Annotated in this window: 51 protein-coding genes, 1 tRNA gene and 2 pseudogenes (1 of these 54 cut by a window edge); 35 read left to right on the top strand and 19 right to left on the bottom strand. The window is 67.8% G+C overall.

Annotation, left to right across the window (positions count from 1 at the left end; genetic code table 11):
* Both EII34_RS07475 and EII34_RS07470 read right to left on the bottom strand, forming a co-directional pair.
* On the bottom strand, positions 1-406 hold the 5' portion of the coding sequence (locus EII34_RS07475; RefSeq protein WP_124844494.1) for a hypothetical protein. The gene continues 740 nt to the left of window position 1, outside the view; 406 of the gene's 1,146 nt are visible here — the first part of the coding sequence; it begins with the start codon at positions 404-406; the stop codon falls past the left edge of the window.
* Positions 407-602: 196 nt separating this feature from the next.
* Entirely contained in the window at positions 603-1,841 is a 1,239-nt protein-coding gene (locus EII34_RS07470; protein ID WP_124844492.1) for a DUF2254 domain-containing protein, read from the bottom strand.
* 65 nt (positions 1,842-1,906) lie between these two features.
* Between EII34_RS07470 and EII34_RS07465 the strand changes: the two genes are divergently transcribed.
* The 10 genes from EII34_RS07465 to EII34_RS07420 all read left to right on the top strand — a co-directional run bounded on the left by EII34_RS07465 (position 1,907) and on the right by EII34_RS07420 (position 11,301).
* Entirely contained in the window at positions 1,907-3,445 is a 1,539-nt protein-coding gene (locus EII34_RS07465; RefSeq protein WP_124844490.1) for a DUF6493 family protein, read from the top strand.
* A gap of 153 nt (positions 3,446-3,598) precedes the next feature.
* Positions 3,599-4,096 carry a cytochrome c nitrite reductase small subunit gene (gene nrfH, locus EII34_RS07460; RefSeq protein WP_124844488.1) on the top strand — a complete coding sequence of 166 codons (498 nt, stop codon included), beginning with the start codon at positions 3,599-3,601 and terminating at the stop codon, positions 4,094-4,096.
* Between the two features lie 6 nt (positions 4,097-4,102).
* Positions 4,103-5,569 (top strand): ammonia-forming cytochrome c nitrite reductase subunit c552, encoded by a 1,467-nt coding sequence (locus tag EII34_RS07455; RefSeq protein ID WP_124844486.1) that lies wholly within the window; start codon positions 4,103-4,105, stop codon positions 5,567-5,569.
* A 29-nt stretch (positions 5,570-5,598) separates the two neighbouring features.
* Positions 5,599-6,438 (top strand): tetratricopeptide repeat protein, encoded by an 840-nt coding sequence (locus tag EII34_RS07450; RefSeq protein WP_124844484.1) that lies wholly within the window; start codon positions 5,599-5,601, stop codon positions 6,436-6,438.
* A gap of 3 nt (positions 6,439-6,441) precedes the next feature.
* On the top strand, positions 6,442-7,137 hold the full coding sequence (locus EII34_RS07445) for a cytochrome c biogenesis CcdA family protein (RefSeq protein WP_124844482.1): 696 nt from the start codon (positions 6,442-6,444) through the stop codon (positions 7,135-7,137).
* Between the two features lie 8 nt (positions 7,138-7,145).
* Complete coding sequence (locus EII34_RS07440) at positions 7,146-8,603, top strand: cytochrome c biogenesis ResB family protein (protein ID WP_124844480.1); 1,458 nt, start codon at positions 7,146-7,148, stop codon at positions 8,601-8,603.
* Positions 8,596-9,504, top strand: a complete 909-nt coding sequence (ccsB, locus tag EII34_RS07435) for a c-type cytochrome biogenesis protein CcsB (RefSeq protein WP_124844478.1) — start codon at positions 8,596-8,598, stop codon at positions 9,502-9,504. Before EII34_RS07440 ends, ccsB begins: the two co-directional genes overlap by 8 nt.
* Positions 9,497-10,177, top strand: coding sequence for a TlpA family protein disulfide reductase (locus EII34_RS07430; RefSeq protein ID WP_185711221.1), 681 nt, complete (start codon positions 9,497-9,499; stop codon positions 10,175-10,177). The genes ccsB and EII34_RS07430 overlap by 8 nt, the downstream gene beginning before the upstream one ends.
* Before the next feature lie 121 nt (positions 10,178-10,298).
* Positions 10,299-10,811 (top strand): GNAT family N-acetyltransferase, encoded by a 513-nt coding sequence (locus EII34_RS07425; protein WP_260425079.1) that lies wholly within the window; start codon positions 10,299-10,301, stop codon positions 10,809-10,811.
* 73 nt (positions 10,812-10,884) lie between these two features.
* Entirely contained in the window at positions 10,885-11,301 is a 417-nt protein-coding gene (locus EII34_RS07420) for a phosphotransferase (protein WP_221620230.1), read from the top strand.
* Between the two features lie 99 nt (positions 11,302-11,400).
* Here the strand turns inward: EII34_RS07420 and EII34_RS15920 are convergent, their stop codons facing one another.
* Positions 11,401-11,607 carry a hypothetical protein gene (locus EII34_RS15920; protein ID WP_185711220.1) on the bottom strand — a complete coding sequence of 69 codons (207 nt, stop codon included), beginning with the start codon at positions 11,605-11,607 and terminating at the stop codon, positions 11,401-11,403.
* 11 nt (positions 11,608-11,618) lie between these two features.
* On the opposite strand from EII34_RS15920, the gene EII34_RS07410 reads away from it, so the two are divergent.
* From EII34_RS07410 to EII34_RS07400, 4 genes are all read left to right on the top strand, one after another.
* The gene (locus EII34_RS07410) at positions 11,619-12,299 is read left to right on the top strand and encodes a Fic/DOC family protein (protein ID WP_124844474.1); all 681 of its coding nucleotides are present in this window, start codon (positions 11,619-11,621) and stop codon (positions 12,297-12,299) included.
* Between the two features lie 5 nt (positions 12,300-12,304).
* Positions 12,305-12,451, top strand: a complete 147-nt coding sequence (locus EII34_RS15915; RefSeq protein ID WP_185711219.1) for a hypothetical protein — start codon at positions 12,305-12,307, stop codon at positions 12,449-12,451.
* A gap of 106 nt (positions 12,452-12,557) precedes the next feature.
* Entirely contained in the window at positions 12,558-12,782 is a 225-nt protein-coding gene (locus EII34_RS07405) for a hypothetical protein (protein ID WP_124844472.1), read from the top strand.
* Positions 12,775-13,203, top strand: coding sequence for a TA system VapC family ribonuclease toxin (locus EII34_RS07400; RefSeq protein WP_124844470.1), 429 nt, complete (start codon positions 12,775-12,777; stop codon positions 13,201-13,203). Before EII34_RS07405 ends, EII34_RS07400 begins: the two co-directional genes overlap by 8 nt.
* Positions 13,204-13,256: 53 nt before the next feature.
* Here EII34_RS07400 and EII34_RS07395 read toward each other — a convergent pair whose 3' ends face one another.
* The 5 genes from EII34_RS07395 to EII34_RS07375 are packed head-to-tail and all read right to left on the bottom strand — an operon-like array spanning position 13,257 to position 19,682.
* A complete protein-coding gene (locus tag EII34_RS07395) occupies positions 13,257-14,900 on the bottom strand; it encodes a glycoside hydrolase family 13 protein (RefSeq protein WP_260425078.1) in 1,644 nt (547 codons plus the stop codon).
* Positions 14,897-16,612, bottom strand: coding sequence for a glycoside hydrolase family 13 protein (locus EII34_RS07390; protein ID WP_124844466.1), 1,716 nt, complete (start codon positions 16,610-16,612; stop codon positions 14,897-14,899). Before EII34_RS07390 ends, EII34_RS07395 begins: the two co-directional genes overlap by 4 nt.
* Positions 16,609-17,490 carry a carbohydrate ABC transporter permease gene (locus EII34_RS07385; RefSeq protein ID WP_124844464.1) on the bottom strand — a complete coding sequence of 294 codons (882 nt, stop codon included), beginning with the start codon at positions 17,488-17,490 and terminating at the stop codon, positions 16,609-16,611. The genes EII34_RS07390 and EII34_RS07385 overlap by 4 nt, the downstream gene beginning before the upstream one ends.
* Positions 17,487-18,374: a carbohydrate ABC transporter permease gene (locus EII34_RS07380; protein ID WP_124844462.1), complete on the bottom strand. Its 888-nt coding sequence runs from the start codon at positions 18,372-18,374 to the stop codon at positions 17,487-17,489. The genes EII34_RS07385 and EII34_RS07380 overlap by 4 nt, the downstream gene beginning before the upstream one ends.
* 12 nt (positions 18,375-18,386) lie before the next feature.
* Positions 18,387-19,682 (bottom strand): ABC transporter substrate-binding protein, encoded by a 1,296-nt coding sequence (locus tag EII34_RS07375; protein WP_221620229.1) that lies wholly within the window; start codon positions 19,680-19,682, stop codon positions 18,387-18,389.
* 90 nt (positions 19,683-19,772) lie between these two features.
* Here EII34_RS07375 and EII34_RS07370 point away from each other — a divergent pair, with 90 nt between their 5' ends.
* Together EII34_RS07370 and EII34_RS07365 are read left to right on the top strand one after the other, a co-directional pair.
* Positions 19,773-21,014 (top strand): ROK family protein, encoded by a 1,242-nt coding sequence (locus EII34_RS07370; protein ID WP_124844460.1) that lies wholly within the window; start codon positions 19,773-19,775, stop codon positions 21,012-21,014.
* Positions 21,015-21,109: 95 nt separating this feature from the next.
* Positions 21,110-22,921 (top strand): BCCT family transporter, encoded by a 1,812-nt coding sequence (locus tag EII34_RS07365; RefSeq protein ID WP_311767284.1) that lies wholly within the window; start codon positions 21,110-21,112, stop codon positions 22,919-22,921.
* Positions 22,922-23,641: 720 nt separating this feature from the next.
* On the opposite strand, the gene EII34_RS07350 is transcribed toward EII34_RS07365, so the two are convergent.
* Positions 23,642-24,370: a class I SAM-dependent methyltransferase gene (locus tag EII34_RS07350; protein WP_124844458.1), complete on the bottom strand. Its 729-nt coding sequence runs from the start codon at positions 24,368-24,370 to the stop codon at positions 23,642-23,644.
* A gap of 181 nt (positions 24,371-24,551) precedes the next feature.
* Between EII34_RS07350 and EII34_RS07345 the strand changes: the two genes are divergently transcribed.
* The 6 genes from EII34_RS07345 (at position 24,552) to EII34_RS07320 (ending at position 32,146) form a co-directional block, all read left to right on the top strand.
* Positions 24,552-27,335, top strand: coding sequence for a cation-translocating P-type ATPase (locus EII34_RS07345; RefSeq protein WP_124844456.1), 2,784 nt, complete (start codon positions 24,552-24,554; stop codon positions 27,333-27,335).
* Positions 27,336-27,400: 65 nt separating this feature from the next.
* Positions 27,401-28,477: an alkene reductase gene (locus EII34_RS07340; RefSeq protein ID WP_124844454.1), complete on the top strand. Its 1,077-nt coding sequence runs from the start codon at positions 27,401-27,403 to the stop codon at positions 28,475-28,477.
* Between the two features lie 160 nt (positions 28,478-28,637).
* Positions 28,638-29,507: a hypothetical protein gene (locus EII34_RS07335; RefSeq protein ID WP_124844452.1), complete on the top strand. Its 870-nt coding sequence runs from the start codon at positions 28,638-28,640 to the stop codon at positions 29,505-29,507.
* A gap of 130 nt (positions 29,508-29,637) precedes the next feature.
* Entirely contained in the window at positions 29,638-30,510 is an 873-nt protein-coding gene (locus tag EII34_RS07330) for an SDR family oxidoreductase (protein ID WP_221620228.1), read from the top strand.
* Between the two features lie 163 nt (positions 30,511-30,673).
* Positions 30,674-31,369: an alpha/beta fold hydrolase gene (locus EII34_RS07325; RefSeq protein WP_124844448.1), complete on the top strand. Its 696-nt coding sequence runs from the start codon at positions 30,674-30,676 to the stop codon at positions 31,367-31,369.
* Positions 31,370-31,381: 12 nt separating this feature from the next.
* Complete coding sequence (locus tag EII34_RS07320; protein WP_124844446.1) at positions 31,382-32,146, top strand: nucleoside phosphorylase; 765 nt, start codon at positions 31,382-31,384, stop codon at positions 32,144-32,146.
* 167 nt (positions 32,147-32,313) lie between these two features.
* Here EII34_RS07320 and EII34_RS16500 read toward each other — a convergent pair.
* Together EII34_RS16500 and EII34_RS07310 are read right to left on the bottom strand one after the other, a co-directional pair.
* Positions 32,314-32,379 (bottom strand): annotated as a pseudogene (locus tag EII34_RS16500) (hypothetical protein); the annotation flags it as partial.
* Positions 32,380-32,542: 163 nt separating this feature from the next.
* The gene (locus EII34_RS07310; RefSeq protein ID WP_124844444.1) at positions 32,543-33,061 is read right to left on the bottom strand and encodes a DinB family protein; all 519 of its coding nucleotides are present in this window, start codon (positions 33,059-33,061) and stop codon (positions 32,543-32,545) included.
* A gap of 17 nt (positions 33,062-33,078) precedes the next feature.
* Between EII34_RS07310 and EII34_RS07305 the strand changes: the two genes are divergently transcribed.
* The 4 genes from EII34_RS07305 (at position 33,079) to EII34_RS07290 (ending at position 36,200) form a co-directional block, all read left to right on the top strand.
* Positions 33,079-33,852 (top strand): alpha/beta fold hydrolase, encoded by a 774-nt coding sequence (locus tag EII34_RS07305; RefSeq protein ID WP_124844442.1) that lies wholly within the window; start codon positions 33,079-33,081, stop codon positions 33,850-33,852.
* A gap of 455 nt (positions 33,853-34,307) precedes the next feature.
* Positions 34,308-34,541, top strand: a complete 234-nt coding sequence (locus EII34_RS07300) for an AbrB/MazE/SpoVT family DNA-binding domain-containing protein (RefSeq protein WP_124844440.1) — start codon at positions 34,308-34,310, stop codon at positions 34,539-34,541.
* The gene (locus tag EII34_RS07295) at positions 34,538-35,452 is read left to right on the top strand and encodes an ABC transporter ATP-binding protein (RefSeq protein WP_124844438.1); all 915 of its coding nucleotides are present in this window, start codon (positions 34,538-34,540) and stop codon (positions 35,450-35,452) included. Before EII34_RS07300 ends, EII34_RS07295 begins: the two co-directional genes overlap by 4 nt.
* Position 35,453: 1 nt before the next feature.
* Positions 35,454-36,200: an ABC transporter permease gene (locus EII34_RS07290; protein WP_124844436.1), complete on the top strand. Its 747-nt coding sequence runs from the start codon at positions 35,454-35,456 to the stop codon at positions 36,198-36,200.
* On the opposite strand, the gene EII34_RS07285 is transcribed toward EII34_RS07290, so the two are convergent.
* The 3 genes and pseudogenes from EII34_RS07285 to EII34_RS07275 all read right to left on the bottom strand — a co-directional run.
* Positions 36,188-37,573 carry a TIGR01777 family oxidoreductase gene (locus EII34_RS07285; RefSeq protein WP_124844434.1) on the bottom strand — a complete coding sequence of 462 codons (1,386 nt, stop codon included), beginning with the start codon at positions 37,571-37,573 and terminating at the stop codon, positions 36,188-36,190. The two genes, EII34_RS07290 and EII34_RS07285, sit on opposite strands and share 13 nt — an antisense overlap.
* A 3-nt stretch (positions 37,574-37,576) precedes the next feature.
* Complete coding sequence (locus tag EII34_RS07280; protein WP_221620227.1) at positions 37,577-38,395, bottom strand: class I SAM-dependent methyltransferase; 819 nt, start codon at positions 38,393-38,395, stop codon at positions 37,577-37,579.
* A 3-nt stretch (positions 38,396-38,398) separates the two neighbouring features.
* Positions 38,399-41,353 (bottom strand): annotated as a pseudogene (locus tag EII34_RS07275) (bifunctional proline dehydrogenase/L-glutamate gamma-semialdehyde dehydrogenase); the annotation flags it as partial.
* 535 nt (positions 41,354-41,888) lie between these two features.
* Here EII34_RS07275 and EII34_RS07270 point away from each other — a divergent pair.
* From EII34_RS07270 to EII34_RS07260, 3 genes are all read left to right on the top strand, one after another.
* A complete protein-coding gene (locus EII34_RS07270) occupies positions 41,889-42,755 on the top strand; it encodes a VOC family protein (RefSeq protein ID WP_124844430.1) in 867 nt (288 codons plus the stop codon).
* Positions 42,752-43,675, top strand: a complete 924-nt coding sequence (locus tag EII34_RS07265) for a ribonuclease Z (protein WP_124844428.1) — start codon at positions 42,752-42,754, stop codon at positions 43,673-43,675. Before EII34_RS07270 ends, EII34_RS07265 begins: the two co-directional genes overlap by 4 nt.
* Positions 43,676-43,738: 63 nt before the next feature.
* Positions 43,739-45,220 carry a glutamine synthetase family protein gene (locus tag EII34_RS07260; RefSeq protein ID WP_260425076.1) on the top strand — a complete coding sequence of 494 codons (1,482 nt, stop codon included), beginning with the start codon at positions 43,739-43,741 and terminating at the stop codon, positions 45,218-45,220.
* 387 nt (positions 45,221-45,607) lie between these two features.
* Here EII34_RS07260 and EII34_RS07255 read toward each other — a convergent pair whose 3' ends face one another.
* Positions 45,608-46,237 (bottom strand): hypothetical protein, encoded by a 630-nt coding sequence (locus tag EII34_RS07255; protein WP_124844424.1) that lies wholly within the window; start codon positions 46,235-46,237, stop codon positions 45,608-45,610.
* A gap of 91 nt (positions 46,238-46,328) precedes the next feature.
* Here EII34_RS07255 and EII34_RS07250 point away from each other — a divergent pair, with 91 nt between their 5' ends.
* The gene (locus EII34_RS07250; protein ID WP_124844422.1) at positions 46,329-47,705 is read left to right on the top strand and encodes a UTP--glucose-1-phosphate uridylyltransferase; all 1,377 of its coding nucleotides are present in this window, start codon (positions 46,329-46,331) and stop codon (positions 47,703-47,705) included.
* A complete protein-coding gene (locus tag EII34_RS07245) occupies positions 47,698-48,042 on the top strand; it encodes a hypothetical protein (RefSeq protein WP_124844420.1) in 345 nt (114 codons plus the stop codon). The genes EII34_RS07250 and EII34_RS07245 overlap by 8 nt, the downstream gene beginning before the upstream one ends.
* 52 nt (positions 48,043-48,094) lie before the next feature.
* Here EII34_RS07245 and mscL read toward each other — a convergent pair whose 3' ends face one another.
* The 4 genes from mscL to EII34_RS07225 form a co-directional block, all read right to left on the bottom strand.
* Entirely contained in the window at positions 48,095-48,460 is a 366-nt protein-coding gene (gene mscL, locus EII34_RS07240) for a large conductance mechanosensitive channel protein MscL (protein WP_124844418.1), read from the bottom strand.
* A gap of 138 nt (positions 48,461-48,598) precedes the next feature.
* Positions 48,599-49,207: an SAF domain-containing protein gene (locus EII34_RS07235; RefSeq protein ID WP_124844416.1), complete on the bottom strand. Its 609-nt coding sequence runs from the start codon at positions 49,205-49,207 to the stop codon at positions 48,599-48,601.
* 79 nt (positions 49,208-49,286) lie between these two features.
* On the bottom strand, positions 49,287-49,556 hold the full coding sequence (locus EII34_RS07230) for an FmdB family zinc ribbon protein (protein ID WP_124844414.1): 270 nt from the start codon (positions 49,554-49,556) through the stop codon (positions 49,287-49,289).
* Between the two features lie 30 nt (positions 49,557-49,586).
* The gene (locus EII34_RS07225; protein WP_124844412.1) at positions 49,587-50,162 is read right to left on the bottom strand and encodes a 5-formyltetrahydrofolate cyclo-ligase; all 576 of its coding nucleotides are present in this window, start codon (positions 50,160-50,162) and stop codon (positions 49,587-49,589) included.
* Between the two features lie 18 nt (positions 50,163-50,180).
* Between EII34_RS07225 and EII34_RS07220 the strand changes: the two genes are divergently transcribed.
* The 4 genes from EII34_RS07220 (at position 50,181) to EII34_RS07205 (ending at position 56,262) form a co-directional block, all read left to right on the top strand.
* Positions 50,181-51,464: a molybdopterin molybdotransferase MoeA gene (locus tag EII34_RS07220; protein WP_185711218.1), complete on the top strand. Its 1,284-nt coding sequence runs from the start codon at positions 50,181-50,183 to the stop codon at positions 51,462-51,464.
* A 74-nt stretch (positions 51,465-51,538) separates the two neighbouring features.
* Positions 51,539-52,294, top strand: a complete 756-nt coding sequence (locus EII34_RS07215; protein WP_124844408.1) for a hypothetical protein — start codon at positions 51,539-51,541, stop codon at positions 52,292-52,294.
* A 116-nt stretch (positions 52,295-52,410) separates the two neighbouring features.
* A tRNA-Ala gene (locus EII34_RS07210) sits at positions 52,411-52,486 on the top strand.
* Positions 52,487-52,707: 221 nt separating this feature from the next.
* Positions 52,708-56,262 carry an SIR2 family protein gene (locus EII34_RS07205; RefSeq protein ID WP_124844406.1) on the top strand — a complete coding sequence of 1,185 codons (3,555 nt, stop codon included), beginning with the start codon at positions 52,708-52,710 and terminating at the stop codon, positions 56,260-56,262.
* Positions 56,263-56,686: the final 424 nt, after the last annotated feature.

Raw genomic sequence — 56,686 nt, 5'->3', positions numbered from 1 at the left:
CCCACCGGTCCAGCAGGTCCGTGGCCAGGCAGGCGTCCGGGTGCAGGGGATCGGAGGCGATGGCGGGGTAGTAGGTCCGGGCCGCCGGGAGCTGCTGCAGCGCGAGCCCCACCCGCACCCAGGTGGGGGCGGTGTCATCGCGCATCGTGTCGACGGCGGCCGCGAAGAAGTCGTCGGAATGGTCCCGTTGTTCCTCAGGGGACAGTTCCGCCGACAACAGCCCGACGGCGGCCTCGCCCCAGACCTCGCGGGGCAGCTCCACCTCGGCCGCCCAGCGGGCGGCGCTCTCGGTGGGAGTGATCCCGGACAGTTGCGCATCGGTGACGATGAACTCGTGCACCGACTTTCCCTGGGCGGCCCGCTGCCGCAGGGCGTCGGTGTTGAACTCGGGGGCGGGATCAGGCATGCCCCCACATTAGAGCGCCGAGGGTTCGCACGCGTGGTTTTGTCCGGAAACACCGGAAACAGGGGAGGGTGCCCAGCCGGCAGATATCTCGAATCCAGTTCCCTATGGGTTTACAAGGAAATTGGCCCACCGATTGGACACCCTCTGCTGACACCCTACGCGATCCGCGGTGTCCTTGGGAACCCTTTGGTGAAGATCACCCGGAACGGTCCGCGATCGCGGCGATCTCGTCGCGGTGCTCCGGCAGTGACGCCCGCGCCAGGTCGTCGATGATGAGGGCGACGTGCTCGAGGACGTTCGGGGAGGTCTCGGCGTAGTGCGCGATCTCCTGCAGCGGCCAGGCGACGGTCTCCGGGATGGAGGTCTGACGCCTGCGGAGCCGGGCGATGCCCTCGTCGTCGCCCAGGTACTCCGCCGGTTCGTGGCGGGCCACCAGGACCCGAAGCACCCGGTGCAGCTCGTTGAGCACGTCCCGGGTGGTCGTCGGGTCGTTGACTCCCGGTGACAGGGCCCGATCCGCGATGTCGACCAGCTGACGGAGCCCGAAGGAGGGGTCCTGGGCCATGGTCCGCTCGGAGGCGAGGGTGATCCTGGAGTTGATCCGGGAGGAGGTCTCCTCGTCGGTCTTCCCGTACACCGTCGCCAGGTCCATGCCCGCCGTGACGAACTGGCCCGGCCGGACCAGGAGTTCGATGCTGAGGTCGTGCTCGCTGGCGAAGGAGACCAGCGAGGCCTCGTCGATCTCGACGACGTGGCCGTGGTGCTCCTCCACCGCGACCAGGGTTTCGTGGCCACCGGCCCGCCACACGCCCTTCTCCTGGTCGGCCAGGCTGTCGGGGTACATGGAGACGATGAGTGCGCAGGTGCGGTCGCTGAGTTCACGGATCAACACCTGCACCTGCACCGATCGGGTGATCTGGCGGATGTAGATGAGGAACATCACCAACGATGCCAGCACGAACAGGTAGGAGACCGTCACCGAGAGCCTGGGCACGAAACCGGGGGAGGAGTCGGTGCCGTCCACCACCATCCGCATGACGGTCAGGGTGTAGGTGAAGGCCCCGAGGAAGGTGCCCATCGTCAGTTGGGTGACGCGGTTGGACAGGAACTCGCCCAGGGCCCTGGGGGTGAACTGGCTGGAGGCGAGCTGCAGCACGACGATGGTGATGGAGAACACCAGACCTGCCACCGACATCATCGCGCCCGCGATGGTCGACAGCAGGGAACGCGCCGCCTCGGGACCTCCGAGGAAGGCGTAGGGCATGGACTGCCCCAGGGCCCGGTCGACGAGGGGCAGCAGCAGCCCGGACAGCAGGGACCCCAGCATGACCAGACCCGGCACCACCCAGAAGGGGCGCATCACCCGCTGCACCAGGGAGGTGTTCGGGGTCGCGTGCAGATGTGAGGCCATCGTCACCTGGCGTGTCGTCTCCATGCGCGTCAGTATCCCAGACCCTCCGGAAGGTGCGGCCGGGCCGACGCACCCCCTACGCTTCCGCCATGGGTGTGAACATGACCTGGTTCGACGCCTCCAGGGGCCTGAGGTGGCACACCGTGGTGGAGCTGGAGAAGGTGCTGGATCACTTCTTCGCGTTGGAGCCCTCCCTGGTCGAGGTGCACGCCTTCCTGCTCGGGTTGCAGGCCCAGCACGGTGAACTGCCCTCCAGGCTCGTCGGAACCGCCTACCAGACGAGGCTCCGGGAGCTGTTCGAGGGTCTGGAGGTCGAGCACGACGAGGCCTACGTGCGCACCCTCGTCACCGCGTCCGAGGGGCACCGGCTGCATCTGCTGCGCCGCGACGAGCGGATGCGTGAACTGATCTGGCAGGTCCTGGCCTGGGACGGCGGCACCGACGACTCGCTGGCGAGCCTCGACCGCTCGGCCTACGGCCCGAGGGCCCACTGGGCGTCGGACATCGCGAGCCTCGTCGCCGAGGGTCTCCTGGACCGTCCCCGGGTGCTCCGGGCCTGTCTGGCCGGTCTGCTGCGTGACCTTCCCGCGTATCACGCCAACTGGTTCTCCGGTCTCTACACGGAGCTGCGACCCACCCCTCAGGAGGCCGCCACCGACCAGGACCTCCTGCTGCGTGCCCTCGACACCGGGATCAACGCGACGGTGTCGATGGCCACCAGACAGCTGGCGGCCGTGCAGCGGGCGGGCAGGCTCGACTCCGCCGAGTTCCTGGACCACTGCCACCCTCCCCTCACCGGGGCCAGGAGCATCGCCCTGACAGGGGTGCGGATCATCCAGCGTCTCGACGCCCCTGCCGAGCGGAAGGCCGAGGCCCTCGCCATCGCGTTGTCCCACCCGCACGCGGATGTGCAGATCGCAGCGGCCGAGGCGTTGCGAGGGCTCGGGGTCGAGGAGGTGCTGCGCGAGGGAGCGCAGCTGCTGTCCCCGGCCGTGGCGGCCCAGTTCGGGCTCGACGTGGCGGAGACCGTGGCGCAGGAGGTCGACGGCGAGATCGGCTCTGCGCTTCGGGTGTGGGCCATCCGGATGCGCGAGGTGGTGGAGATGGTGCGGGGTCAACGCCCTCGCCGGGCGTTGCTCGCCACCCCGAGTGACGGTGACGGCTGGATCACCTGGGACGAGTTCGCCGAGCGGGCCGCCGACCCGACGCCTGCCCCGCCTGCCGACCTGTTCCAGGGAATCTGGCGGCTGCGTCCCGATGAACGGGAACGTGGTGCCGCACTGGTGGGGGTGCCCGTGCCGGAACGGACCTCCTACGACGAGGAGTTCTGGCAGGACCTCCACACCCTTCACCCGCAGCACCTGCAGGCCGTGGCCCTGGCCTTCCCCGATGACACCTCACCGCTGGTCCCCACCGCCTCGATGGCCATCCACCGGGGTCTGGCCGAGGTGGCGCCACGTCAGCTCGACCGCGGTGCCACCGGGATGGCCAAGCTGCTCACCCTCCTGTGTGATGAGCAGGTCCGCAGGGGGCGGGCCACCGTGGACCCCGTGCTGCGAGGGTGGCTGGAGCAGTTCTCAGGGGGCTCGGCGGCTGCGAAGGCTGCACGTCGGTTGCTGGACGCCTGACGCGGGGCCACCTTGTTAGGTTGCCCTTGCCTTGGTTGCTGTGGTATTGCAGGCATTTTCCTGAAAAACGTCGGCCGCCGGTGCTAGCGTCAGGGTGTCGGGTTCCGTCACACCCCGTGGCGGAGGCGTCCTAGCACTCGAAGAAGAGACACCATGAAGCGGTTCATCGTGGCAAGGTGGCAGGACTTCACCCGTGCCTTCACCGGGTGGACGGGTGTGGTCCTCGCTGCGCTGCTCGGCGCGATCCTGGGAGTCGGGTCGTTCACGATCCACTACTCCGGTGCCACCGACTACCTCGGCGACGATCCCGCCAGCTGTGCCAACTGCCATGCCATGAACGAGCAGTACGAGGGCTGGCTCAGGGGATCCCATCACGACGTGGCGACCTGCAACTCCTGCCACGCCCCGCACCACGACATCGTCGGGAAGTACGTGAACAAGGCGGACAACGGGTTCTGGCACGCCCTGAAGTTCACGCTCCAGAACTATCCCGAGAACATCAAGGTCCGCGCACACAACCGCGAGATCATCGAGGCCGCCTGCATCGACTGCCACGGCGACCAGGTCGATCAGGCCATGAGCAGCTCCGAGCACAAGGGTGAGCGGATGTCCTGCATCCGCTGCCACGACGGCGTCGGTCACAAGAGGTGAGGAGAGATGAGTTCCACGACTGACAACAACGCCAAGACCCCCACGAGGTGGACCGGCCCCCGCAAGAGGTGGGTCCCCATCATGGTCCTGCTCTTCGTGGCGGTGGCCGCGGCCGGGCTGACGTGGCTGCTCACCAACATCTTCCAGCACCGCGAGGAGGCAAAGCACCCCTTCACCCAGGTGGTGGAGTTGACCGACACCACCTACGACCCGGCGGTGTGGGGACAGAACTTCCCCATCCACTACGACCAGTACAAGAAGACCGCCGAGGACACCGACGGTGACTTCGTGGCCGTGACACCGACGGATGAGGACCCGCGGGAGACCCACACCCTGTCCCGTATCGACATGGAGCCCCGCGCCCAGCTGATGTGGCGGGGCTACCCCTTCGCCGTCGACTACACCGCCCCTCGCGGCCACGAGTGGGCATTCGTCGACCAGGTCAACACCAAGCGCACCAAGGAACCGTTCAAGCAGCCCGGCACCTGCCTCAACTGCCACGGCTCCATGCCCGAGGTCTACGACAAGCTGGGGGGCGGTGACCGCACCGCAGGGTTCCACGCGATGAACGCGCTGAGCTTCTCCGAGGCAGTCGAGCACGTCGGTTCCACCATCGCCTGCATCGACTGCCACGACCCGCAGACGATGGAGCTGACCATCACGCGTCCCGCCTTCGTCGAGGGCATCAAGAAGGTCAAGGCGCTGGAGGGCATCACCGACTACGACGTCAACCGGGACGCCACCAACCTGGAGATGCGGACCTACGTCTGTGCACAGTGCCACGTCGAGTACTACTTCGCCGGGGAGGGCAAGACCCTGACCTTCCCGTGGGGCAAGGGCCTGACCGCCTACGACGCGATGAACCACTACGACGAGGTCGGCTGGACCGACTTCACCCACGAGGAGAGCGGCGCCCCGATCCTCAAGGCCCAGCATCCCGAGTTCGAGACCTGGTCCCAGGGCATCCACGCCGCCAACGGGGTCACCTGTGCGGACTGCCACATGGCCTACCAGCGTGAGGGCGCGGCGAAGGTCTCCAACCATCAGATCATGAGCCCCATGGCCAACGACGAGACCATCAACGCGTCGTGCCTGACCTGCCACAAGTCCACCGAGGACGAGATGCGGCAACGCGTCAAGGGCATCCAGGACACGTGGCAGAACTCCCTCAACGTCGGCTTCACCTCCTTGGAGGCGCTGATCACCGACATCACGAAGGCCGAGGCCGACGGCACCGCGACCGAGGAGCAGCTGACAGCGGCCCGCGACTACCAGCGCAAGGCGCAGTTCCTCATCGACTACACGTTCTCCGAGAACGGACGCGGCTTCCACGCCCCCCAGTACGCCCTGTCGATGCTCAACCAGGCCACCGACTGGGCACGCTCCGGGCAACTCGTGCTGCGTGGCGTCGAGGTGGAGAACAACATCGGTCCCGCCGTCGTCGAGGAACACATGCCGAGCCAGGAGAACTGAACGGGAACGGAAAGGAATCAGGTGGGGCGATGGAGACGGAACGTGGAGACTTCACGAGGGAGGACCTCGTCTCCTTCCTCTCCACCGCCCCCGATGAGCTGAAGGACTGGGCCGAGCGACAACTTGCCCGCTTCGACGCCGAGGTGGCCGCGGACGACGGTGCCGACCTGGCCGACCTGCTCCCCGACCACGAGGACGAGGAGGTCACCCGGGAACCGGCCGAGGGAGCCGTGAAGGTCTCGGCGCTCGAGCGACGCACCGGGGTGTCCCGGCTCAACCTGGTGCTGGTCACCCTCCTCGCCGCCGCCGTCGTCGTCATCGTCCAGATGGCGGGACGCCCCCAGCCGGAACCGACGACGGGCATGCCCAGCAACCATCCACCCATCGACGCCTCGGCCATGGCTGAGATGCAACCCACCAAGGAGGTCGACCGGACCCGTGAGGCCGAGCTGAAGGAACGGGTCGCAGCGGATCCGTCCGACCTCGAGGCCCGGCTGGAGCTCAGCACCATGTACTACGAGGCCTCCCTCCACCAGGAGGTGATCCCACTCCTGCAGCAGGTGCTCGAGCAGGACCCCGACCACATCGACGCCCTCATCGGTCTCGGGGCCGCCGAGTACCGGACGAACCAGTACGACGCCGCGGAGCAGCACTGGGTTCGGGTCACCGAACTGGACCCCGGGCGTCAGGAACCGTGGTACAGCCTCGGGTTCCTCCACATGGCGCGCACCCCGGCCGACGTCGAGAAGGCCAGGGCCGCCTGGACCAGGGTGATCGAGATCGATCCCTCCTCCCGCATGGCCGAGGAGGTCTCCGTGCTGCTGAAGTCGCTGGCCACCCCTGAGGCCGCCCAGAGCTCCGAGGGCTGAGCGGTGGAGGTGACCGTACCCGTGGCGCTCCTGGCAGGGCTGGTGTCCTTCGCCTCGCCCTGCTTCCTGCCGATCGTGCCGGTCTTCGTCGGTCAGCTCGTGGGCTCCGGCCAGGTGCACGTGAGCCGTCGCACCGCGCTCGGCAACTCCGCGGCCTTCGTGGGTGGGTTCTCCCTGGTCTTCATCGCGCTGTGGGCCTCACTGGGTCTGCTCGGGCACTCACTGGGCCCCTACGCGGTCCACGCCCGGATCCTCGGGGGAGCGGTGCTGGTGTTCATGGGACTCCACGTCGCCGGGCTGCTGCGGATCCCCGTCCTCGACACCGTGCTGCGTGGCCCGATGCCGAAGGCCGACGGGGCCACCTCGGCCTGGCGGGCCGGACTCATGGGCATCGTCTTCGGGGCCGGGTGGACCCCCTGCATCGGCCCGGTGCTGGGTGGCATCCTGGCGCTGGCCACCACGAGGGCCACCGTGTGGTCAGGCATCGTCCTCATGGTGACCTACTGCATCGGGCTGGGCGTCCCGATCATCGCCGTCGCCCTGGGATCTGCCCGGGTCACGCAACGTTTCGACTGGTTCCGTCGGCACCACGTGGCCGTCTCGTTGGTGACCGGGGCGTTGCTGGTGCTGGTCGGCCTCCTCATGATCGCCAATCTGTTCGCTCCCCTGGCCGGACTGATCCCGGCGTTCGGAATCTGAGGTGATCCATGACTGACCAGAATCGCCGCACCGGTGCCGTCGACGGTCTGGACGGGCCGCTCGACGTCTCACCGGCCCGCATCCTGCACGGAATCAACGCCCTGCTGTACAACAAGGCGTTCGGGCTGGTCCTGATCCTGTTGACCGGGCTGCTGTCCTTCATCGGCGTGCTGCTGCCGCAGAAACCCCCCGGCGTCGCGGACGACCCGGAACGGCAGGCCGCCTGGCTGGACACGGTGCGCGAGACCGTCGGCGGCTGGACCCCCGTCCTCGACGCCCTCGGGTTCTTCACGATGTTCTCCAGCGTGCCGTTCCTCATCGTGATGGGACTGCTCGCCGCCTCGATCATCGCCTGCACCGCCCACCGGGTCCCGATCCTCTGGAAGGCGGCCCGGCACCCCCACACCCGGGTCAAGGACCGGTTCTTCGACGTCGCTGGGCTGCGCACCAGATTCCCCAGCCGGGAAGGGGTCGACGAGACGATCCAGGTGGTCATCGCCGACGCGAGGCGGCACGGGATGCGGGCCGTCGTCGATGACCGTGGCCCGGGGAGATCGGTCTACCTGGACCGCAACGCATGGATGCCGTTCGGCACCGCGGTCGCCCACGTGGCCTTCGTGGTCATCATGGCCGGGTTCGTGGTCTCCACCCTCACCGGGTTCCGCGACGACCAGTTCACCCTCACCGTCGGGCATCCCCGCGAGGTCGGCCACGGCACCACGCTGGTGGCCGAGGCGCGGGAGTTCCGCGACACCTACTACGACAACGGGGCCCCGAAGGACTACGTGGCGGACCTGGTGCTGCGTGACGGCGACCGCGTCGTCGCCGAGCAGGAGGTCCGGATCAACTCACCGCTCGGTCACGACGGGGTGATGTTCCACCAGGCCTACTTCGGGGTCGCGGCGGTGATGCAGGTCAGTGATGCCTCGGGGACGGTCGTCCTCGACGGTGGGGTGCCGCTGGAGTGGAGCACCCAGGACAAGATGTTCACCTACGGACACGTCCCCCTGTCCGACGGCACCGTGCTCTACGTCATCGGGGCCGCGTCGGGCAGGACCGGGACGGGGATCGCGCCCGGCCAGGTGAAGATCGAGCTGTACCAGGGGGAGCAGACCACCCCGATCGCCTCGTCGTTGCTGGACATGGGTGTGGCCACGAAGGTGGGGCAGCACACCTTCACCTTCGTCCGGGAGCAGCAGTTCACGGGGATGATCGTGCGGCGGGACCCCGGGGCGCCGATCGTGTGGGTGGGCTTCACGCTGCTGGTGGTCGGCACCTGCATGACCATGTTCTTCCGCCACCAGCGCCTGTGGGTGAGGGTGACGGAGGACGAGCAGGGGACGCTGGTGCGGATGGCCTCCCCGGATCGACGTGATTCAGGCTTCACCCGGTTCGTCACGGACCTGGTGGAACGGGTCAGCACCCGGCTGGCCAGCACTGACGAGAGGAAGGTCACCGATGATTGAGTACTCACAGGCCCTGCTGCTCATCACCACCGGACTGGTCGTGATCTCCACCGTCGCCTATCTCGGTGCCGTCTTCGCCGCACGGATGGCGACGACGGTGAGGACCCCGGTGACACCGGGCGGGGAGGCCGTGGTCGTCGGCGACGGTGAGGTCAGTGTCACCGGAGGAAGTCGACGGGCACCGGTGCGGCGTTTCTCCATGACGTGGTGGGCCACGAAGTCCACGCAGCTCGCCCTGCTGCTGTTGACCGGCTCCCTGATCGCACGGATGATCGGCACCGGACACGCGCCGCTGTCCAACCACTACGAGTTCGCCATCTCCTTCGCCTGGGGGATGCTGCTCGCGCAGGTCTGGTTCGAGTGGCGCTACCGGATCAGGACGATGTCGATCATCACGCTGCCGGTGATCCTGGCGATGCTCATCTACGCCTCGACGATGTCGTACCAGCCGAATCCGTTGATGCCCGCGCTGCAGAACTCGCCGCTGCTGACGCTGCACGTGATCACCGCGTCGCTGGGGTACGGGGCCGCGGTGGTGGGTTTCGCGGCGGCGGTGATGTACCTCGTCGCGCCGTACGTGAAGTGGCAGGGGTGGCCCAGCCGGGAGTCCCTCGACGAGTTGGGCTACAAGGCCACGGTGGTCACCTTCCCGATGCTCACCCTCATGCTGATCCTCGGATCCATCTGGGCGAACGTGGCGTGGGGACGGTACTGGGGGTGGGATCCGAAGGAGACCTCGGCGCTGGTGACGTGGCTCATCTACGGTGCCTACCTGCATGCCCGGGTGACCCGTGGCTGGCGGGGCACGAAGTCGGCGTGGCTGCTGGTGCTGGCCTTCGCCGCCGTCGTGTTCACCTACCTGGGGAACCTGTTCTTCGGAGGGCTGCACTCCTATGCATGACGACGACGAGGTGACGGAGTTCCTGGAGACCGAGGAGTCCACCCCACCCCCGTCCAGGACGCAGGACCCGGCGGAACCGGCGTGGCGGGCGAGGATCCGGTCCTCCACCTTCGGGCAGACGGCGGTGGTGCTGGTGGCGGCCTTCGCCATCGCGATCGCCGCGTGGTGGGTGGTGAAACCGGCGGACCAGGAACGCTCCCAGGCCAGAGGGGAGGCGATGTCCGCGGTGGAGGTCGACGGGGTGCAGCAGCCCCCGAGGATCGGGGAGCAGGCCCCTGCCTTCACCGCCACCGACATCGACGGTCGACCGGTGTCGCTGGAGGAGCTGCGGGGAGAGCCGGTGTGGTTGCTGTTCATGGCCACCTGGTGCACCGGGTGCCGCACGGAGATGCCGGACGTGCAGGCCGCTGCGACGGCGATGCCGGGCGTGAAACTGGTGGTGGTCTACGTCGGCGAGAACCAGGCGGGCGTGAGCGACTACTCGAAACGGGTGGGCAACGACTTCCCTGAGATCGCGGACCAGTCCCAGCAGATCTCGGCGGCCTACGGGATCATGGGTGTGCCGTCGCACCACTTCATCGACGCCGAGGGCGTGGTCCGGCAGAGCCACGTCGGGGTGCTGAGCCCCGATGCCATGACCGAGGCCCTGAAAAGCGTCACGCCACTTCAGTGAGGGGCATGTTGCGAGCAGCGGAGAACCGTCGTGGACAACGCCCTGACGGCCAGCTGTCGGTTCGGTGTCGTCACCTCGTGGATGAAGTGGTTGCGCGTGTGTGGGGGTGCATGATGTGGCAGTGGAGGATGTGAGCAGGATGCAGGGTGAGGAGAAACCTGACGTTCAGACAGCACACTGGACCTGTCATCGCGACGACCGGGTGCCCGACGACGTCGCCCGGCTGTTGGCGACAGTGCCGGAGTGGTTCGGAATCCCCGAGGCGAACCAGGAGTACATCGACGCCGCCAGGGTGAAGGAGACCTGGACCGTGCGCGACGATGACGGGCAGGTCGTCGGGGTGACCCTGCTGGACCGACACTACCCGTGGGCGGCGGATGTGTACCTCACCGTCGTGGACCGGACCCACCACGGCACCGGGGTGGGCACCGCGATGATCGACGCGGTCGTCGAGGAGTGCCGTCGCTCCGGTGTGAAACTCCTGCAGGTCAAGACCCTGGGGGAGTCCCACCCCGATGAGGGATACGCCCGGACCCGCCACTTCTACGAGAAGATGGGTTTCCTGCCCTTGGAGGAGACCGACCTGTGGGGAGAGCACACTCCGTGTCTGATCATGGTGCGTCCGATCACGTGACAGGAGAGGAACGACTCGACGGCGGCAATGCCTCCGGGGCCGTGGTCAGGATCGGCGACACGGTGCGCAAGCCGTGGACCCCGACCTGATCTGCCACAACGATCTGGCCACGTGGAATCTCGTCATCGACGGCGATCGGCTGGTGTTCATCGACTGGGACGGAGCCGGGCCGAGCAGCCGTCTGTGGGACCTTGCCTACGCCGCCATCTCCTTCGCCCACCTGTTCCCGGATGCGCCTGCCGAGGAGTCGGCCAGCCGTCTGGCAGCTTTCCTCGACGGTTACGGAGCCGGGGAGGAGCTGCGCCGACGCCTCCCCGAGGTCCTGGCCGACAGGGCGCATGCCATGTACGAGCATCTGGAGCGCAGCCACCGTGAGGGTGTCGAGCCGTGGGCCAGCATGTTCACCGGCTTGCACGGCCCGTGGTGGCTGAGCACCGCTCGACACATCCGCGAGCACCAGTCCTGGTGGTGGCGTCCGGTGAGCGAGTGACCTCTGTTCCCAGATTGTGGATTGATCTCGACCCGGTTGTTGTGATGAGGTGCTTCGTCATCGGTCGATTCCGGGCCACGCTGGTAGGATCGAGTGCAGTCAGAGAGGAGCGGGTTCATGTCCCGTGCTGCTGCAACCGTCAGCCTTTGCCAGGGTCACGATGCCGTCGAGCGTGTGGCGTTCGCGGATGCTGCTCTCGGTGCGGCTGGACACGAGGTCACTGACCCGGTACTGCGTGCACTCCTGAAGCGTGTCGCCCGAGAGGAACTCACCGTTGTCGAGGCGATTGCTGAGATGCGGCGACACGTCCAGGGCTGATGCCTCCCCGCAGCGGTGCTGGCTTTCGTACCTGGGATGACTACTTCATCCCCGGCACGCGCGTGTTGCGGAACAAGTTCACCACGCCGGGGCAACCCTACGGTGAGACCGATCCCACCGTGCTGCGTGTGTTGGAAGAGACCGCGACCGCGTTCCGGCTGGTCGAGTTGCGCGTTCGCCCCGTCGAAGGAAGCTTCGACTACGAGCACATGAAACGGATTCACTGGCACATCTTCCAGGATGTCTACGAGTGGGCGGGGCAGGAACGCATCGGACCGGTGGGGCGCTTCATGACCAAGGATGGGCACGCGTACTACGGTGCGGGGCCCGCATTGACAGCAGCAGCCCATGCAGAATACGCGAAACTTGCCCAGAGGAATTTGCTGCGCGGGTTGGATCGAGCGGCATTCGTCGAGGAGCTGGCGGAGAGTTGGGGAGAGTTGAACGTGATCCACAGTTTTCGGGAAGGCAACACCCGTAGCCAGTTCGTGTTCTTCTCCCAGCTCGCAGAGCAGGCCGGGTACCGGATCGACACAGCTCAGTTCATGGTCGGTGCGCCACTGCGTGACGAGTTCGTGCGAGCCCGCTTCCACAGCCAGGACACCGGCCACAACGACCTCCTTGCCGCGGTCCTGCACAAAGCCATCACTCCCAGCCAGCGAACCGATGAGCCGACCTGAAGGCCATGTACGAGCATCTGGAGCGCAGCCACCGTGACGGTGTCGAGCCGTGGGCCAGCATGTTCACCGACTTCCACGGCCCGTGGTGGCTGAGCACCGCCCAACACATCCGCGAGCAAGAGTCCTGGTGGCGTCACGTCACGACTGCGTGAAGTGGATCGTTGAGATCTGGTGATTTCCCGCTCTGGCTGCCCTTTCCTCCCCCCGACCGAGGCCCACCGGCACAGTGATGCGTGATGCGTGATGTAGCATTGGGGCATGAGGACGACGGTGAACCTGGATGAGCGGGTCGTGGTTGCGGCCCGGGCGCGAGCCAGGCAGCGTGGCCTCACCATGGGTGAGGCTCTGTCCGAGCTGGCGCTGGCCGGGCTGGATGCCGAGTCCTCACCTGAGTCCCGTCGGGAAGGGATCATCCTCCTGCCCGCTGTCGAAGGACATGTGATCACCAACGACATGGTGGCCGAGGCTCTTGACGATGACTGAGACCGAACTGCCCGATGTCAATGTACTCGTGGCCCTGCTCAATCCCAGCCATGTTGCCCACGCCGTCGTATGGGAGTGGTTCAGCTCGGCAACGAGCTTCGCGACCACGCCGATCACTGAGACCGGGCTCCTGCGTCTTGCCCTGAATCCCAAGGTGATGGGTTCTCAGCTGGCGCTGTCGGACGCACTGCGTTCACTTCGCAGTCTCCGCAGCGACCCTCGGGCCATCTTCGTCCCCGACGATGCCAGCCTCGCCGAGGCCACCACTGGCCTGGACGGGCTGAGAGGACACCGGCAGGTGACTGATCTTCACCTGGTCAACTTGGCAGCCAAGCACCAGATGGTGGTGGTCACCCTCGATCGTGCCCTGGCGCGGTCGCTGCCGAGTTCTGCCCACAGCCTGGTCAAGCTGTTGGCCTGACCTCCCCGTTCGTTCCCCGGCCAAGAGCCAGGGAGGTGGAGGTGTCAGGTGACTCAGCCGCCGAGCAGCCATGCCGTCGTCTCGCCCGGCAGGTCCTTCCCGACCTCCCCCGAGGACAGCAGCAGCCGACCCTCCGGCAGCGGAACCGGGGTGGGGCCGAAGTTCGCCACCACCTGCCAGGGACCCCGACGGAAGTGGAGCACCTCGTCGCTGTCGGTGGGCAGCCACTCGAAGCCCTCACCGACCCCCAACTCCCGACGCAGCCGGAGCGCCTCCCGGTACATGTGGAGGGTCGAGTTCGGGTCCTCCCGCTCCGCCTCGACGCTGTACCGGCCGAACCAGGCGGGTTGCGGCAGGTGCGAGCCGCCGTCACCGAAACCGAACGAGGCCCCGGTACGGGTCCACGGCAACGGGACCCGGCAGCCGTCGCGCCCCATGTCGACCCCGGGGTTGCGGAAGAACGCCGGATCGGCGCGCCGGTCATCCGGGATCTCCGCCACCTCCGGCAGCCCCAGCTCCTCGCCCTGGTAGAGGTAGGCGCTCCCGGGCAGGGCCAGCATCACCAGCGCCGCCGCCCGGGCCCGCCGCAACCCACGCGCCGCGTCGCACAGCACCGGGTCGCCGTGGGCCAGCAACCAGTCCATCCCGTGCTTGACCAGCGGGAACCCGTTCGGCCCCATCCCGGCGAACCGGGTGCCGTACCGGCTGGCCGAGCGCACCGTGTCGTGGTTGTTCAGCACCCACGTCACCGACGATCCCGTCGCGGCCGCCGTCGCGAGGCAACGGTCGATCGTGTCGTGGAAGCCCCGTGCGTCGTAGTCGCCGAGCAGCAGGTCGAAGAAGAACGACTGACCGAGGGTCTCCGGGCTGGCGTACATCGGCACCCGCTCCGCCGGGACGGCCGCCTCCGCCACCGCCGTGCGCGGCGGGTCGTAGCGGTTGAACAGCTCGCGCCACGTCCGGTACAGGTCCCGCAGCTCGTCGCGGTCCAGCACCGGATGATCGCCCACCCCACTCCACGAGTTGAGTTCGGCCTGGCTGGGCAGGGCCTCCGGCAGGTGCTTGATGAGCATGTGCGCGGCATCGATCCGGAACCCCGCCACACCCCGGTCCGCCCAGAACTCCAGCACCTCCAGGAAGTGCCGACGCACCTCCGGATGATCCCAGTTCAGGTCCGGCTGCTCATGCGCGAAGGTGTGGAGATACCACTGCCCGTCGTCGACCCTCGTCCAGGCCGGGCCGCCGAACAGTGACTCCCAGTCCGACGGTGGCAGCTCGCCACCGTCCCCGGTGCCGTCCCGGAAGTGGTACCGGCCCCTGGCCAGTGAGCCGCGACCCGAGGCGAGCGCCTCCTGGAACCAGGGATGGAGGTTCGACGAGTGGTTCGGCACGATGTCGATGATGACGCGGATGTCGTGCTCAGCCAGCGCCGCCACCAGAGCATCGAACTCCTCCAGCGTGCCGATCCTGGGGTCGATGGCCCGGTGGTCGATGACGTCGTAGCCGCCGTCGGCCAGCTCGGAGGCGTAGAACGGGCTCAGCCACACCGCATCGACCCCCAGCCACACCAGATGGTCGACGTGGGCGAGGATGCCAGCCAGATCCCCGATCCCGTCGGCATTGCCGTCGGCGAAACTGCGGGGGTAGATCTGGTAGACCACCGCGTCCCGCCACCACGTCGGGGACTCCGTGCTCACCGCTTCCCCTCCGCCAGCCGCAGCACCCGCGACTCCCACGGGTTCATCCGGTGCGGATCCTCGGAGACGTTCACCCCGATCAGCAGTTCCGCGCCCTCGGCACACGGCAACCCGACCGATCCCAGGTCGAGGGACTCGGACGAGCAGTTCGCCAGCACGAGCAGTCGGTCCTCTCCCAGGGTGCGGGTGAAGGCCCACAGCTGCTCGTGATCCGGCACCAGCAACTCGAAACGGCCGTGCACCACCGTCGGATCGTTCTTCCGCAGGGCGATGAGCTGCCGGTAGTGGTGGAACACCGATTCCGGGTCATCCACCTGGGTGGCCGCATTGATCTCCACGTGGTTCGGGTTGACCGCCAGCCACGGCGTTCCGGTGGTGAACCCGGCGTGCGGGGAGTCGTCCCACTGCACCGGGGTGCGGGCGTTGTCCCGACCCTTCGTCGCCAGGGCGTGCAGCACCTCTGCCTCGTCCTGTCCTGCGGCCAGGGCCAGTCGGTGGTGGTTGAGGCTCTCCACGTCCTGGTAGTCGTCGATGGTGCGGAACGGGAAGTTGGTCATCCCCAGCTCCTCACCCTGGTAGACGTACGGGGTGCCCTTGTGCAGGTGCAGCGCCGTCGCGAGCGTCTTCGCCGAGTTCACCCGGTGGTGCGGTGAGTCGTCCCCGAAGCGGGAGGCTGCCCGGGGCTGGTCGTGGTTGTCGAGGTAGAGGGAGTTCCAGCCCGCGTCGGCCAGCCCCTCCTGCCAGTGCGCCAGGTTCTGCTTGAACGGCACCAGCCGGTGCGGGGCCAGGTCCCACTTGCCGCCTCCCGGCGCCTGGTCCAGGTCCATGTGCTCGAAGGTGAACACCATGTTCAACTCGTCCCGGGCCGGGTCCGTCACCCGGCGCGCCACCTCCACCGTCGAACCGGGCATCTCCCCGACGGTGAGGAGGTTCAACCGGGTGAGCCCCACCTCCTGGTTCATCTCGGCCAGGAACTCGTCCAGCCTCGGCCCGTTCATCACCGCGGCACTGTGGCTGGAGCCCGGGGCGACGACCTCGCCGTGGGTCATGGCCGCGGGTTTCGAGATGAGGTTGATGACATCCATCCGGAAACCATCGACCCCGCGCTCCACCCAGAACCGCATCAGTTCGTGCACGGCCTGACGCACCGACGGGTTCTCCCAGTTCAGGTCCGGCTGGCCGGGGCTGAACAGCCCGTAGTAGTACTCGCCGCTGACCGGATCGAAGTGCCAGTTCCGGGGTGCGAAGGCCCCGGCGCCGTCGTCGGGCTCGGCTCCCGGCTCCCCCGGGGTCCGGCCCGGTCGGGCGGGACGCCAGAAGTACCAGTCGCGGTACGGCGAGTCCTTCTCACGTGAGGCCTGGAACCAGGGATGCTGGTCCGAGGTGTGGTTGACCACCAGGTCCATCACCACCTTGATGCCGAGTCCGTGCGCCTGGGTCAGCAACTCGTCGAAGTCACTGATCGTCCCGAAGACCGGATCGATGTCACGGTAGTCCGAGATGTCGTAGCCGTTGTCGACCATGGGGGAGCGGTAGATGGGTGAGAGCCACAGCACGTCGACCCCGAGCCGGGCCAGATGGTCCAGGCGCTGGATGATCCCTCGGAGGTCGCCCACCCCGTCGCCGTTCGAGTCCTGGAAGGACCGCGGGTAGATCTGGTAGACGGTGGCCTGCTGCCACCAGCCGTCGGGGCGGTGCTCAGGGTGGGTCACTTGATCGCTCCTTGGGTGAGACCGGACATCACCCAGCGCTGCGCCAGGATGTAGACCAGGATTGCGGGGGCCATCGCCATCAGGTAGGAGGAGAAGGCGACGTTGTAGTTGTTGCTGAACTGGGTCTGGAAGATGTTGTTGACCACGGGGATGGTCTGCCACTCCGGCTGCGAGATGATGAGCGAGGGCATCATGAAGTCGTTCCAGGAGTGGAGGAACGAGAAGATGCCCACCGTGGCGGCCATCGGGGCCAGCAGCGGGAAGATCAGCTTCCAGAACGTCTGGGCGGTGGTGGCGCCGTCGACCCGCATCGACTCCTCCAGTTCCAGCGGGATGGAGCGCAGATAGGCGGTGAACAACAGGGTGTTGAACGCGAGGCTGAACACGATGTGCAGCAATGCCACACCGACGTAGTTGTCCAACCCCAGCAGACCCGTCAGCCTCACCTGGGGCAGGGCGACGACGGGGAAGGGGATGAACATCGCCGCCAGCAGGTAGAAGAACGACCAGCGGAAGAACTTCCGATCCCAGTTCCGCACGATGGCGTAGGAGGCCATCGAGGAGATGAGGATCGAGCCGGCCACGGCCACCAGGGTCACGATGAGGGAGACGAGGAAGGCGCGCGGGAAGTTCGTGAGCTCCCAGGCCTTCTGGATGCCCTCGAAGGAGAAGGGGGCGGGCAGGGAGAAGGCGTTGAGGTCGGTGGACTGCTCGGTGGTCTTGAACGCCATCGAGACGGTGACGTACAGCGGTACCAGCACGGTGACACTGCCCAGGATCAGCAGGATGGTCACGGGCCAGTTGGTGCGTTCCTGGCCGACGTGGCCGCGACGCCGCACGGTCGTGGTCGTGGGGACGGGGGCGGTCGTGGTGCTCATCGGTCAGTGCTCCTCTGGGTGAAACGAAGCTGGATTCCGGCGATGATCAGCGCGATGACGAAGAACACCGCCGCGTTGGCCATCTGGTAGGCGTAGTCACCGCCGTTGAAGCCGTCGAAGATGGTGAAGGCGACGCTGCGGGTCGCGGTGCCGGGACCGCCCGCGGTGAGGGCGACGATCTGGTCGTAGACCTGCATGTAGTTCTTCAGCCCCACCACCATGTTGATGCCGATGTAGCCGACGACCAGCGGCAACGTGATGTGACGCAGCTTCTGCCAGCCGGTGGCACCGTCGATGGAGCCGGCCTCGTAGACCTCGCCGGGGATGGTGGTGAGTCCTGCGATGTAGATCAGCAGGGCGCTCGGTACCGAACCCCAGGTGGTGACGATCACGACGGCGAACCAGGCGAGGCCCTCGTTGGCGAGCAGGCTGACCGACAGGTCCTCGATGCCCAGCGCCTGTCCGAGCTGGGGCAGGGAGTTGTTGAACAGGAACTTGAAGACGAAGGAGTAGATGATGGCCGAGATCACCATGGGGATCACGTAGATGGCCCGCAGTGGGGTCTTCAGCTTGAGGTTCGCGGTCAGGGCCAGCGCCAGGAAGAACGCGATGACGTTGACCAGCAGCACCGTGACGAGGGCGAACAGGAAGGTGAAGGCGTAGGAGGAGACGATGTTCTCGTCCTGGAACAGGGCGATGTAGTTGCGCAGGCCCACCACCTTGAAGTCACCGAAGCCGATGGAGTTGGTGAAACTCATCACCAGCCCCTCGAGGGCCGGGTAGGCCACGAGCAGGGTGAAGGCCAGCAGGGCAGGCAGCAGGAAGACCCAGTAGATGGGCTCGACCGGGCGACGACGCAGGGCGGTCTTGTCCTTGGATGACATGGCTGGTCTCCTTCAGTCGCGGAAGGCGAGACGGGCCCAGTCGCGGTCGAGCTGGGCGAGGACGGGTTCCGGTTCGGCTCCCAGGACGATGGCCTGGAAGTAGTTGTAGGCGGGGATGTTCTTGGGGATGAACTGGGAGGCCCCCATGTAGAACCGGCCCTGCGCGTAGTAGTCACTCATTCCGACGATGCGTTCATCGGTCACGGGTGGGGCGTCCTTGGTGGTCCCGAAGCCCAGGAACTGCGCGTTGTAGGGGTGCTGGATCTCAGGGCTCATCAGGTACTGCAGGAACTGGCGGGCCCCTTCCTGTGCATCGGCGGCCTCCGGTACCCACAGCGCCAGGTCGATGTTGACCCGGACCTTGAGGTCGTCGGTGGCATTGGTGGCGGGGAAGGGGAAGGTGCCGAGGTCCTGGTCCTTGTTCGCCTTCTCGAACTCGCTGAAGGCCCATGGCCCCTGGAGGATCATCGCGGCCTGGTCGTTCGCGAAGGCGGTGTTGCCGTCGCCGTAGGTGCGGCTTCGGGCGTCGTCGTTGATGTACTTGGTGAGTTCCACCATCTTCTGCACCGGTTCCAGCATGACGCTGGAGAAGGAGACCTCGGAGTCGGGGCTGACCTCGGGGCCGAGCTCGTTCATGGTGCGGTAGAACCCGGCGATGTCGACCATCCCGCCGGCGGGGTAGTCGAACCAGCCCTGCATGATGGTCCAGGTGTCGAGGAAGGTGGCGTAGATCGGCGTGATGCCAGCGGCCTTGAGGCGTTCACAGACATCGATGAACGCGTCCCAGGTCTGAGGCACCTCCAGGTTGTTGTCGGCGAAGATCCGTTTGTTGTAGATCACCGAGGCCGCCATGGCGGAGTAGGGGATCACGCTGGTGCGGTCCTTGTACTGCGGGTAGGACTTCGACAACTCGACGATGTTGTCGAGGATGCGCCCGGCCTCCGGGAGGTCGGACAGGTCGCTCAGGGCACCGCGTTCCATGAACCGCGCCATCTCCAGGTTGTAGTTGAGCATCCCGAGGTCCGGCGGATTGTTGCGCACGAAGCTGGCGGACAGGTTCGTCGAGATGTCATGGAGGATCCGGTAGGTGCTCTGGGAACCGGTGAACTGGTCGGCCAGATCACCGAAGTAGGGCACCGCCTCGGGTTTCGACTGGTGGAACAGCACCGTCCTCCCGCTGCCGGAGCACCCGGCGAGGGCGCTGCCTGCGGCGATGCCTGCTGCCGCGGTCAGCAGTCCGCGTCTGCTGATCATGGGGTGGGGGCGTGTCGAACCGCCTGGCAGGCGGCCGTGTCTCATGGGTGTCATGCCCATCTCCTCGTCTCCATCGACTGTGTGGAAACTTGATTTGCTCACTGAATCAAGTTTCTGGTGGTAGTTTACCGCAAGGACGGGGAGGTGTCAGCAGCTGTGGTGAATCCAGTGCTGGAACAGGTGTGCCGACGCGCCAGCACCCGGGCGGTGCTGGAGGTCGCCTGGGAGGGGGAGGTCCTGCGGGCCGACGACGTCATGGAACATGCCGGGGTGACCCGTTCCACCGCGCTGCAGGCCCTCGACGCCCTGGGAGAGCTCGGACTGGTCGAGGAACTGAGCTGCACCGGGGAGGGGCCGGTGATGGGGCGACCCGCACGGCGGTTCCGGCTGCGCGTCGGGGTCGAGGCCGGTGTCGTCGTCGGGTTGGAGGCCGGCCAGCAGAAGATGGCCGCCACCGTCACCGATCTCGCCGGGAACGTCCTGGCCAGATGGGGCATCGACATCCCGGATGCCGACCCGGCGCACCATCAGGACCCGGCGCTCAGGCGGGAACTCGCACGCTCCGCCGTCGCCACGGCGTTGCATGAGGCAGGGGCCCAGGACGTCGACGTCCTCGTGATGGGAATCGGGGTGCCGGCCCCTGTCGACGGCCATGGCTGTTCCCCGGAGGGAGAGTTGGGCTTCTGGAGGATCATGCACGCCGGGCTGCTGGAGATGTTCCGGGAGGACTTCGCCCACGTGCGGATCGAGAACGACGCGGCCCTGGCGGCCCTGGCCGAACTGCACTTCGGGGCCGCCCGCCAGGAACAGGACTTCGTGACCCTGCTCCTGGCCTGGGGGATCGGTGCGGGGGTCGTGATGGACGGGCAACTGCTGAGGGGGGCCAACGGGGCCGTCGGGGAACTCGGCTTCTTCGAGATGGTCGAGGGGATCGGCACATCGGCGGGATTCCACGAGATCGTGGAGGAGTGGGTCCGTGGTCACTGGCGGAAGGACGAGCTCCCCGCCGAGCACCCGTGGCGGGAGTACCTGGCCGGGGTGCGGGCACGGGAGTCGCTCCTGGCGCTGCTCGATCCCGAGGACCCGGTCATGGCCCCGCTGTTCCATGAGCTGGTCCGCCTGACCGGCCGCATCGTCGACCTGATGGCGCAGGTCTACGATCCGGCTGCGGTCGTCATCGCCGGGCCGGTCGCCGCTGACATCGGTCCCGTGCTCGATGCGGTGCGGGAAGGGCAGACCGACACGACGGGCAGGCTGAGGCCGAAGGTGCTCGCCTCACCCCTCGGGGAGGACGTCATCTCACTCGGCGCGGCGGCCGCCGCCAGGGAGTTGTCGATGGGGGATGTGATCGAGTGGGCCCTGGCCAAGCGGCGTCTCCAGTCATGATCTGGCCGAAAGATCGACAACGGGCCGTTTGTTGTGACTTCTCCTGAGGGTAGCCTCCTACGAGGGGGACGACCCTCAAGAGAAGGAGAGACGACGTGCGAGCCCGCAGCAAACGAGGAGAACGCATCCGCGGACCACGGCTGTCCTGGGCCGGGATGGCAGGGCTTCAGAGGCTACGAGGAGAGACCATCAGCCATCCCGCGTTGGAGCCCACCGTCGAGGAGCTGCGCGATGAACAGCCCGGCAGGTTGGACAAGGTGGTCTTCGGTTTCACGGCCGTGGTCTCCGTGGCCTTCGTGCTGTGGGGCGTGCTGTCCCCCACGACGCTCGGCGGGGCCTCGAAGACCGGACTGACCTGGGTGGTGGCCAACACCGGCTGGCTGTTCGGGCTGGCCGCCACGGGATTCGTCTTCTTCGTGCTCTGGCTGGCGGCCAGCCGCTACGGGGCGATCCCGCTGGCCCGTGACGGGGAGAGCCCGGAGTTCTCCACCATCTCCTGGGTGGCGATGATGTTCAGCGCCGGCATGGGGATCGGGCTGATGTTCTACGGCGCGGCCGAACCGCTGTCCCACTTCGTCACCACACCGCCGGGGCAGCCCTCGACGAGCGAGGCCGACGCGGTCCGCGACGCCATGGCGACCACCTTGTTCCACTGGGGCCTGCACCCGTGGGCGATCTACGCCATCGCCGGGGTGGCCATCGCCTACAGCGTCTTCCGCAAGGGACGACCACTGACCATCTCGGCGGTCTTCGAACCGCTGCTCGGCAAACGCCAGACCTACGGGCCGGGCGGGAAGGTCATCGACATCTTCGCGATCTTCGCGACCCTGTTCGGGTCCGCCACCTCGCTGGGCCTGGGGGTCCTGCAGATCGCACACGGAGCCCAGATCGTCGGCTGGATCGGTGAGGTCGGCAACGCCTTCCTGATCCTGCTCATCTGCGGACTGACCATCTGCTTCATCGTCTCGGCCGTCTCCGGCATCGCCAAGGGCATCCAGTGGTTGTCGAACATCAACATGGGGCTGGCGGTGGCGCTGGCACTGTTCGTCTTCGTCGGCGGGCCGACGCTGTTCATCCTCAACCTGCTGCCCACCACGCTCGGCACCTACTTCCAGCAGATCATGCTGATGTCCTCGACAACGGCCGCACTCGGCCCGGACGCCGAGGAGTGGCTGGCGTCGTGGACCATCTTCTACTGGGCCTGGTGGGTGTCCTGGACGCCCTTCGTCGGCATGTTCATCGCCCGCATCTCCAAGGGCCGCACCATCCGGCAGTTCGTCTCCGGGGTGCTGCTGCTGCCCAGCATGGTCTCGCTGGTGTGGTTCTGCATCTTCGGCGGGGCCGCGATCAACGCCGAGCAGCAGGGGGCGGCCCTGTCCGAGGTCGGAGATGCCGAGTCGACGCTGTTCGCGCTGCTGCACACCATGCCGTGGGAGGGGCTCACCTCGGTGCTGGTGATGATCCTCGTGGGCATCTTCTTCGTCTCCGGCGCGGATTCCGCATCCATCGTCATGGGCACCCTGAGCGAGAACGGCACCATGGAGCCGCGTCGCCTCACGGTGGTGTTCTGGGGCGTGGTGACCGGGGCGGTGGCGGCGATCATGCTGGTCGTCGGCGGCAAGGACGCCCTGTCGGGTCTGCAGTCGGTGACCATCATCGCGGGCCTGCCCTTCCTCGTGGTGCTCATCGCGATGGCGGCGGCCCTGATGCGGGACCTGCGTCACGACCCACGCATCGTCCGGGGTCGCTACGCGGAGATGGCCATCGACCAGGCGGTCGTCCAGGGCGTCAGCGCCCACGGCGACGACTTCGCCCTGGCGGTGGGTCGTACCGCCCCGGGCCAGGGTGTGGGTGCTCTCGTGCCGACCCCTGAGCCGGAGGAGGGCGACGAGGAGGAAGCACGCTGAGCCCAGCCGTAGCACCCGGCGCTGCAGTGGTTTCATGAGTGAGGTCATCAGCCAACGCGAGCTACGCAATGGCAGTGGCCGTATCGTGCGTGCCCTTGAGGAGGGACGGAGTTTTTTGCTGACCCGCAACTTCCTTCCTGTGGGAGAGCTCAGGCCGCTTCGTCGGCAACGCATGGTGAATGTCCACGTCATCGCTGAGGTCTTTCGCGGATGCCCGCAGGTGGACCTGGAACGGCTGAGCAAAGACGTGGATGCAGTCGTGGACCAAGAGATGGAGCCTCATGTCCAACCCTCTCGCCTCGGGGATTCTGGATACCTCGGTGGTGATCGACCTGGGAGGGATTGACCCAGCTCTTCTTCCTGCGACTGCAGGAATCGCCGCGATCACCTTCGACTGCAGGGATCGCCGCGATTGCCTTGGCCGAACTTGCGGCGGGGCCGCTGGCGACGGAAGACCTCGTGGAGCGTGCGCGACGCCAGGAGCGGCTGCAGCGCGTGGAGATGCTTTTTGAGCCCTTTCCCTTCGGAGTGCGTGCTGCCCGCGCCTACGGACACATCTACGCCGCTGTTCTTGCAGCGGGACGTAACCCCGGGCCCCGTGTCGCTGACTGTCTCACAGCAGCCACAGCAGTGGCTGAGGAAGTTCCTCTGCATACCCGGAACCCGTCGGACTTCCGGGGGCTTGAGCACCTCCTCCAGATCGTGGTCGTGTAGGCAGATTCAGGCTGACTCGGCTCGGATCAGCCAGCCTCTGCCGGGGGCGTGGGGCAGGTCCTCGATCTGGATGCCGGTGAAGTCGGCCTGTTCCAGCGAGGCGATGATCTCGTCGCGTTCTCGGAACCGCAGGGTGGAGGTGGACAGCAACTCCTGTCCGTCCGGGAAGCCGTAGTGCCAGCGGAAGGTCACCAGCAGCGGCTGCTCGGTCACCTCCAGCACCTCGACCCAGGTGGTGACAGGGCCGATGCCCGGTACCTCGGTGGTGCGGCGGGAGGCCGACGGCACCCAGGACTCCCAACTGCGCGCCCCGGGGATCCGGGTCTCGAAGGCCAGCGTCCCGCCGGGGCGAAGCGCCCGATGGATGGCGTTGAGGTTGGCCTGCCAGGCCTCGTCGGTGAGGAACACCTGTGCGACGTTGGCGGTCATCGTCGCCAGATCCACCTGAAGCCCGGGCAGCGAGGCGGCGTCCCCCAGCAGCCAGGTCACCCGATCGGCCCCCGACTTGGCGCGGGCCACGTCCAGGCTGGCCCCGGCCGGATCGACCCCGACCACCTGCACGCCCCGCTCCGCCAGCAGCAGGGCCAGCACCCCGGTGCCGCATCCCACATCGAGCACATGCTCGACCTGCAGCTTTGCTGCCAACAGGAGGTAGCACTCCAGGTCGGAGCGGTCGGGATCGAGCACGTCGTAGAGCGCCGCCAGACGCGGGTCGTCGAACTCTTCGTCAGCCATGCGGGAATCGTAGTGCCGAGAGCACGCAGGATCCGGTGGATCGGGGCGAGGCCCTGACGAAGCGCTTCGCCGAGAAGTGACCCATTCCCCTCGAGGTGGTGGGGAGTCGGCGGTGTGGTTCCCCTCACCTCGTTCTCCTGCTGCCCCGGCTCCCCGTGACACCATGGGAGAGGTGATTCCCATGACTCGTGAAGCGTTCTTGTCCGGCCCCCCGTTCCTCACCGATGCGACGACGGTGGCCGCCGCGCTCGACGTCGACCCGGGCCGAGGGCTCAGCGCCACCGAGGCCGCCGCCAGGCTGGCCGCCGACGGTCCCAACGAACTGCGCTCCAGGCCACCCGTTCCCCTGTGGCGCAAGGTGCTGGCCCAGTTCCAGGAACCGCTGGTCTACCTGTTGCTGGTGGCGATGGCGATCTCCCTGGTCGCGTGGTTCCTGGAAGGAGCCCACGGCGCCCCCGTCGACGTCCTGGTGATCGGGGCCATCGTCGTGCTCAACGCCGTCATCGGACTCGTCCAGGAGGGGCGGGCCGAGAACGCCGTCGCGGCCCTGGCACGCATGACCGCCGCGACCTCCACGGTGCTGCGTGACGGTGGGCAGAAGGTCATCCCGTCCAGCGAACTGGTGGTGGGGGATGTGCTGCTGCTCGCCGAGGGCGACGCCGTCGGGGCCGATGCGCGGCTGGTCTCGGCGACGGCGTTGAAGATCCAGGAGTCCTCCCTGACCGGGGAGTCCGAGCCGGTGGTCAAGGACGCCACGACGCTGGAGCAGCAGGTCGGGGTCGGGGACCGCAGCAACATGGTCTTCAAGGGCACCGCCGTCGTCCACGGTGTCGGGCGGGCCGTGGTCACCGCCACCGGCATGGACACCCAGATGGGCACCATCGCGGACCTGCTGGACAACACGGAGGATGATCCCTCCCCGTTGGAGAAGGAGGTGGCCTCCCTCACCCGGATGCTCGGGTTGATCGTGCTGGGCATCGCCGCCGTGGTGATGCTGGTGCTGTTCGCCATCAACCGGCCCGGCTCGGTGTCCGAGGCCGTCGAGATCCTGCTGGTCGGGGTGTCGCTGGCCGTCGCCGCGGTGCCCGAGGGGCTGCCCGCCATCCTGTCGATGGTGCTGGCCATCGGGGTGCAGAAGCTCGCGGCACGTCGAGCCGTGATGAAGGACCTCCACTCGGTCGAGACCCTCGGGGCGGCCTCGGTGATCTGTTCGGACAAGACCGGCACCCTCACCCGCAACGAGATGACGATCCGCAGCGTCGTCACCGCCTCCGGCGAGGTGGAGCTCACGGGCACCGGCTACGACCCCGACGGCACTGTCGTGGGTGATCCCGATCCAAAGACCCTGCACGAGGCACTGCTGACCCTGGCCGGTGGGGCCGTGGCGAACAACGCCGGCCTGGCCCGCGACGGCGACCAGTGGGTCATCACGGGCGATCCCACCGAGGCCGCCTTCCTCGTCGCCCAGCACAAGCTCGACGGGCTCGCCGAGAGAGTGGGGGCGGCCGAGCGTCAGGCCGAGGTGCCGTTCAGCTCCGAACGCAAGCTGATGTCGGTGCTCGCCACCCATCCGGAACTGGAGGGGGCGAGACTCGTCACCAAGGGCGCCCCCGACGTGCTGCTGGAGCGTTGCGTGTCGCGGCGGGTCGGCGAGACGGTTGTCCCCCTCGACGACGCTGCCCGCGCCGAGGTGCTCCACGGCGTCGAGAGGCTGAGCGCTGAGGGGTACCGCACCCTCGGGGTGGCGTACCGGAGGGCGGAGGAGAGTGCCGACCAGATCGGGGAGCACGCCGAGACCGACCTGGTCTTCGCCGGTTTCGTCGGCATCATCGATCCGCCCCGGGACGAGGCGCGTGACGCCGTCGCAGCCGCGAGGCGGGCCGGGATCCGCGTGGTGATGATCACCGGTGACCATCCCGTCACGGCGGCTCGGATCGCTGCCGACCTCGGGATCGTGGCGGCAGGGGACCGGGCACTGACCGGGGCCCAGCTGGACCAGCTCGACGACGAGGGCTTCGCCCGCGCCGTCGCCGAGACCTCCGTGTTCGCCCGGGTCGCGCCCGAGCACAAGATCCGCATCGTCGACGCGCTGCAGGCTCGAGGGGCCGTGGTGGCGATGACCGGCGACGGTGTCAACGACGCCCCGGCGCTCAAGTCCGCCGACATCGGGGTGGCGATGGGCATCACCGGAACGGAGGTGACGAAGGAGGCCGGGACGATGATCCTGGGCGATGACAACTTCGCCACCATCGTCTCCGCGGTGCGTCAGGGACGTGGGATCTTCGACAACATCAAGAAGTTCATGCGGTACCTGCTCAGCTCCAACATGGGGGAGGTCATCACGGTCTTCTTCGGGATCGTGCTGGCCGGTGTGATCGGGCTGTCGGAGGCTGGTGAGGCCGGGGCGCTGGCCGTGCCGTTGCTGGCCGCGCAGATCCTGTGGATCAACCTGGTCACCGATTCCGGACCGGCCCTGGCGATGGGGGTGGATCCCGAGGACGGTGATGTCATGGCGCGCCCACCGCGTCGCCCTGAGGATCGTCTTGTCGACAAGGCGATGTGGCGTCGGATCCTCTTCATCGGGGCCGTGATGGGGATCGTGACCCTGCTCGCCCTGGATCTCTGCCTGCCCGGCGGGCTCATCCCCGGAGGAACCGAGTCCTTGGACACGGCACGCACGGTGGCCTTCACCACGCTGGTGTTCGCGCAGCTGTTCAACGCCTTCAACGCCCGTTCCGAGGATGGCTCGGCCTTCCATCGGATGTTCAGCAACCGGTGGCTGTGGTGCTCCATCGTCTTCGGCGTGTTGTCGCAGATCGCGGTGGTGAACGTGCCGTTCCTCCAGGTCGCCTTCGGGACGACGGCACTGGATGTCGGGCAGTGGATGCTCTGCGTCGCGCTCGGTTCGGTGGTGCTGTGGGCCGAGGAGATCGCGAAGCTGGTCCGTCGCAGTGTCCCAGGGTGACCTCACCCCCGGTGGGGTTGCTTGTCGGGAGGGGGTAGCATCTGTGCGGACTCGAGGAGGCGTCAATGACCTGTACTGTGCTCACCCCAACCCGACTGGGGGCTGTTGAACTGTCCAACCGGCTCGTGATGGCCCCGTTGACCCGGCTTCGCTGTGGTGAACAGGGAATTCCCGATGACGTGGTGGTGGAGTACTACCGCCAACGGGCCTCGACCGGCATGATCGTCACCGAGGGGACCTGGCCGGTGCCTGAGGGACGCAGTTGGATCGGGCAACCCGGGATCGCCACCGAGGAACAGGCCGCGGGATGGGCGCGGGTCGCCGAGGCCGTCCATGCGGCCGGTGGCCGGATCGCGATGCAGGTCATGCACGGTGGGCGACTGTCGCACCCTGAGATCACCGGGAGCGGGCGGGTGGTCTCGGCCAGTGCGACGACGGGGCCGGATCCTGCCCGGACCCCTGACGGGAAGGTCGTGGCCCCGACGGCGCATGCGCTGACCGAGGACGAGATCCAGCAGGTGATCCAGGGTTTCGTCGATGGTGCACGACGGGCGATCGAGGCAGGGATGGACGCCGTCGAGCTCCACGGGGCCAACGGATACCTGATCCACCAGTTCCTGGCCCCGTCCACGAACCTCCGGGATGACGGGTGGGGTGGCAGCCCGGCCCGACGTGCCCGTTTCGCCATCGAGGTGACACGCGCCGTTGCCCGGGCGATCGGTGCGGATCGCACCGGGATCCGGTTGTCCCCGGAGAACAGCATCCAGGGGATCGACGAGACGGATGCGGAGGCCGTGCGTGAGACCTACGCCACGTGGGCGGCCGCCGTCGCCCCGTTGGGGTTGGCCTTCGTGGACGTGCTGCACCACGACCCGGCGAGTTTCCTGGTGCAGGAGATCCGACGGATCAGTGGGGCGCCGTTGATGGTCAACACGGGATTCGACGCGCCCAGCACCCGGGAGGTCCTGGAGGGGTTCCTGGAGCGGGAGTCGGCGGATGCGGTGGCCGTGGGTCGGCCGCTCATCGCGAACCCGGATCTGTTGCGTCGGTGGCGGGAGGGTCTTCCCGAGAACGAGGCGGATGCGAGCACGTTCTACGAGGGTGGTGAACGCGGCTACACCGACTACCCGTTCGCGGGGTGACGTGCTCTAGGCGGTCTCGGTCATGGGGCGAGGTCAACGTGGGATCAAGGCCCGGGTCGGTCAAAAGGACCCGAAAAAACCATTGAAGCGTCAATTAGATTGGCGTAGGTTCAGAGGCGGGAACAGCGACGTGCTGTACCGACCTTGAAGGAGTCACACCATGAAGTCTCGCAGGTTTGTCCTCACCGCAGCGGTTGGCCTTGCACTGGCCCCGATGCTCCCGGCCTCGGTCGCCGAGGCGAGGCGTCGTCGCCGCCCGAAGCCGACGCCGAAGCCGCAGCCGACCCCGACGCCCACACCGTCGGCCGCTTCCTACCCGGTGGACGGGGGTCTCAGGCTTCACTTCGTGCCGGCTGCCGATGCGGCGTCGTACCACCGCGAGCTGAACACCTGGCTGCGGGTCTTCAAGCTGCGGGAGCAGCAGTACCAGGCGCAGGTGAACGCCTTGAAGTACCGGCAGTACTACGAGAGCGCTGAGCCCTTCCAGGCGGCGATCGACCGGCACCACGCGCCGCGCAACATCGCGTTGCTCCGTTACCTGCTCGCGGTGCTGGCGGCCGAGGGGAACGCGGAGGCCCGCTCGCTGGACCTGGTGCAGGTCGGTGTCGACGCGGCGGTGACCCGGCGTGCCCAGCCCCTCATCCAGGCCGGGCTGGCCGATGCCAGGGCCAAGGCGGGAACGTACTCCGACGAGCGTGAACAGCGGGCGCGCCAGGTGCGCCTCACGCTGTTCACCGACGCGGACCGGTACGTCGCGGAGTGGCTTCAGGCCAGCCGTGCCGGAACCCCGCACACCGACCACGCCCCGTACGTCCCCTTCTTCCTCGGTGGCGACTACGAGTCCGCGGTCTACGCCGCGCTCCGTCCCGACGCTGAGGACAAGCCGGTGAAGTACTACTGGGAGGGCAACGGGACCGATCCCGTCGACGTGGCCAAGGCGATCGAGCTGTCGAAGCAGAACAAGGCCTACTTCGACGGTCTGGCCAGCCTCGACGACAACCCCCTGGCAGGCACCACCTACGCGGCCTGACCCACCATGACGGTTCGGGGCCGGTCAGTTCGACCGGCCCCGAACCGTCATGTCCTGAGCCCGCAGGGAGCCGTGGTCGTCCAGGCCAGGTCAGGATTCCTCGAAACCCTTGACCGGTAGGATGATCGCCATGTCCGACCAACTTCCACTGACGGGCAGGACTGCTCTGGTCACCGGGGTCTCGCGGCGTCGCGGGATCGGATTCGCGGTGGCGACGAAACTGGCCTCGCTCGGGGCGAGCATGTTCATCCACCACCACCGACCCCATGACGAGCGGCTGCCGTGGGGCGCTGACGACCTGGATGAGGTGCGCTCCGGGGTCGAGGCGGCGCTCGTCGACGGTGCGGTGATGGGTGATGTGGGGGCGGACCTGAGCGATGCGACGGCCGTACCGGCCCTGATGGATGCCGCCTTCGCCCTCACCGGAACCCTTGACGTCGTCGTGTGCAATCACGCGCGCAGCGGTGGTGACGGCAGCATCGTCGACATGACGCCGGAGCGCCTCGATGCCTTCTGGGACACCAACACGCGCTCGACGATCCTGCTCACCGCTGAGTTCGCGCGTCGTCGGTCCGGTCTCGGCGGAGGCGAATCCTCACGACCGGGTGATGCCGTGCCGTTCCAAGGGCCATTCGACGAGCCGCGGGGACGGGTGTTCTGGATGACCTCCGGACAGATCAATGGGCCGATGCGCGGCGAGGTCGCCTATGCCACGAGCAAGGCGGCACTCGCCGGTGTCACCAGGACCGTCGCGGCTGAACTCATGCGACTCGGCATCATCCTCAACACCATCAACCCCGGACCGGTCAACACCGGCTATCTCGACGCGGACACCACGGACCGCTCCCTCGAGGGCCTCGACGAGTGGCTCGCGACGCTGCCCTTCGGGCGCCTCGGTACCCCCGCTGACCCGGCCGAACTGATCGGTTGGCTGTCCTCACCGAGCGGGGCCTGGGTGGTGGGACAGGTTCTCAGCAGCGACGGCGGTTTCGACCTGATCTGACCCCGTCGGTTCGCCTGTCCTGATGTCGGTTTGCCTGTCTTGTTTCGAATTGCCTGTCTAATAAGACAGGCAATTCGAAACAAGACAGGCATTTCCCAGCCAAGGCAGGCGAACCGGTCCCAAGGCAGGCGAACCGGCGAGGAGGGGCCGGTATCGTGGGGGCATGCGACCCCTCGTCGTGCTGGTGCACGGTTCCCTCTCCAACGCAGCGGAGTGGAGCGGATACACCGAGTTGTTGCCCGGGTGTGACGTCGTCGCCGTCGACCTGCCCGGGCACGGGGGACGGGTGGACGAGGTGTTCACCACCCGAGGCGCGATCCGGGCGATCGAACGGGCGGTGGCGCAGCGGGGCGGTGGGCAGCCGGTGGTGCTGGTCGGGCACAGCCTCGGCGGTTACATGGCCTCGCTCCACGCGGCCCGGAACCCCGGGATGCTGGCCGGGCTGGTGCTCATCGGGGCCACCGGGGACCCCCACAGCCCGCTGGCCGCGGTCTACCGGGGCTATGCCTGGCTGGTGGACCACGTCAACCACGAGAGGTTGGCCCGGGTCCGCGACGCCGTCGCCCGCCGCCTCGGCGTGCCCGCGGAACACGTCCCCGACGCCGCGTCCTATGCCGTCCTGCCCGCCGCCTGGCAGGCCGTCATCGACGACTGCCCACCCAGACTGATGAGCCGGGTCGACTGCCCGGTGCTCATCGTCAACGGGCAGTTCGACCAGATGCGCATCAGCGAGAGGCGTTACCGGGAACTGGCGCCCGAGGCGCGCGTTGTGACGGTGCCGAGAGCCACCCACCTGGCCCCCCTGACCCACCCGGATCAGGTGGCGCACCTGATCCAGGATTTCGTCAGGACCCTGTGAGAGCATGGCACCATGCTGCAGCGAGGTGACTTCCCCGTCCTTGACTTCGATGACGACCCGGATGACCTCGTCCTCGGCAACCCGCCGCGTGATCCGGTCCCGGGCCTGTTTCCCGAGCGTGCGGTGATCGCCTTCCTCGGTGAGACCGTCGACGAGTTCGCCTCCCGCCGGGGTGCCCCCGTCATCCACACCGAGGTCACCATCAACGGCACCCATCCCTACTGGCGGATCGACACCGGGAGCGGTCCCGTCGTCCTGGTCCGCGCGCACCTCGGGGCCCCGATGGCGGTGCTCCTGGCCGATCCGCTGTTCCGGTGCGGGGTGAAGGAGGCCGTCGCGGTCGGTTCCTGCGGTGCGTTGCATCACTTCGAGGAGGGGGAGTGGCTGGTCCCGGCCCGGGCGCTGCGGGACGAGGGCACCAGTCATCGCTACCTGCCGCCGTCGCGCTGGGTGGAACTCGACCCCGAACTGACCGCCCGCTGCGTGGCGGTCATCCGGGAGCGTGACCTGGCGGTGGCGACGGTGGACGTGTGGACCACCGACGCCATCCTCCGTGAGACCCGGGCCATGGTCCAGGCCCGCCGGGCCGAGGGCTGCAGCGTGGTGGACATGGAGTGCGCAGCGCTCGCCGCCAGCGCCAGGATGCACAAGGTGAGGTTCGGGCAGATCCTGTTCAGCGCCGACTCCCTGGCAGGCGACGAACACGACCCCCGCGGCTGGGGCCGCAGCTCCCATGAGCTGGCCCTCGAGCTTGCCCTCGAGGCAGTGGCCCGCTGAGGCCGTGGTCCCAGGCGGGCAAGGGGGGCGAACAGCGCCTCCAGCAGGGTCGGTGGTTGCTCATCCTTGTGAAACAGGATGTGGCCAAAGAGGTGGAGCACGGGAAACTCGAGCAGCCCGTGTCCCAGCAGGAGCAGCAGGTTGAGAGTGCGACCCGTCCGGCCACTGGCGTCGTGGAACGGGTGGATCGCCTCGAACCGGTGGTGGGCGGCCCTGGATGAGGGAGCGGACATCGATGGCGGTGCCGGTGGTCACGGGGTGGGAGCCAAGCGACCGGAGACCATCGTGGAGAGCCTCTCGGCGTCGCAGTGCTTCCTTGGCCTGTGGTGAGGCGCCCAGTGAGTCGTGACCACGCCAGGAGAACGTGTCGATCGGATCGACACGTTCCAGACGAGTTCACTCCCCGGTGACCCCGTCGATGGCCTCACGCAGCAGATCGGCGTGACCGCAGTGGCGGGCGTACTCCTCGATCATGTGGGTCAGCACCCACCGGGCCGAGACGCGGTCGTCGCCACGCGGCACCGTCGTGCCCAGGTCGTTGGTCGCCCTGAACCCCGCCCAGGCGACCCTGGAGCGCACGACGCTGTCCTGCCACAGGGTGCGAAGCTGCTCCCCGGACTGATCGGCGGCACTCGTCCAGTCCCAGTCAGGGTCGTCCCGCCAGTCCAGCGTTCCCCAGGGCCTGGACGTCTCCTGACGTGAGAGCACCGCGATGAACCAGTACGACTCGACGAAGGCCAGGTGTTTCAGCAGACCACCCAGGGTCATGGCCGAGCAGGTCGATCGGGTGTGCAGCTCCTCGTCGCTGAGCCCGGACGTCTTCATCGCGATGGTGGCGCGCAGGAAGTCAAGGAAGCCGAGCAGAGTGGTCTCCTCGCTCGCATTCGTGGGCGGTTCGGGGCGGTCGTCAGCCATGGAAGTACTGTAGAGGCATGAGCAACGACGCACTCCATGTCCATGAGCACGGTTCTCCCGAGGCGCCGCCGCTGGTCCTCCTGCACGGCATCACCGACGACGGGTCCAACTGGCCCGACGCCGTCGAGCGGTGGTCCGGTGCCTGGCACGTGTTCGGGGTCGATCAGCGCGGCCACGGGTTCTCGCCCCGGTTCTCGCCGGACCAGATGAGCCGCATGTCCGACGTGCTCGTCGCCGATCTCATCGGGCTGCTGGAAGGCCTGCCCGGGCCGGTGGCCGCCGTCGGCCACTCGCTCGGCGGGCGGGTCGCGGCGCTGGCTGCGGTGCGACGCCCGGAGCTGTTCAGCTGCCTGGTGCTGGAGGACCCCGCCGTCGTGGACCGGGTGATCCTCACGCCCGGCCCGAACACTGAATGGTTGGAGGGGGTCACGGCGGTCTCCGAGCACCCTGAGACGGAGCTGGCCCGGATGCGTGAGGAGACGCCGTGGTCGGAGACGGAGCTCACGGCCTGGGCCGCCTCCAAGCCCCGGGTGGACCGCTGGATGCTGCGTCGCGGCACCATCGACAGTCTGGACGTGGCCGAGGTGTTCAACGCGTTGCGGGTGCCGACCCTGGTGCTCTGGGATGCCGACGGGGACCTCCGCTGCGACCCCGGGATCCTGGACAACGACCTGGTCCGTTTCGAGTACCTCGACCAGGTGGGCCACTGCATCCGACGTGATGACCCGGAGCTGTTCCACGGCCTGGTCGACCCGTGGCTGGACGCTCACCGTCCAGGAGCACGGACCTGAGCCTGCCGCGTCCCCGGTCGCAGATGCGGTCGAGGTCCGCCTCGGCCCGCTGCGTTTGTGCCGCCCTGCCGAAGCCGTCGCGCATGGGTCCGGGAATCCGCGGACAACGGGACGGGGGCGTGGCGGTCACGTCCGGCTGTACGACCTCGACCACCCCTTCTGGAGGATGCGCGGTCCTTCCTCCCTGATCGGAGCCCGGACCGTCACGCCGAGGCATCGTCAACTCCGTCATCACGGGTATCGCCGCCTTGACAGGCTCACGGGTCACCGTCGCAGCGTGCATGACCGTCGTCATGGAGCCGCTCCTCGTCATCTGGGACAACTGCATCAGATGCAATCGCTGCAACACGTACCGGGTCGCCATCGACCAACTCCGATCGGAGGAGGTGGATCCTGTTGCAAAGAGGTAGGAAAAGTATTACTCTACTTACAAAGCGCAACGAGTAGGAGTTGTCATGGAGGACCACGCCGGCCTGCCACCCGTCGAGGGACGCTTCGCCGCAACACTCACCATCGGCCCCAAGGGGCAGATCGTCATCCCGAAAGGAGCCCGCGACCTCCTCGGTTTCGCGCCCGGCGACCAGGTGCTGCTGCTGGCCGACCGCACCCGTGGCATCGCGATCCTCCCGGCCGCAGCCCTGGCCGACATGATGGCGGCCGTCGAGCAACCACCGCAGGTGCAGCCATGAGTGCCGTCACCTGCCGCGACGTCCACCGTCGTTTCAAGGACGTCACCGCCCTCGACGGCGTGAGCCTGGAGATCGAACCCCGCCAGATCTTCGGCCTGCTCGGCCCCAACGGCTCGGGCAAGACCACACTGCTCAACCAGCTGCAGGGCCTCGACCACCCGACCTCAGGAACCGTGGAGGTGCTCGGCCTCGATCCCGTCCGGCAGCGTGACCAGCTCGCCACCCGGATGGGAAGCCAGCTCCAGGAATCGACGACCATTCCGCGGCTCACCGTCGCCGAGGTCCTGACCACCTTCGCCTCCTTCTACGACCACACCCGGGACATCGACGACCTCCTGGCCGAACTGGGGCTCACCTCGAAGGCGGGCTCCCGCATCGAGAGGCTCTCCGGTGGGCAGCGGCAGCGGGTCTTCATCGCACTCGCCCTGCTGCACGACCCCGAGCTGCTGTTCCTCGACGAGCTCACCTCCGCCGTCGACCCGCAGGCCCGGCTCGCCATCTGGGACGTGCTGCGGGGCCTGCGCGACCAGGGCCGCACCATCGTCATCACCACCCACTCGATGGCCGAGGCGGCCGCCCTGTGCGACCGCATCGCCATCATCGACGCCGGGCGCATCATCGCTGAGGGCACCCTGGCCGAACTCATCGGGCGTCACACGAACGGCACGGTGCTGCGGCTGGAGACCGAGACCCCGCCCACCCCCGAGCTGCTCCAGGACATCGACCAGGTGACCTCCGTCACCCTCGACGGTGGGGTGCTCGTCGTCACGGGGAGTGGCCAGTTCACCCCCGTGGTGATGGCGCGACTCGCCGCAGCAGGCATCGAGGTGACCGCCATGGGCCTCACGGAGCCAACCCTGGAGGATGTGTTCCTGACACTCACCGGCCGCGCCATGCGGGAAGGAGAATGACATGCGGACCTATCGGGTGCTGGTTGGCGCACTGGCGAAGTCGCAGCTGCGCGAACCCGTCGCACTGTTCTTCACCCTCGTCCTCTCACCCATGCTGCTGCTGGGGCTGGGCGCGATCTTCGGCAACGACCCGCAGCCCCAGTTCGGGATGAGTGGCTTCGTGGACCAGATGCTGCCCGGGCTGACCGTCATCGGCGTCGTCGTGGTCGGCATCATGCTGGTCCCGACGAATCAACTGATCCTGCGCACCAGCGGAGCGCTCAACCGGTTCCGGATCACCCCGCTCAGGTCCCGCACCTACGTGGCCGCGGACCTCACCGTCCAGTTCTGCCTCGGTCTGATCGGGGCCCTGCTCACCCTGCTGACCGGCATCCTCGTCTTCCGGGTCCCGTGGCCGACCAACCCTCTCCTCGTCATCGCGGCCCTGGTGCTGGGTGCCGTCGCGATGCTGGCCATCGGGTACACCCTGGCCGCGCTCTACCCGTCGGTCGCGGCGGCCACCGGGATCGGCAACGGAGTGATGATCCTGCTCATGATGACCTCCGGGGCGTTCATCCCCACCGCCGTGATGCCCGACGGCGTGCAGGCCGTGATGCGGTTCTCCCCGGTCCACCACATCGCCCAGCTGGTGGCGGCCAGTTGGCAGGGCGTGGCCTGGCCGTGGGTCTCCGTCGGGGTCCTGCTCGGGTGCACCGCGCTGTTCGGCGCGATCGGTACCCGGTGGTTCCGGTGGGATCAGGCCCGCTGAGTGAACCCGGTGGTCTCGGCGAGGGCCTGCGCCAGGCTCGGCTGGTCGAAGTCGAAACCGATCCCTGCCAGGCGGGCCGGCACCACCTGCTGATCCGCGAAGGCCAGCTCCTCGGCCCCTGAACGTCCCAGCAGCATCCGCGGGCCGAACCGGGGCACCGGCAGCCAGGCGGGGCGTCGGCACAGCCGGGCCAGCGTCGCGGCGTACTCCCACTGCGTGACGGGCTCCGGGGCGGCTGCGTTGACGGGACCACTGAGGGCCGGGTCCAGGGCTGCACGCACGTAAACACGGGCCACGTCGTCGAGTGAGATCCACGGCAGGTGCGCCCGGGGGTCACCCAACACACCCCCCATCCCTGCCAGGAACAGCGGCAGCTGCAACGGCAGGGTGCCGCCCAGGGTGGTCAGCACCACACCGGAACGCACACAGACCCGTCGCACCCCGGCCTCCTCGACGCGTGCCGCCTCCCGCTCCCAGGCCCGGCACACCTCCGCGAGGAAACCGGTTCCGGTGGGGGAGTCCTCGGTCAGTTCCTCGCCCGGGCGTTGCGCCCCGTAGATCCCCATCGCCGAGGCACACACGAATGCGTGGGGCCGGTCCTGCTCCGGCAGCGCACGGATGACATCGGCCAGCAGACGCGTCGACTCCACCCGCGACCGCCGGATCAGCTGCCTGCCCCTCTCGTCATGGCGTCGCCCGATGGTGGCCCCACCCAGGTGCACCACGACATCCGCCCAGGCCACCTCGGTGGGGGACAGCTCGCCCCGGTCCGGGTCCCAGCGCACCTCACCGTGAGCGGGGTCGCGACGCACCAGGCGACGGACCTCGTGCCCGAGGGTGCCGAACAGCGCGACGACCTGCGTCCCGACCAGCCCTGATGCACTGGCGAGCAGCACGCGGAGCCGTCGCGGGAACCGACGGGTGAGGTCAGCGGCATGGTCCAGCTCACGACGCAACCGCCGGGCCCGGGCCTCGAAGATGGCAGGCAACCGACAGGCGACCAGGCGGGGTGGCACCCCGAGGGGGGCCTCCCACCTGACATGGTCGACGACCCGGCAGTCAGCGGCCCCACGAAACAGGTGGGTGTGCTCCCAGGAGCGGAAGGGCCCGCGCACCATGCGGTCGACGAAGGACGACGGTTCGGGTCCGGTCCCGAGCCGGGTGTCGACGCGCACCCACCCCATGCCACCGGTCCAGGGAAGTGCGGTGCGCAGCCGCACGAGCGCCCCGGCGGCCAACGGCGGGGTGGCCTCAGCGAGCACCCGCATCGCCCACGGTGGGCTGACCCGGGTCAGGGCACCGGGCCGGGCATGCCAGTCGAACACCTCCCGGGCCGGGTGGGGCAGCGTCGTCGTCGCCTCGAAGGTCTCCATGCCTCAGTCAAGCACACGACGCGCCACGGCCATGACGTGCGGGCTGTACTCGGCCACCGTGTCGGCTCGCGGGGAGCCCTCGAGCAGCTCCTCCACCCGTTCCGCCAGTGCCACGGCGGTGCCGACCAGCTCGTCGTCCGCGTCGAGGAGCTCCAGCGCCCCGGCCTGCGGTCCCTCCAGGCCGTGCACGCTCTCCACCACGCACCCGGCCTGCGCCACCTCGTCGCGCAGCTCGGCGACGGTGTGGAAGTGACCGCCCGGGAAACCACCGTCGGTGCTCGCCCACTCCCCGGTGCGGGCCAGGTCCCACACCGGATCGGACAGCTGGTCGTACCCGACGGCGGCGGCATCCGTCGCAATGGCCGCCAACCGCGTGATCCCCTGGGCGAACAGCAGCCCACCCGGACGCAGCACCCGGGCCGCCTCGGCCAGGGCCTGCACCCGATCCTCACGACGGATCAGGTGGTAGAGCGGGCCGAACAGCAGCACGGCATCGACACTGGCAGGGCCGAGGGGCAGCCGACGCGCATCACCCACCAGCGCCTCGAAGGTGCCGACCTCAGCGGCCCTCGCCACCTGCGACGGCACCGGGTCGAGCAGGGTGACGTGGTGTCCGTCGGCGGCCAGCCACCGGCTGTGCACCCCCGTCGCACCCCCGACGTCCAGGATGCGCGAGGCAGGGTGCAGCCGGGCACGCAGCAGCCGCTGCACCCGGATGAACTCGACGACACCACTGGCGTGACTGCCCTGGATGCGGTCGTCCTCGTCGTCACCCGAGTAGAAGGCGACCAGTGCGTGGTCCAGGTCCTCCTGCTCGACCACCGGTCACAGCCTGAGGTCCCGGGTCAGCGCGGTGGGATGGCCGAACCGGTGGTTGGTGATGGAGACGGCCTGCTCCCGGACGTAGGGCAGCTGGGCCAGTCGACCCGGCGGCAGGCTGGGACCCGCGTGCACCGAGACGTCGATGGAGCCCTCCACCGCGGTCAACAGGTCGCGCTCCCCCAGGTGCCGGACCCGACCACGGACCGCCTGGTCGAAGGCCTCGTCCGGGGTCACCTCGACGGTGAGACCGAGGTCCTCCAGCAGCGCGGCGACGGACTCGTCCGGTGTGGTGCGGAACGAGAACACGGTCCTCGACCCCGTCACGAGGGCTGCCGAGGCCTCCCGGAGGACAGCGGCCACGTCGTCGCTCTCCACCCGGACCGTCACCCGCGCCGGACGGTAACGGAACGCGTTGATCTCCGCATCGAGGGCCGACGGGTCGTGGATGGCACCGTACTCCTCACGCCAGGCCTGCTGGTCGGAGGCGACGGCCGCGCGCAACCGCTCCAGGGTTGCCGCGTCGAGGATGCGGGCCGCCCCGGAGATCAGACGCGCCAGCCGCGGTTCGGTGACATGCCGGGTCGGGAGCGTCCCGGGCTCCCAGTGGCCGAAACCGATCACGTAGTTCGGGCCGCCTGCCTTGCTCCCGGTGCCGACAGCGGAACGTTTCCAGCCACCGAACGGCTGCCTGCGGACGATGGCCCCCGTGATGCCACGGTTGACGTACAGGTTCCCGGCCTCGACATGGTCCAGCCAGAGCTGGATCTCGTCGGCGTCCAGGGAGTGCAGACCGGCGGTGAGACCGTAGTCGGTGCCGTTCTGCCACTCGATGGCCTCCGGCAGGTCCCGGGCCGCCATGAGGCCGAGCACCGGCCCGAAGTACTCGGTGAGATGGAACTCGCTGCCCGGCTGCACCCCGATGCGGATGCCCGGGCGCCACAGCCTCTCGTCGATGCGTTCCGGCTGCAGCAGCCACCGCTCGCCGGGGCCGAGCCGGGTCAGGCCACGCAGCAGCTTCTCGCCCGGGGCCTCGGTCAGCGGGCCCATCTGCGCCAGCGGAGTGGTCGGCCACTCCACCACCAGCGAGGCCGTCGCATCCAGCACCTGGTCCAGGAACCGCTTCGAACGGGCGACGGAGCCGACGAGGATGCCGAGAGAGGCGGCGGAACACTTCTGCCCGGCGTGCCCGAAGGCGGACTGCACCAGATCGGCCGCGGCCAGGTCGAGATCCGCGGTGGGGGTCACCACCAACGCGTTCTTGCCGGAGGTCTCCGCCAGCAACGGCAGGGCGGGACGCCAGGAACGGAACAGCTGAGCGGTCTCCGCGGAACCGGTGAGGACCACCAGCTCGACCCGCTCGTCGCTGACCAGCTGCCGACCGAGATCACGGTTGCCCGGTACGACGAACTGCACCAGGTCACGTGGCAGGCCGGCCTGCCAGCACGCCTCGGCCAGCAGCGCCGAGCAACGGCGGGCGGGGGAGGCGGGTTTGAGGATCACGGCGGACCCGGCGGCCAGGGCGGCGGCCACACCCCCCAGCGGGATCGCCAACGGGAAGTTCCACGGTGGGGTCACCAGCGTCACCGTCGGGGGGACGTGGGTCGCGCCCGCGACCACCTCCAGCGTGGATTCGGCGTAGTAGTGGGCGAAGTCGCAGGCCTCCGAGACCTCGACGTCGGCCTGGTCGAACAGCTTGCCCACCTCGTCGGCCGCGACGGTGACCAGGTCGGTGCGCATCTGCTCCAGCACCTCGCCCAGGCGGCTGAGCGCAGCGGCACGTTCCGCGGCAGGTGTCGCCGCCCACGACCGCCCGGCCTTCGTCGCACGCTCCAGCACGTCGTCGAGGTCCTCACCGGTGGTGACGGTGGCCTGCTCCACCGTCGCCGCCCCCAGGTCCGGGCGGGGCAACGAGGCCCGGATCTGCTCGGCCCACTCCTGGTTGGCCAGCAACGCGGGGTCGGTGTCGACGGCGTTGCGGAAGAACGGGGTCTCGGTGCGTTCCTGGACCCGCCATGCCGTCGGTACCGGGGCGTCCACCAGCTCCACGGCCTCACGGAACCGCTGCTCCTCGCGGTCGAGGAAGGCGGCGTCGCGTCCCAGGCCGATGGCCCCGGACATGAAGTTCTCCGGAGCGGCGTTCTCCTCCAGGCGACGCACCAGGTACGAGATCGCGGCGTCGAACTCGGTGCGTGGCACCACCGGCACGTAGAGGCGCAGCGATCCCGTCTCGGCCAGCAGCACCTTCTGCAGCGGCACGGCCATGCCGGCCAGCATCTCGATCTGCACCCCCTCCTGCACGCCGCGGGCCTTGGCCAGTTCGACGGCGGTGGCGAGGCTGTAGATGTTGTGGCTCGCCACCCCGAGTTCCAGGGACCTCAGTGACTCGGGTCGGACCAGGCGGTCCAGGCAGGCCAGGTAGCTGGCGTCGCTGTGGCGCTTGGTCGGGTGGATGGGGTTCGGCCAGCCCCGCATCTCGCTCTGGGTGCGCTCCATCGCCAGGTTCGCGCCCTTGACCAGCCGGACCCGCAACGGTGCCCCACCGTCGGCATCGCGTCGTCGGGCGACCTCCTGGACCCGGTCGAGCAGCAGGGAGACCTCGCGCAGGTAGGCCTGCACGGCCAGGCCCAGCCGCAGTTTCGGCAGTTCGAGGGCGAACCGCTCGAACACCTCGAGGGTGAGGTGGAGATCGCGGTACTCCTCCATGTCGAGGTTGACGAGCTTGCCGGTGCGTTCCGCCAGCGTCATCAGGGGTCGCAGCCGGGTCATGGACTCCTCGACGGTGGCCTCGTGGGCCCAGGGGGAGTGCGGGCCGGTGACGGAGGAGACCTTGATGGAGACGTAGTCCACGTCGTCGCGGGCCAGCAGGTCGATGGTGCGGTCCAGCCTCTCGCGCGCGTGGTCGTCGCCGAGGACTGCCTCACCCAGCAGGTTCACGTTCAGGCTGGCCCCGCTGGCGCGCAGCCGGGCCAGCGCCGGGCCGGGATCCTTGCCGATGTCGATGACGAGATCGCCCAGCAGCAGCGCGAAGGTGCGGCGCACCACGGGCAGCAGGGTGCGGGGGGCGGCCTTCACCCCGATCCCGAGTCCGGCGCGCAACGGGGCGGGCAGGAACGGGGCGGGCTGGCGGGAGAGCCGGGCGAGGTTCTGGGCGGCGACGGCCGGGTCCTCCGGGCGCAGCACCCCGTCCACGAACTCCAGGGTGAACTTGAGGCCGTCCGGGTGGGCCAGCACCCCGGCCAGCAGTTTCGCGGCACGCGGCTCCGGGTGCTGCAGGGATTCCTCCGCCCAGCGTCTGGCGGTGGCCACTGCGGAACTGATCAGGGCTGGATCTGTCACCTTCGTCACTGTCACATCATGCCCCAGCGGTCGAGACGGTGCGAGCAGGGGGCGCGGATACCGCCTCGACGCCGTCCCCGTCCGACCCTCACGGGCACGAACGGCAGACGGACGGCTCCGGGACATGTGCGGTGTGACAAGGCTCTAGGCTGTGGGCATGACGCAGTCGATCATGCCAGCCGTCCGGTGCGACCGGAACGCCGCCGAGGTGGCCCGGTACTACGTGGAGGCCTTCCGGGACGCGACGGTGGTCGAGGAACTGCCCGGGGTCGTGGAGATCCACGGGTATCGGATCCTGCTCATCGATGGGGGTGACGAGCACTCCGTGAACCCGTCGATCAGTGGTCTGCTGAACTTCGACCCGGCGGCCTTCGGGGGCGAGCAGGAGGCGGTCAGGTACCTCGACGAGCTGTACGAGAGGCTGAGTGGCGGCGGGGTGCTGATGCCGCTGCAGGAGTACCCGTTCAGCAGGCGCTACGCCTGGGTGCGCGACGACCTCGGGTTCACCTGGCAGCTGATGCTGACCGATCCCGACGGCGATCCGCGGCCCTTCCTCACGCCGTCGTTCATGTTCGGCGGGATCGCCGACGGCTGGGCCGAACCCGCCACGAACGAGTGGCTCCGGCTGTTCGACGGTTCGGAACGGGGCAACCTCGTGCGGTACGAGGCCGGGGCACCCGTGGCGGAGGGGTCGGTCATGTTCACCGATTTCCGGTTGAAGGACCAGTGGTTCGCGGCGATGGATGCCGGGGACTTCCACGACTTCACCTTCACCCCCGGGGTCTCGATGATGGTGCTCTGCCGCGACCAGGCGGAGATCGACCGCTACTGGGAGGTGCTCTCGACGGTGCCCGAGGCGGAGGCCTGCGGGTGGTGCGTCGACCGGTGGGGGGTCTCCTGGCAGGTGGTGCCGCACGACATCGCCGTGCTGATGGCCGATGAGGTGACCCGGGACACGATCCTGCGGATGCGCCGGATCGACCTGGCCGAGCTGCAGGACGAGCGCCCCGAGGGGATGCGATGAGCGACCTGAGGTTCACCGCGCTCGGGACCTCCAGTCTCGTCCCCACCAGGACCCGCAACCACAACGGCTACCACCTCGCGTGGCGGGGCACGTCGCTGCTGTTCGACTGCGGCGAGGGCACCCAGCGTCAGCTCACCCATGCCGGGATCGGGGTGCGCTCCCTGCAGGTCATCGCCCTCACCCACCTCCACGGCGACCACTGCCTGGGGCTGCCCGGGGTGCTGCAGCGGATCTCCCTGGAGCGACCATCCCATCCCGTGGTGGTCACCTTCCCCGCCGAGAGCCGGGAGTACGTGGAGCGGTTGCACCGGGCCAGCATCTACCACGACCAGGCCGAGATCGTGTTCCTGCCGGTCGAGGCCGCCGACGAGCCGCGTGAGATCCTCAGCACCCCGCGGTTCGTGCTGTCCGCCGCGTCGCTGGACCACCGGGTCCCCACCGTCGGTTACCGGGTGGAGGAGCCACCCGGGATCGCCTTCGACAAGGTGGCCCTCGCCGAACGGGGCATCCAGGGGCCACGGGTGGGGCAGCTCAGACGCGAGGGGCGGATCGAGGTCGACGGGCGGGTCACCACCCTGGAGGAGGTCTCGCGGCCGCGTGAGCGCGCCTCGCTGGCCTTCATCATGGACACCCGACCCTGTCGGGGTGCGGAACTGCTGGCGAAGGGCGTCGACCTGATGGTGATGGAGGCCACCTATGCCGACGACTGCGCCCACCTCGCCGTCGAGCACGGTCACTCGACGGCGGCGCAGGCCGCTGAGGTCGCCGTCGCCGCCGGGGCGAGGAGGCTGGCCCTGACCCACTTCTCCACCCGCTACACCGACACCGGTCAGCACCTGGCCGAGGCCGGTGCCATCCACCCGGACGTGGTGACGCTGGAGGACCTGGACCAGCTCACCCTGACGGGGAGCCGTGGTTGACCGGCTGAGCCGGGGCGATCCTCTAGGATGGCAGGCAAACCGAACTCGACGAGGAGTGATTCAGTGTCGTTCGATCTCAACCCCAATCCCCTGGTCCGTGCCATCGGCAAGCCTGCTGAGGAGTTCACCCGGGCCGACATCATCGCCTACGTCGCCGACCACGACATCCTCATGCTCAACCTCCGCTACATCGGAGGTGACGGTCGGCTGAAGACCCTCAACTTCGCCATCCAGTCACGCAAGCACCTGGAGCGGGTCCTGACGATGGGGGAGCGGGTGGACGGGTCGTCGTTGTTCGACTTCGTGGATGCCGCGAGCTCCGACCTCTACGTGATCCCGCAGCTGCGCACGGCCTTCCTCAACCCGTTCACCGAGGAGCCGACGCTGGAGTTCCTGTGCGGGTTCTACGACGTGGAGGGGCATCCGTTGGCCAGCGCACCGCAGCAGGTGCTGCGCAAGGCCCAGGAGGCACTCGAGGCCGAGACCGGATGTCGGTTGGAGGCGCTGGGGGAGCTGGAGTACTACCTGTTCTCCGACGTGGCGGAGCTCTTCCCCGTCGAGCCGCAGCGCGGCTACCACGAGGCCGGGCCGTTCTCGAAGTGGTCGCAGATCCGCACCGAGACCCTCGCCCACCTGGTCCGGATGGGGTGCTCGGTGAAGTACGCGCACGCTGAGGTGGGCAACTTCATCGCCGGTGGCAGGCAGATGGTGCAGCAGGAGATCGAGTTCAGCCCCACCGATGTCTGCCGGGCCGCGGACCAGATGGTGCTGGCCAAGTGGGTGCTGCGTGAGGTGGCGCACCGGCACGGGGTCGAGGTCTCGTTCTCCCCGAAGATCGAGGAGGGGCAGGCCGGTTCCGGGATGCACTTCCACACCCGGTTGATGAAGGACGGGGTCAACCAGTTCTCCGAGGGGAAGGGGCTCACGGAGACCGCGAAGCGGGTCATCGGGGGGTACCTCTCCCACGCGGCCTCGCTCACCGCCTTCGGCAACACCGTCCCCACCTCGTTCCTGCGGCTCGTGCCCCACCAGGAGGCCCCCACCTCCATCTGCTGGGGGGATCGCAACCGCTCCGTGCTGGTGCGGGTGCCCTTGGGGTGGCAGAACCTCGACGACCGGATGTACCGCGACGCCAACCCGCACGACGAGCCGGTGGGTGACCTGCCCAACGACGCCCAGACCGTCGAGCTCAGGTCTCCTGACGGCTCGGCCAGTGTGCACCTGTTGCTGGCGGGCATCACCGTTGCGGCCCGGCTGGGGCTGACCGAGCAGTCGATGCTGGAGTACGCGGAGCGCCGCTACGTGGTGGGGGACGCCTCCAAGGTCGAGGGCCTGGACCAGCTGCCCGCATCCTGCGCCGAGGCGGCGGCTCGGCTGCGGGACCAGCGCGCCGACTACGAGGCCCACGGGGTGTTCCCGGTCGGGCTGATCGACGCGTGGGCCACGATGCTGGAGTCCCACGGCGATGCGGATCTGCGGGACCGGCTGGCCGCGGGGGACGCGGACGTCCAGGAGATGGTGGAGCGCTACTTCCACATCGGGTGACGCCCGGGCCCCTCACGGTGCGATGGCACCATCATCGTCCCGGTGTCGCCACGTGGTCCGACGTGCACGAAAGACCTGACCGAACGTCAGCTCCTTGTCATCCAGATGGATGACCAATGGCCAAATCTTGGGGCTGGGATGCATTCAGGGGTCGCTCGACCTTGTGTCGAGGCCGTTGAAAATGTAAACATCTAGATGGTCGATGTTCCTGGCCCTGCCGGAGCGGAGACCAACGGCAGAAGTCACACGGTTCATCTCGCGTCGGGCGTCGGATTGGCTCCCCGGGATCGAACTGAACGACGGCGAGCTGACACATGGCCGGGCGGTCGGGTCCTGACATCCTGCGGGGGGGCTGCAGGATGGACCCGACCGCCCGCTCTTGTCCCCTCAGAAGACCTGCGTGGCCCGGCGGTTCATGAAGGCACCGTGGCCGGTGCTGGTGTTCCAACAGGTCAGCCCGTTGGACTCGGACGCACACACGTGATCCCCGTACTGGACCACCTGGCCGTAGGTGATCTCCTGGGGGACCACCTCGGTGATCTCGGTGAACGGGGCCTCAGGAGTGGAGACCACGGCGACGGGGTGCTCGTCGAGCGCCACCCACCACCGTGGGCCGAACGTGTCGGCCCCGTAGGGCATGTCCTCGGCGTAGGAGGTGATCGTGCAGCCGGCGGTGTGGGCGGACAGGGCGCAGGTGATGTTCCCCGACGGGGTGACGATCAGTGCCACGTCACCGTCGAGGACGGTGGCGGCGATGGCCTCCGGTGGGGCCGGCCCACCCGCTGCCGGATGCGGGCTCTCCGACGTCGAGGGACTGGATGAGGCGGACGGGGAGGTCGCAGTGGGTCGTGGTGTGATCTCGACCACCTCGATGGGCTGGGGTTCGCCGGGACGACTGCTCCCGGGGGCCGGGGTGGCGGTGTCGTCGTTCGACGTGGACAGCCCGGCAGGGGTGCACCCCGCGGCCAGGGTGAGGAGCACGGTGGGCAACACCAGGTGACGTCCGAGAACTCTCATGACTGTCCTTCCGAGGGGCCTTGGATGAGCCTACCTCAGGGCGGGGACACGGAAGATAGACTGTGCCTCGAACCAACGGAGGAAGAAATCGATGTCCCAGCAAGGTCTTGAGGCCGCCCGACAGAAGATGAGCGCCGCCGGGGTCCCCACCCCCGCCATCGAGGTGTTCTCGCACTACTACAGGCTCCTGGAGTCCGGTGAGACGGGCCTGATCCGCGAGGAGACCATCACCCCACTGCTGGACCCGCCCATGCTGGATGCCGTCGAGGTCAGCGAGGCGCAGGCCCGGGAGGCCATCGGTGCCACGGTCATCATCAAACTGAACGGTGGTCTGGGCACCTCGATGGGGTTGGACAAGGCCAAGAACCTGCTGGAGGTGCGTGACGGCCTGAACTTCCTGGACCTCATCGTCGCCCAGGTCCGGGCCGCCCGTCGCAGGTACGGGGCGCGGCTGCCACTGCTGTTCATGAACTCGTTCCGCACCGAGGCGGACACCCTGGCCCACCTGGCACGCCACGACGACCTCGTCGTCGACGGGCTGCCGCTGTCGTTCATGCAGAACCAGGAGCCGAAACTCAGGGCCGATGACCTCACTCCCGTCGAGTGGCCGGATGATCCAGGCCTGGAGTGGTGCCCACCCGGGCACGGGGACCTCTACACCGCCCTCTACGGGTCCGGGGTGCTGCAGCAACTGCTGGATGCCGGGTTCCGGTACGCCTGCATCTCGAACGGTGACAACCTCGGCGCTGCTCCGGATGCACGGCTGGCCGGGTGGTTCGCCGCCTCGGGTGCGCCCTACGCGGCTGAGCTGTGCCGTCGCACCGTCAATGACCGCAAGGGGGGGCACCTGGCGATCCGTCGCAGTGACGGGCAGCTCATCCTCAGGGACACCGCCCAGACGGCACCGGAGGAGATGGACTTCTTCACCGATGAGCACCGCCACCCGTTCTTCCACACCAACAACCTGTGGTTCGACCTGCGGCGGCTCATGGAGGTCCTGGAGGAGCGCAACGCGGTGCTGGGGTTGCCGATGATCCGCAACGAGAAGACGGTGGACCCCGCCGACAGCACCTCCACCCCGGTGATCCAGGTGGAATCCGCGATGGGGGCCGCCATCGAGGTGTTCCCCGGGGCGACGGCGATCTGCGTGGGCCGGGACCGGTTCCAGCCGGTCAAGACCACCAACGAACTGCTGTTGCTGCGCTCCGACGTCTACCGGCTGGATGACGACGGACATCTCGTCGCCCAGGCGGCCACCCCGGAGGTGAGCCTGGACGGGGCTCACTACAAGACCATCCAGAAGTTCGAGGAGCGCATTCCCCAAGCCCCGTCGCTGAAGGACGCGACGGCGCTGCGGGTCGAGGGTGACTGGACCTTCGGGCGTGGGGTCCGTGTGGTCGGCGAGGCGGTCCTGACGGACCAGGGGGGGCCAGCAACGGTTCCCGACGGGGCGACGATCGGTGGTTGAGGCCGTCCTGCTCGCCCGAGCCCTGACCGGGGAGGAACTGCCGGTGACGAGCACGGAGCCGACGGGGCTCGTCGCGGAGCTGGTGGCCCTCGGCTGGGATCCGGCCCGGATCGGTGAGGTGCGTGCCGCCCGGCGCCGGGAGCGTCTTCCCTGGCCGTTCCCCGTCGATCACCACGAGGTGCGTGAGGTCGGTTTCGCGCGCTTCGATGCCCGGCTGGCCGAGCTCAGGCAGAGGCTCGGCGTCGATGCCGAGGTGCGGCTCACGCATGTCAGTGACCGACCGTTGAACGCCGATGAACGTCGGCTCGTCGCTGAGCGCCCCCCGCACTGGGGATGAGAGATCGGCCGCCCCGCGTGCTGCGGGACGGCCGATCCTGATGGTGTGTGGCTCAGATGTTGCGGGCTCTGAGCAGGTCGCGGATCTCGGTGAGCAGCTCCTCCGAGGTGGGCTCGGCGGGAGCCTCCTCCTCGGCCTTCTTGAAGCGCGCGCGCATGGCGTTGTACGGCTTGACGACGAAGAAGTACACCACGGCGGCGGTGATCACGAAGGTGATGACGGCATTGATGAAGTTGCCGATGTTCACGCCTCCGATGTTGACCGAGGAGAAGTCAGGCGCACCGCCGAAGAAACCGATGAAGTCGGTGAGGATCTTGGTGAAGGTCTCGACGACCTTCGCGAAGACGGAGCCGATGATGACGGCAACGGCAAGCTCAACCAGGTTGCCGCGCATCAGGAATTCCTTGAAGCCCTTCATTAAAATCCTTTGAGGTGGGCCGGCCGGGGCCGGAGCTTCCCGGTACTGCGGATTCAGTCTCCGGGTCGGAAACCCCGTGGCGGGGTCTGCCCGAGACTCTACGCGTCCGGCACCCGTTGTGCCAGTCCCCGGATCCGTTCAGGTTTCAATGATCACCGACAGCTGACCGGTCTGCCCGAGGGCGGAGACGACAGGGGCGGAATCGGCGGCGACGTCGAGCAGGAGCAGTGGTCGATGGGGTGACCCGAGCTGGAAGGAGCCCCCCTCGTCCTGGCTCGAAAGTGCAGTGATCCGGGCGTGTGAGGCGACGATCTCCCCGGTCTCGGTCAGCACCAGGGTGACGGACATCCCGGGCGAGAGGATCTCGGCCAGCGAGGGATCCGACAACTGCACGGGGGTCAGGGATCGTCCTTCCGCCACCGTCGGGGTGGAGGAGAGCAGGCCGCTCTGGAGGATGGTGCCGGGTGAAAGGCCGACACTGGTGGTCCTGCCGATGGCCTCCTCCGGCGTGTCGAGGTACTCCTCGGGTAGGGCGTGACGGGGCACCCTGATGACGTGGACGTCCGTCGCGGTGAGCCGGTCGCCCTGTTCGCGGGAGGTCGCGAGCACCGCGACATCGGTCAGGTCCACGCTGTCGGGGTGCAACTGCGTGAAGACGGCAGCGGCTGCCAGCCCCACCAGGAGTGCGGCGATGACCCGACGGTGCCAGGAGACGAAGCGCTTCGCGCGTTGGAGAAATGTGTCCATGCTCCCGTTATGGGCACGAAACGGGCGCAGGAACGCTTTTCCACAGAAATCTGGGCAGGTTCTCGTACCCCCGTGAGGATCAGCTGGCGGACGCGGCTGGCTTGGCCTCGGTCTTCGCGGCAGGCTTCTTCTCGGCGGGTTTCGACTCCGAGGACGCGGTGGAGCCCTTCGACCTACGGGAATCGGTGGCGTAGAACCCGGAGCCCTTGAACACCACGCCGACGGCGTTGTAGACCTTGCGCAGCGCACCCTGACAGGTGGGGCAGGTGGTGAGCGCGGCGTCGGTGAACTTCTGGACGACCTCGAGCTCGTCGCCGCAGGCCGTGCAGCGGTACTGATAGGTGGGCATGGACTCTCCCGGTGGGCGGACAAACGTCGATCAGGATACGTCGCGATGGGCGAGTTGCGTGAATCCGGTCTCCGTGACGGCGACGTCGACCGGGAGGTCGTGGGGTTCGGTGGGCAGCCGGGCGAGCACCTCGTCGTCGTTGACCAGCACCCAGCGCGGCACACCGGGGCGGGCGTGGGGCAGGGCCCGGTCGTACCAGCCACCGCCGGTGCCGAGCCGCGCGCCACCAGGGGCGACGGCCAGCGCCGGCAGGATCAGCAGGTCGGCCAGGGCCAGGGCGTCGGCCCCGAGGGCGGGGCCGGTGGGTTCGGGGATGCCCGCCCAGCCGAGGCGCAGCGGCCGGGTGGCCCAGGCCCAGTCCGGGCTGCGGCCGAGCTTCGGCAGCAGCACCCGCCATCCCAGCTGCTCCATGGCGGTGACGAGGGGACCGGTGCCGGGCTCGGCAGGGCGGGCGGCGTACAGCGCGACCACCCCGGGGCGGGGCAGGTGGTCCAGCACGATGTCGGTGCGGGCGGCGTCGCGGCGACGGTGCTCGTGCGGGGGCAGCTGGTGGCGGGCGGCATCCTTGGCCCGTCGCAGCGCGCCCTTGTCGGCCGGAGAGTTCATTGGCCTATGGTAGGGAACATGGCGCTGTTTGGACGCAAGAAGAAGGCCGAACCCGAGGTCGACGAGGAGACCAAGCCGATCCTGCCTCCGGCTCCCCGGGCCGATCTCAACGGTCTGCGTCGCGTGGCTGACCATGTGGACTACCTGTTGAACCTGGTGCACCCGCTGAAACCCTTCGGGATGGCGGTGATCGACGCGTTCGACCAGGTGGTGTGTGAGGACATCAACTCACTGATCAACGTGCCCGCCAACTCCACGAGCCGGGTGGTGGGATTCGCGGTCAGGGTCTCCGACCTGCAGGACGAGGACGGCAAACCCGTCGAGTCGCTGGTGCTGGCCAAGGACGTCGAACATCTCGGCACCGGGCAGGCGGTCCGGGTCGGCGTCGGAGAGGCGGTGCCGCGAGGGGCCACGGCGGTGCTGCCGGAGGAGTTCGTCGAGGAGAAGGCGGATCGCATCGAGGTGGTCCAGGCGGTCGCCGAGGGCGAGTACCTGCGAGCCGCGGGGGAGCACCTGGCCATCGGGGAACGGCTGCTGTCGAAGGGAGACACCCTCAACGAACGCAACATCGGGATGCTGGCCGCGGCCGGTATCGATCGGGTGCTGGTGCGGCCGAAGCCCCGCGTGGTGATCGTCGCCTCCGGGGCCGAGCTGGTGGAGCCGGGCGCGGAGCTGGGGCACGGGGAGTCCACGGACGCCAACTCCTATCTCATCGCGGCCGCCGCGAAGGCCGTCGGGGCGACGGTGTTCCGCGTCGCGGTGCACGGCAATGACACCCAGGAGCTGAAGCAGGCGATCACGGACCAGCTGATCCGGGCTGACCTGGTGATCTCCACCACCGGTGGCAGCCGGGAGGACTACGAGGCGGTCGCTGCCGCGATGTCCGAGCTGGGGCTGGTGGATGCCGTCGAGGTGGCGATGTCCCCGGGGCGGACGCAGACCTGCGGGTTGATCGGTGAGGAGCGGGTGCCGATGGTGATGCTGCCCGGCAACCCGGTCTCGGCGTACGTGTCGTTCCAGGTGTTCGTGGTGCCGCTGCTGCGTCGTCTCATGGGGGCCGATGTGCACCGTCGCACGGTCCGCGCGATCGCGAAGGGCATGCTGCGTTCGGTGAAGGGGCAGCTGCACCTGCTGCGGGGTGAGCTGATCGATGACGGCCGGGTGCGTTCCGTCGCGCGGGTGGCCGATCCGTTCGCGATGGCGGAGCTGAACCGCAGCAATGCCTTGATCCTGCTGGATGAGCGCACCGAGGTGGTCAGGCCGGGGGAGGTCGTCCAGTGCTGGGTGATGGGTGAATTCTGAGAGGAAACTGAACAGATCACAGGGTCGCGGCGCGTCTGGGTGAGGAATCACCGGATCTTGTCTACCGTTGACCTGTGCTTGCGGGGATTGTCATCACGGTCATGGTTCTGGCCACGTTGGGTCTGGGCCTGCCGTGGCTCGTGAACCATCGCGATGACGACGACGTCCTCGACTCGGACCCGTCGGAGCGGTTCTCGGACACCATGCGGATCCTCAGGCGTGACGTTGTGGACTACGCGAGGGAGGTCGACACCGAGGTGTCGACGCCGTTGACGCGTCGGGCCGAGATGAAGGAGCTCAGGCTGCTGGCGATCTCGGCTGCGCGGCGTCGGCGTCGGGTGATGACGAGCCTGGTCGTTGCGACGCTGCTGGGGCTCGGGTTGTCCCTGTTCTCCGTGGTGCCGTGGTGGGTGCCGGTGATCCCTGCGTCGGGGCTGGTGACGTTCATGATCCTGGCGCGCGTCGGGGTGGCGATGATGTACCGTCGCTTCGATGCCCGGGCTGCGAAGCTGAAGGACGGTTTCGACGAGGCCGAGGCCACGACGGTGTTGAAGCTGGACGAGGCGGAGCCGTCGACGGAGATGTCGATCGATCTCAGCGCCCCCGAGGAGACCGGGGGGCTGTGGGAGCCGGTCCCGGTGGTGGCCCCCACCTACGTGTCGAAGCCGCTGGTGCCGCGCACGGTCCGCACCATCGATCTGTCGGCGCCGGTGGTCGGCGACCAGGTGGTGCCGACGGCGGAGAACCCGGACGCCCTCGTCGCTGACCAGGCCGGGACGTCGCAAGGTGAGGGCCGGGTCGTCTCGTTCAGGAAGGCAGCCGGGCAGTGACGGCCGGTGGTCGGGAACTGTCGCTTTTCCGTCGTTCCGCGACCACGGTGTCCGGGTGGTCGCGAACGGTCAGTTGGCACTCGCCGCCCGGACGGTGCTAGCATCATCCGGTACTCGGGGCTATGGCGCAGTTGGTAGCGCGTCTCGTTCGCAATGAGAAGGTCAGGGGTTCGAATCCCCTTAGCTCCACCAGATCAGCGCAGGCCGTCACCAGTCCTGCGCTCTCAGCAGCCCATGACCGGTGAGCCGCAGCATCTTCTGCGAGAAGAGCTCAAGGGAGACGAGATGGCTTCGGAGCAGATCATCTGCAGACGCGTTCTGTCCCTGTCAAGACTGTCGCTTGAGTGCGTGCGGCTCCATCTGGGAAGTGGTTCGGTGAACGCACCGAACGGTTACGGGGAGGCGGCGGCCTGATGTGGATCACCGGTGATGTCGAGTTGCCTGACGAAATCCTCGACGCCCACGAGCGGGGTGAGCTGGTGTTCTTCGTCGGCGCAGGGGCCTCGGTGGGGGAACCATCGAATCTTCCTCTCTTTGACGGCCTCGCCAGGCAGCTGGCGGAACTGGCGTCGCACGAGTTCTCGCCGGGTGGCGGATTGGACTTCTTCATCGGGCAGCTGGAGTCGCTTCCTCAGGGGTTCGACGCCCATCAACACACACTCAGGCTGATTTCTGATCCGAAGTCGAGGTTCAATCCGCTGCACAGCGTGGTGGTTGAACTGGCGGGCATCGGAGGAGCGTTCCGTGTGGTGACGACCAATTACGACAACCACCTCGCTTCTGCTGCAGCGAGCGGAGCGATCGCGGTACCGGACACGTGGTATGCCCCAGCGTTGCCCCTCGGCCATGACTTCGCCGGGCTTGTGCACCTGCACGGCTCAGTACTTCGGCCGAAGGAGGAGCTGATCCTCACCGATCGTGACTTCGGCCATGCATACATCACCGATGCCTGGGCGACACGTTTCCTCCTGCCCATGTTCGACCGGTTCACCGTGGTGTTCGTCGGCTACAGCCACGATGACGTGATCATGCGATACCTTGCGCTTGGACTGCCCTCCAGGGGCAAGGAGAAGACCTTCCAGCGGTTCGCCTTCACAGATGACCCGAAACACGAGAAGTGGGGATACCTGGGGATCCAGCCGATCGCATACCCAGTGGTTGAGGGCGATCATGAAGCGCTCGTGGCGGCGCTGACGGCATGGGCGGACCGAGCCAAGATGGGCCAGACCGACCAGCAGTCGCGGGTGCAGGAGATCACTGGCGGCGGCACCGTGATGCCGCTTCCAGACCACGACTACCTTCTTGACCGTCTCCGGACGGTCGAAGGGGTGAGCGATTTCGCCCGAGCGGTGGAGTCGTTGCCCGACGAGGACAAACTCAGGTGGTTGACCTGGCTGGAGGAACTCCCCGAGTTCCGGTCACTGTTCTCGCAGAAGGACGTGCTGGAGCCCACGGAGGTCCTGGGGGAGTGGTTCGCCAAGACGTTCATTGAGTCGCCAACGCTGAACGGCGCAGCACTCCAGACCCTGCAACGTCTCGGGCAGGGGATGGCGACTTCGCTCTACTGGAACGCGAGTTGGGGCGCGAGTCAACTCAGCCGACAGGACGCGGCTGCTGGAGAACGCTGGACAACACTCCTCACCACCTCGATACACGGACAATCGGCTCCGCCCAGAATGCGCCTGCTGCCGGAACAGACGTCGTACAGTATGGCCGCGCTGCGCGTCACGCTTCGACCGTTCCTCAAGCTGAAGAGACGCCTGTTCGTCGATGAGCCCACAGAGGGCACGGACCATCCCGATGCGGAGGTCGTGTGGAACTCGCATGCAGACATATTGACTCAGCACATCCAGTCCGTTGTTGAGACATCTGCTCCTGCGGACCGCCCCCTTGGTGGCGTCCTGGAGGAAGCCATCGCGGCGGCGTACGACCTGCTCGAGGCTTACCACGGCGAGCGAGGATGGGACCCTCTTTCTCGGCACCGATCCGCGATCGAGCCTCACGCTCAGGACGAACGGCGGCGGGAGTCACTTGATGCGGTCATCGACGGCCTCCGCGACTACGGGGTCAAGGCGCTGCCTGACTGGCCGAACCTGCCCGATCGATGGTGGACCGCTGGGCGGGCGCTCATGCGACGGCTGGCCCTCCACCTGGTGGCCAACGATCCGGGACGGAGCGCGGATGACAAGCTCCTGTGGCTCCTCGAGCGTACGGGTCTCTACGCACATGACTGGAAACATGAGACCTATCAGGTGCTCGCCGCTGCGGTCGGTGGCGCGACGCCGCCGCTCAGACAACGGGTGTTGGACGCCGTCGCCGACGGGCCCCACTATCTCGAAGGGACACTCGACCGCGATTCTGCGTACGCGAGGTACAACCTGCTGGCATGGCTGACACAGGCCGACCCTGACTGGGCGGAGGCGCAGACTGTGTTCGATGCGATCCAAGCGGAGAACCCCGATTTCGGAGTGCGAGAGCACCCTGACCTTGACATGTGGGTCACAAGCGGATCCGGTGGGGTGAAGCTCCCCATGGAGGTTGAGGACTTCGTCCAGATGCTTGCCCAGAGCGCGAGTTCTGCACTCGATGATCTGCTGTCCCGCGACTATTCTGATCTGGGCTTTGAGCAGCCCGGCTGGCGAGATGCGCTCGAGCTTGTTCGGCAGGCCGTCGAGCAACACCCAGATCTTGGTGTGAAGCTCTGGGACAGGGTTGACGGGCGCGACGATCTCAACGAGAAGCAGATCGACTTGTGGCGCGCAATCACCCGAGGCTGGGGCAAGGGGAGGCTGGGAGACTCGGGAGCTGATGCGGTCCAGCGTGTCTCCACATTGGTTGTGGACAAGGATTCGGCTTACGTCATCGGGGATTTCCTGCTTGAACAGATTCGACAGCAGATCAACGCGGATGAGTCGCCGGTGCTGGTACCAATGCGTGAGCTCGCGCGATCACTCTGGCGCGAACAGGGCCCAGGGTTCACCCGTCAAGAAGACTTGCCACCCCTTTCCTCCACACCGCTCTACCTCAACTCATGGCCGGGGTTCCTTGCCCAGTACTGGGGCAGTGAGGTGGATCGTCGATGGCGGCACTCACGTGAGGATTGGAACGGACTCAGCGACGAGGAGTCAGAGGCGCTCATCGCGTTGCTGAACGGCAACGAGGACGCACTGGATGCCACTCAACCCGGGATTGCCGGGGATCTGTTCTTCTATTTCGGCGCGGATGCCGACTTCACCGTGAAGCACGTGTTGCCGCTCTTCAACGACCCGCTGCGGCACGCCTTCGCCTGGTACCCGTTCCTGCACCATCCCCGGTGCAACGACCGGCTTCTCTCCGCAGGCCTGTTTGACAGCATAGTCGCCGAACTCGACCGGCTCGACGAATTTCCGGACCAATCCCTGCAGCATTGGTTCCTGGGGCTCGTAGCCTCCGTGGTGTCCTACGCGGGCATCACGGAGGCTGACCGGAAGCGTCTGCTCGATCAGACAGTCATCGCAGCCCAAGGCTCCCATGCCGAGGGATTTGCTGCAGCGGTTGTGCGACTCCTCAACGAGGACGATGTCAACGGGGCCGAGGTGTGGCGCCGATGGCTCAAGGACCATCTGGAGCGCCGTCTCGACGGGGTGCCGCGGATCGCATCCGCCGGGGAGCTTGCGGTCTGGGCAGACGTGGTTCCTCTGGTGGGCGAGTTCGTCCCGACTGCAGCGTCCCTTTTCAACGGGAGCGGTATCGGATTCGGCAAGTGGCCACCTCAGTGGGAGCTGCCGGAAAGAGCCTTCGCCGAACATGGCCATGAGCTCGTCGCGTTCTTCACGGAACGCATTCAGAACACGAGTGCCCCCGGGTTGATGTTGCGTCGGCGTGTGCAGCAGCTGGTACAGGAGGCGCGAGACGAGTTTGGTGATTCAGTCGTGCGGCCTCTTGTCGAGGCTGCACAAAGAGGAGGTTTTCTTGAGACCACCGTGTGAGGATGGCATTCATCGCCCTTTTCCCGGTGGTCGAGACGTCCGTAAGAGTCCCTGCGAACCGTCGCCAGGTCTCGGCACGATGGTCCTCTTCACGGCTGCGTTGCTGGATCCGGTTCAGCCGGTGAGAAAAGAAGATGAAGGTGTTATTCACGGCCTTCTTCTCCGCTGGTCGAGCCGGACCGCGCGCACCAGCGCGCCGTCCGTGTCGAGACCTCTGGCCACACGGTGCAGGAACTCGAGTTGAGTGGCCACTCCACGGAGGTCTCGACACGGGACCTCCGCAGGCTCCGGACCCGGCTCGACCAGCGGTGGGGAAGACGGCGCTGAAACCGGGGAGGGTTATTCAGAGGATGCCAAAAATTATCCCGAGTACGGCTTTGATCGTGGTTTCGAATGTCGTGTATGGGCGGCGGTAGATGGTGCT

The organism is Arachnia propionica, from assembly GCF_003859805.1.
GTDB classification, from domain to species: domain Bacteria; phylum Actinomycetota; class Actinomycetes; order Propionibacteriales; family Propionibacteriaceae; genus Arachnia; species Arachnia propionica_C.
This window is presented reverse-complemented; position numbering and strand designations above follow the sequence as displayed.

Bases quoted from the DNA above. Each gene is read 5' to 3' on its own strand.
- EII34_RS07250 (WP_124844422.1), top strand. From the start codon at position 46,329: ATGTCCCAGCAAGGTCTTGAGGCCGCCCGACAGAAGATGAGCGCCGCC.
- EII34_RS07350 (WP_124844458.1), bottom strand. From the start codon at position 24,370: ATGGCTGACGAAGAGTTCGACGACCCGCGTCTGGCGGCGCTCTACGAC.
- EII34_RS07300 (WP_124844440.1), top strand. From the start codon at position 34,308: ATGGAGGACCACGCCGGCCTGCCACCCGTCGAGGGACGCTTCGCCGCA.
- EII34_RS07375 (WP_221620229.1), bottom strand. From the start codon at position 19,682: ATGACACCCATGAGACACGGCCGCCTGCCAGGCGGTTCGACACGCCCC.
- EII34_RS07455 (WP_124844486.1), top strand. From the start codon at position 4,103: ATGAGTTCCACGACTGACAACAACGCCAAGACCCCCACGAGGTGGACC.
- EII34_RS07410 (WP_124844474.1), top strand. From the start codon at position 11,619: ATGCCTCCCCGCAGCGGTGCTGGCTTTCGTACCTGGGATGACTACTTC.
- EII34_RS07380 (WP_124844462.1), bottom strand. From the start codon at position 18,374: ATGTCATCCAAGGACAAGACCGCCCTGCGTCGTCGCCCGGTCGAGCCC.
- EII34_RS15915 (WP_185711219.1), top strand. From the start codon at position 12,305: ATGTACGAGCATCTGGAGCGCAGCCACCGTGACGGTGTCGAGCCGTGG.
- EII34_RS07400 (WP_124844470.1), top strand. From the start codon at position 12,775: ATGACTGAGACCGAACTGCCCGATGTCAATGTACTCGTGGCCCTGCTC.
- EII34_RS07225 (WP_124844412.1), bottom strand. From the start codon at position 50,162: ATGAACTCTCCGGCCGACAAGGGCGCGCTGCGACGGGCCAAGGATGCC.
- EII34_RS07465 (WP_124844490.1), top strand. From the start codon at position 1,907: ATGGGTGTGAACATGACCTGGTTCGACGCCTCCAGGGGCCTGAGGTGG.
- EII34_RS07340 (WP_124844454.1), top strand. From the start codon at position 27,401: ATGACCTGTACTGTGCTCACCCCAACCCGACTGGGGGCTGTTGAACTG.
- EII34_RS07450 (WP_124844484.1), top strand. From the start codon at position 5,599: ATGGAGACGGAACGTGGAGACTTCACGAGGGAGGACCTCGTCTCCTTC.
- EII34_RS07335 (WP_124844452.1), top strand. From the start codon at position 28,638: ATGAAGTCTCGCAGGTTTGTCCTCACCGCAGCGGTTGGCCTTGCACTG.
- EII34_RS07295 (WP_124844438.1), top strand. From the start codon at position 34,538: ATGAGTGCCGTCACCTGCCGCGACGTCCACCGTCGTTTCAAGGACGTC.
- EII34_RS07385 (WP_124844464.1), bottom strand. From the start codon at position 17,490: ATGAGCACCACGACCGCCCCCGTCCCCACGACCACGACCGTGCGGCGT.
- EII34_RS07285 (WP_124844434.1), bottom strand. From the start codon at position 37,573: ATGGAGACCTTCGAGGCGACGACGACGCTGCCCCACCCGGCCCGGGAG.
- EII34_RS07265 (WP_124844428.1), top strand. From the start codon at position 42,752: ATGAGCGACCTGAGGTTCACCGCGCTCGGGACCTCCAGTCTCGTCCCC.
- EII34_RS07330 (WP_221620228.1), top strand. From the start codon at position 29,638: ATGTCCGACCAACTTCCACTGACGGGCAGGACTGCTCTGGTCACCGGG.
- EII34_RS07220 (WP_185711218.1), top strand. From the start codon at position 50,181: ATGGCGCTGTTTGGACGCAAGAAGAAGGCCGAACCCGAGGTCGACGAG.
- EII34_RS07470 (WP_124844492.1), bottom strand. From the start codon at position 1,841: ATGGAGACGACACGCCAGGTGACGATGGCCTCACATCTGCACGCGACC.
- EII34_RS07255 (WP_124844424.1), bottom strand. From the start codon at position 46,237: ATGAGAGTTCTCGGACGTCACCTGGTGTTGCCCACCGTGCTCCTCACC.
- EII34_RS07205 (WP_124844406.1), top strand. From the start codon at position 52,708: ATGTGGATCACCGGTGATGTCGAGTTGCCTGACGAAATCCTCGACGCC.
- EII34_RS07345 (WP_124844456.1), top strand. From the start codon at position 24,552: ATGACTCGTGAAGCGTTCTTGTCCGGCCCCCCGTTCCTCACCGATGCG.
- EII34_RS07325 (WP_124844448.1), top strand. From the start codon at position 30,674: ATGCGACCCCTCGTCGTGCTGGTGCACGGTTCCCTCTCCAACGCAGCG.
- EII34_RS07230 (WP_124844414.1), bottom strand. From the start codon at position 49,556: ATGCCCACCTATCAGTACCGCTGCACGGCCTGCGGCGACGAGCTCGAG.
- EII34_RS07235 (WP_124844416.1), bottom strand. From the start codon at position 49,207: ATGGACACATTTCTCCAACGCGCGAAGCGCTTCGTCTCCTGGCACCGT.
- EII34_RS07310 (WP_124844444.1), bottom strand. From the start codon at position 33,061: ATGGCTGACGACCGCCCCGAACCGCCCACGAATGCGAGCGAGGAGACC.
- mscL (WP_124844418.1), bottom strand. From the start codon at position 48,460: ATGAAGGGCTTCAAGGAATTCCTGATGCGCGGCAACCTGGTTGAGCTT.
- EII34_RS07305 (WP_124844442.1), top strand. From the start codon at position 33,079: ATGAGCAACGACGCACTCCATGTCCATGAGCACGGTTCTCCCGAGGCG.
- EII34_RS07430 (WP_185711221.1), top strand. From the start codon at position 9,497: ATGCATGACGACGACGAGGTGACGGAGTTCCTGGAGACCGAGGAGTCC.
- EII34_RS07290 (WP_124844436.1), top strand. From the start codon at position 35,454: ATGCGGACCTATCGGGTGCTGGTTGGCGCACTGGCGAAGTCGCAGCTG.
- EII34_RS07440 (WP_124844480.1), top strand. From the start codon at position 7,146: ATGACTGACCAGAATCGCCGCACCGGTGCCGTCGACGGTCTGGACGGG.
- nrfH (WP_124844488.1), top strand. From the start codon at position 3,599: ATGAAGCGGTTCATCGTGGCAAGGTGGCAGGACTTCACCCGTGCCTTC.
- EII34_RS07320 (WP_124844446.1), top strand. From the start codon at position 31,382: ATGCTGCAGCGAGGTGACTTCCCCGTCCTTGACTTCGATGACGACCCG.
- EII34_RS07405 (WP_124844472.1), top strand. From the start codon at position 12,558: ATGAGGACGACGGTGAACCTGGATGAGCGGGTCGTGGTTGCGGCCCGG.
- EII34_RS07270 (WP_124844430.1), top strand. From the start codon at position 41,889: ATGACGCAGTCGATCATGCCAGCCGTCCGGTGCGACCGGAACGCCGCC.
- ccsB (WP_124844478.1), top strand. From the start codon at position 8,596: ATGATTGAGTACTCACAGGCCCTGCTGCTCATCACCACCGGACTGGTC.